Origin of the sequence: Kribbella sp. NPDC050470 (assembly GCF_044458365.1) — a bacterium.
Classification (GTDB): domain Bacteria; phylum Actinomycetota; class Actinomycetes; order Propionibacteriales; family Kribbellaceae; genus Kribbella.
In genome coordinates, this window is sequence record NZ_JBITHV010000026.1 from 1 (window position 1) to 45,348 (window position 45,348).

Below are 45,348 nucleotides of genomic sequence, written 5' to 3' on the forward strand. Positions count from 1 at the left end.
TGTGCGTCGGGACGGTTATGGTGCTAGGCATACATTAGCTTAGCAGGGGGAGTCCCAGCCATGACGCAGTTCCAGCAGCACCCGGCCGAGCCGCAGCAGCCGCGCAAGAAGCCGATGTCGAAGGAGGCCCGGATCGGCTGGTCGATCCTGGCGGGTCTCGTGATCTTCACGTTCGGGATCGGGATCGGCGCAGGCGGCAACTCGAGCAACCCAGCGCCTGTCGCTGCGGGTGACCCTGCGCCGACGGTGACGGTGAGTGTCCCGGGTGAGCCGGGTGCGGAGGTCACGGTGACGGCCCCGCCGGTCACGGTCACGAAGCCCGCGCCGGCGCCCAAGACGGTCACGGCTCAGCCTCCGCAGGCCGCCGCGGCGATCACCGAGGACGGTACGTATGAGGTCGGTGTCGACATCAAGCCGGGGAAGTACAAGTCGGCTGGCGGTGACAGCTGCTACTGGGCTCGCTTGAAGAACCTCGACGGTGACCTGGACGCGATCATCGCGAACAACATCAGCGACGGCCCGCAGACTGTGGTGATCAAGAAGACCGACAAGGGCTTCGAGACGAACCGGTGCGGCACCTGGACGAAGGTCGGCTGATGAAGTACACCGTGAGCCTGGTCGGCTACGTCGGCAAGTCCGTCGAGGTCGAGGCTGATGATTGGGAGTCCGCTGTCGAAGAGGTGCTGAACGGCGACGAGAGCTACTTGGGTCTATGCCACCAGTGCGCCGGAGACTGGGACCCGGGCGACGTCGAAGCGCAGGCCGTGTACGACGAAGACGACCAGACCGTAGCCGAAGCGAAGTGGACGCCGAACAATCTGGTCGAGGTCGAGTCGTGAGCGGCCTGCGGGAGGCGCTGGAGAAGCTGGCCGGCGAGCTCGAGTACGACGTGGCGGGCGCGCCGTCTAAGATCCGGGCGCTGCTCGCTGCTCACCCTGAGTCTGTTGTGCGGGTGTCTGATGAGGTGCTCGCTGAAGCGATGGACGCCTACTACCGGGAAGGTGGGTACGGCAGGGAAGCGAACGAGGAAGCGATGCGAGCAGCCCTCGAAGCTGCGCTCGCCCTGCTGAACGGGTCGGGTGTCGATTCCTCGCTGCACACCTGTCCTGGTTGTGGCGTGAAGGTGGTCGGCCACGAACGGTGCGGTGACCCGTCCCGCCCGGAGTGTGCGTCGTGACCCGCTTGCTCCTGATCGCCTGAGTGGCCAGCATCGGGCCCGTTCCCCCTCACGGGTCCGGTGTGCTGGTCACTCAGGACGGGTGGCTGTACCTAGAGGAGAACGATGAACGCGAAGTTGAAGGCGGGAGCGGCGAAGGTGTGGGCGTCCCGGATCGGGAAGGTTGCCGTGTTGGGCGCGGTCGCGGTCACGCTGGCCGGTTCCGGCGCGGTCGCCGCCACCTCGCTGCCGATCAACAGTGTCGGCTCGGCGCAGATCCAGAACGAGGGCGTGTGGGGTGGCGACATCCACCGCAACACGATCGGTGAGGACCGGCTGGGCTGGGTTGTGCGGGACAAGATCAACAAGGTCGGCCAGCAGGGGCCGAAGGGTGACACGGGGGAGCAGGGCCCGAAAGGGGACCCTGGTGTCGCCGGCGAGCAGGGGATTCAGGGCGTGCCCGGCCCCCAGGGAGAGACTGGCCCCAAGGGTGACCCGGGTGATCCTGCGACGGACGTGAACGGCGCCTCGACGCTGAAGGCGATCTACAACAACGTGACGGTCGAGAACGTCGGCGGTTCGTGGGTGACCCGCAAGACCACCCTGGGCTCGTTCACCCTCCCGGCCGGCACGTGGGTGATCAACACGTCGGCCCAGTTCCAGCGGACCGCGGCGGATGAGACGGACCCGCAGTACCAGACCCGGCCGCAGTTGGCGGTGCGTGCGTTCGCGACGGAGGCGAACCCGTTCGGGTCGAACTTCGGGACGGTGATGAACACGATCGCGCCGTTCGTAGGTGCGGACATGTTCGGGTCGGACTCGCGCCGGGTGCAGCTGACCGAGCAGACGACCTTCACGGTGTCAGCGTTCGGTTACCAGGACAACCGGGGTTCGGATGACTCGGGGAAGATCAAGGTCGTGAACGCCACGGTGTTCGTTCAGCAGGGCTGAGCGAGGGGTACGCTGACATAGAAGTAGCGCCCGCCTCCCCAGGGTCAGTTGGGGTGGCGGGCGCGAAGGATCGAACTGGAGTCGACCCGAAATGAACGATAGCAAGAACGAGAAGACGCAACGCTCGGAATGGGTGTACGTCACGAACGCTCACCCTCAGCAGGTTGTTCGGGTGGATGCCCCGTTGGGGTTGATCATGCCGCCAACGATCGACCTCCACCAGCCCCTTGTCGGACCGGTGACGTTCTACCACGCTGACGGCTACGGACTCACGGTGCAGTCGTGACTGAGCAGCAGACGGTTGACCTGGTGGCATGGCTCACCGAGATCTGGGACAAGGACGAGCAACTAGCGAGGAAGGCGACACCCGGACCGTGGCGGCATGACCCGCGAAAGCATTGGCGCAAGCCCGGTACTGCCTGGTTCGAAGAGGCAGTGTTCGCTGGTCCTGCTGGCAAGGACGCGGAGTGCATCGCCGGGACGGGAGAGTCCGACGATCCTCAGAGCATCTACGACGCGGCGTTCATCGCTGCCCACGACCCTGCGTCGGTGCTGGCCCGGATCGCGGCCGACCGGAAGATCCTCGAACTGCACGGGCAGGTTGACGTCAGGGAAGGAGGCGCTAGCTCGTGCGCCACGTGCGCTGTCACGGCGAACTGGGAGCTAGATCCTGAGGATTGGCCGTGCCGCACGCTTCGTCTGCTCGCTTCCCCGTACAAGGGGCGAGAGGGATGGCAGGAGAACTGGGGACATGAGTGACAGCGGTTTCGCAGTGCCGCGTGAGATCTTGACCTACTCGCCCCCGGGCGGGGAGTTCCGGAAGGCCGACTATCCGTGGCTGCGGGTTGTTCGCGCCTGCATCAGAGCGGGGGATGGTGGGACGGCGTCAGACGGCAGCCCCGGTGGTCAGGGTGAGTCGCGCTCTACGCTGGTGCCGGCGGACGAGATCTCGGATGTGTGGCGGGTCGTCGTCGGTCGAGGCGGGCGCGGTGCCCCGGACGCAGAGGACGGTCAGGACGGTTTCGTGATGCTGGAACTGTACGACGTGCCAGTCTCCCGAGGATGAGTCGTGACCAGTTCGCGTGAGGTGACGGTTACCGGGTTCGTTACCCGCCATCAGGTACGCCAGTACCTGCGGGTGAAGGGTGTCGAATGGGACGAGACAGATCTGCCGGGTGACACGATCAGGTTCACGTTCACTGCCAGCGACGGTGAGTGGGCGGACATCGAGGCGTTCGTGAAGAAGGTGACGCAATGAGCGAGACCACCGATGCAACCCGCGAAGCTTGGCGGGTAGAGCGTGAGATCCGCGCGCGTGTCACAGCGGAGATCACGGCTGCCGTGAGGGCCATCGAGACCGGCAAAGGCTCCGAGCAGTACCAGCATGGCCGCGACACGATGCGGGATGATGTCCTGCTGGCGATCGACAGCCTGACCCCGGGGGTGGAGTGGTGAGCACCTGGGAGATCGTGATGCTTGTCGTCATGGTTGCGGTGATGACGATGCTCGCGCTCCAGAACCTGCGCGAGAAGCCGCGCCCTAGTCGCTTCCGCATGGCGCTGTGGGCGGAGTCCGTGCGGAGGCGAGGCCTCACGGAGGAGGAAGCGATGCGCGAAGCCTGGGTACTCGGCTACATCGATACTCCGCCGCCGCCCAAGGGGGTGGAGTGGTGAGGTTCTCGCCCACACAGGACGAACACAGCAACTGGCGGATTGCCGACCGGGGCCTGTTGATGCCGGGGAAGTGCGTCAGCCAGGACCACGCCGTGGCGCACGCGGACTTGATGAACGCTATCGACGAGGGTGAGCCGGCGAACGTGATCAACGACCTGCGCCGGGACCGCGACAACGCCAGGGAGGGGCAATGAGCGAACCGATCCGGGTCGTGAACGCCGGGACCGCGGAGAACCCAAACTTCTTCGGGTCGGCCTACGAGATGGGCCGCCTGCAAGGTGTCCGTGACGCGCTCGAGGCGTTGAAGACCGCGGAGATCCACGACGGCTACGAGTACGACGAGTGCGTGGCTGCTGTCGAGGCTCTGATCCCGAAGTAGGTTTCGCTTCCCTGGACCAATGGCCTTGCTCGGGGAAACGAAAGAAGACCCCGCCACCGTCTGGGTGGCGGGGTCGCTCATGTCTCGATGACGCTAACTTCGCGACATCGCTGAAACACTGTGTCAGTGGACGGACAGGGTGAACCTGATGCCCACCAGCCACAGCACCAGCAGCAATGCCGCGATACCGATCAGGACCCACACCCAGCGAGGCATGGTCACTCCGCCGGGGTGTTCGGGATCTGGAACGTCGCGATCGCGGTGGCGACAGCGAGCGCCAGAGCCACGTACGGCTGAGCCGCGTCCGGGATGACACCAGTGGTGGTGGACAGCGCGGTCAGAACAGCACCGACGAGCGCAGCCCAAGCCTTCGCGTACTTCATGGTTTGCTCCTTACCGAGTGCACGTGACACCTTCCGGCAGAGAGCCGGTCAGGTAGATGAGCGCGTTCTTGAAGGATTGGCAGCGGCGGATATCCTCACTGCCGTCACCGATCGGGTAGCCGATAGCGCGGTTGATCTTCCCCATGTGGTACGAGTCCGCCATCGCGTTGCAGTTGCGGGCGACGGTCCAGTACCAGCGGGCAATCTTCGCGCTCCATTGCAGCGAGAGCGCGAGATCCGGGTCCAGCACGAGCTCCGCACCGAGATAGGCGCCGGCCGCCGTGTAGTTCACGGACCCCGTCAACTGGATGAACCCGCGGCCCGCGTACTCTCTCGTGTCGCCTGCGGCTTTGATGTTGTACAGGAACCGGGACTCGTGAGCGATCGTCGTCAGGAACGCCGCTACCCGGGGGGGCGTGGTGATGTCGGCTGCCTGCATCTCCGCCAGCAGCGACGGCCACCCAGCCTCCACCGTGGCAGTGTCGCTCGAGACCCTGCCGGGGAACATCGCCCGCAGGTCAGCGACGGTCAGGCTTTTGGGGCAGCGTCGTCGTCGGTGTCGTCCTCGATCCGGTCCAGCTGCGCCGCGAACTCAGCGAGCTCGGCCTGGATCTCATTCAGGTCCCGCTCCGTGGTCTGCTGCCGGTTGAGTACGACGAACGACGCGTACGCCTGCAGGCGGCTCTCGATCCAGGTCTTGTCTTCGGCGCTCAGGGCCATGTCGTCCTCCGGGATGATGATTTTCGGGGTGAAGTCGCCGCGCGCGATCGCAGCGCGGGCAGGTGTGCCGGGGCAGTCAGTGCCGTCCGGGCGCACCGCGGAGTGCGGCCGGATCGCGGTGCCCTTCGGGTAGATCTTGCGGAAGTCGGCGATGACGGCACGGACGGTGGCCTTCATCTTCGCGGAGGGCTGCTCGCCGGCGATGAGGATCAGCAGGATCGCGCCGTACCGCTCGTTCAGGTCCTCGTTGCCGTTGGCCCCGGACTGCGTCCTGAGGCCCCGCAGGGTCCAGGCGCGGCCTTCCTGATCCACAGCCACTTGATACGCGATGTCAGACCATCCGCGGCTGTCCATGTGGTAGTTCTGCCATCCACGCAGCGCGGACGCCACACCGGTCTTCGAGGTGATCGGCGTCTTCGATGACGTGCCGGGCCAGTGGATCACCGCGCCCTGGACGCGGGAGACAGTGAGCGATCCGGGTCCACCGTTGGGTGGGCGGGCGTTCCACGCTGAGCGTGGCAGGTAGTCGACCATTGGGTTCCCCGTTCGTCTTAGTTGGATGGCGGCACGACGGTGATCCGGCATGGGCCGCGGCTGGTGCTCGTTGTGCCGTCGGTGTAGCTGATCAGCCAGGTGCCGTCTTCCTGGCAGTCGGTGTCGGCGATACCTCTGCCGGCAACTCCGGGTTCGCCCTGCGGGCCGGCGGGACCGGTTGTTCCCGGATCACCTTGAGGTCCAGCCGGTCCTTGAGGTCCCGTCTCACCTGTAGCGCCGGGATCGCCCTGCGGTCCAGTGGGCCCCGTCTCCCCGTCCTTGCCGTCTGCGCCGCTTTTGCCGTCGACTCCTTTGGGGCCGACGCATTTGGAGGGCTCCAGGAGGCATTGAGGGGACTGGCCCGTGATGCCGATGGGGCCCTGCCTCCCGGGGAGTCCTGGGGGCCCCTGGATGCCCTGTGGGCCTTGTATTCCCTGCGGCCCCTCGGGACCGGGTGGCCCTTTCTCGCCGGGTTTCCCCTCGGCGACCGGCTGCCCACCGAGAGACCTGACCTGGTTCGCGAGTGCAGCGTTGTCTTCCCGCGCCTGCTGGATCTCGTTCCACAGGAACGCGCCGCCACCAACGATCAAGGCGAGGACTGCGGAGAGTCCAAGAGCGATCAGTAGTGCGGTCAGTTCATGCCGTGGCTTGACATGCTGAGAGTCGGACATCATCAGCCCTTCAGGATGACCGCGAGGACAACGCCGACGAAGACGGGGGCGATGATCGACGTGAGCACCGCGATGAGTGCCTGCCGCCGGTTGGAGGCGGCGCGGTTGTCGGCCTCGGCCTTCTCGCGTTCCCGTTTCTCACGGTCTGCGGTCGTCCGCGCCTCGAGAGCGGCGATGTCCTTCTCGTTCTCGCGGAGCCGGAGTTCAATCGATTCCCGCTCTGCTTTCCACACCTCGACGGTGAGGACTTTGCCGGCGAGTTGGTCGACGGACCGGCGTAGGTCCGCGATGACACGGACGACCTCACCAATGGTCGGCTCATCGGCCACGGTCACCTTCCCCAGGAGGTGGTATACGGCGAACGCCGTACACCACTACGAGCGCGTTCAGCGCACCTTCGATCGCCTCGACCTGTTCACGCAGTTCGGCGACCTCGCTCTTCAGTTGTTCGAACTCCTCGAGGGTGGGCTGGGGCGAGTCCACCCATCACCTCCTACGGCTGTACGGGGTAGCTGCGTCCAGCTACAGGCGGGTGCCAAAGGTTCGACACCGAGGCTGTTGGCCCGTAGTTGGCGGCGAATTGGCTGGCGACGCTGTGCTTCCCGACAGCCCACGCACCGGGCGGGCACCATTGCGCGTAGCTGGGGACCACAACGGTGCGGAGATGGTCGACGACCGCGTTGTAGATCGAGTTGTTCGGGCCCATCCCCGTGTCCGCGGGGAACCAGGTACAGGGCTCCCCGAGCACATCCACCGGCCTCGGAGCGGTCGCGTTCCCCCAGTACAGGCGGGACACGAAGAACATCAGGTCACCCATCTTCGTGTGCCACGCCGGGTCTTCCCACATCTCGTAGGCGGCGATCCCCACAGCTCCGTGATCCGGGTGGTCGTCGGTGGGGGACATGGTGCGGATGTGAGTGTTCGGGGGCAGACTGTCCACCCACGGCTCCAGCACCGCTCTAGCGGCGTCCACGGCTTGCCTGGTGACCGCCCCAGTGGAGGACGCGCAGCCGTTGCAGCCGTAGTTCGTGCCCAACCCACCCTCGTAGAAGAACACGTCGCCGGTCACCCCTGGCGTGGCCGGGGCAATCCTGGACATGGCGTACACGGCTGCCTTGAACTCGGCCCAGCGCGCCGCGCCGATCTCCTCTTCGGTGGGCAGTTCGTAGCCTTCCTGCAGCGGCTCATGCGTGTACGGGTGGAACCTGCACGCCTGGCTTCCGTCGAGCCTGAGACTCGCCGCAGAGACAGGGCCTCGGGACATGAGGAGGGCGTGGATGTTGAACCCGGCGCGGGCATACCAGGTGAGGCCATAGCCCGCTGACAGGGTCTCGTCGTCGGCGTGCGGAGTGGCGAACGCGACGTTACCTGCTGCTGCCATACCTCATCCCCGTTCAGTAGTACGTGGTTACGATCACAACTCCGGCCGCGCCTGCGCCTCCGGTCTGTGTGCTGTTCGCGCCGAACGCTCCACCGCCGCCGCCGCCGTAGGCTGTTCCGGCGTTACCAGTGCCTGCCGAGCCGAGCGCTTTCGCGCCGCTACCGAACCCAGCACCTGAATTGCCGGCGAGGGCTTCGAGGACCGCCGTGGACGCGACGACCCGGCCGTTGCACCCGGGCTGGCCTGAGATGTTCAAGTCGCCGCCCGAGCCGCTACCACCGGCGCCTCCCGCAGAGACGGTGCTGGTGAGGCTGTTGATACTCGCCCCGCCACCCGCCCCACCGGTCGCGGAAACAGTCTTGAACGTGCTGGTGCCGCCGGCGGAACCAGCGGCACCGGACGAACCCGTTCCACCGGAACCCACCGTGACGGACTCCGACGAACTCAGATCGGACGCCTGGAACAGTTTCCGCGAGTAGCCGCCGCCGCCGCCGTAGCCGCCTTCAGCCTGGCTCCCCACACCCGCGGGGGTGTTGGTGCCGCCGCCCGCCCCGCCGCCGCCGACCACTTCGACGACCGCGGCCCGCAACCCCGTGGGCTTGTTCCACGTCCCCGAGGACGTGAACACCTGCACGTTCGGCAGGCCCGGTGCCATGATTTTGTCGCCGGCCGCGAACGCCATCAGGCACCGCCTTCCGGAGTGTTCCTGATCGCCATTAGCTGCCCCAGTTCACTAATAGACCGTTGTGATGATGACCGCGCCCGTTGAACCGGCGCCTCCCGCTCGGTCGACCGGTGATGCCTGGCCGGCGCCGAACGCTGCGCCGCCGCCACCGCCGAAACCGGTGGCGTTGTTGCCGTTGCCCGCGACCGTCCTCGCTGTACCACCGGACCCGTAGCCGTGGCCGGAACATCCACCCCGGCCTTGCAGGATCGCGAGCCCGGACAGCACGCGCCCTTGAGAGCCAGGCTGGCCCGGGATGTTCAGATCGCCACCTGACGCCGTTCCACCCGCGCCCGATGTTGCGAGGGTCGTACCGGAGGTGACGCCCGCTCCAGTTCCACCTCCGCCACCAGTGGCAGACACGGTCTTGAAGGTGCTCGTGCCGCCAGATCCGCCGTTGTTCTGCCCCGCAGCCGCGGCAGCACCAGCAGCACCTACCGTTACAGCCTCGGTCGAGCTCAGGTCGCTTGCCTGGAACAGCTTCCTCGAGTACCCACCACCGCCGCCGTACCCTGCCTCTGCCTGGGATGGTGACGAGGTCGTCTCGTCCACCCCACCGCCGCCTCCGCCGCCGCCGATGACCTCGACGATCGCGGCCCTGAGGCCGGAGGGTTTGGTCCAGGTGCCGGATGCGGTGAACACCTGCACATTCGGGAGGCCGGGGGCGTACACCTTGTCGCCGGTCGAGAAGGCCATGGGAGTCTCCTCAGAGTGCGTAGCGGGGCGTGTCCCACAGTTCGATCGCGGTACCTGCGGTATGCGCCTTCACGACCTGATTGATGGAGCGGGTCACGGTCAGGGTTTGCGGGGAACTCGACCCGGAGACGGCTGTGACGCGGAGGCGTTCACCGCCCACGCGGATGTCGAACGGCATCTGCGTCCCATCCGTCGTCCACAGGGTTGTCCCTGATTTGGTGGCTGACAGGGACGTGGCTGTGGAGGTGATGTTCGAGGTGAGTGTGGAGCCGTCCGCGTCGTACCTTGCGGTGTCATACACAGCGACCGTGTACGGTTCCGCGGGCATGCAGTTGAACGTGATCGTGTGGATGAACGGGGTGATCGTCTCCGAGTAGCCGACGATGATCAAAGAGACGTCGTCGTACACGAACGCTTCGTCCATGTTGGTGATGACGAACCGTTGCCCGATCTCGGCGTCCTTGATCGTGTCCGCCAACCCGCTCGAGATGTTCGGGGAGTTCAGGTTCACCGTCACCGAAGGCCACCTGGCCCTGTCGAGGGTGCCGATGTTCGCGACCCACGCGGCGATCCCCTGCAGGAACCCGTCGGTTTCCGGGTTCACCGTCACACTGGTTTCGTACCTGCCCACCCCGTCCGGTGGGTCCTCCGTGGACAACGGACCCTCGTCCACGGTGTACCGGTCAGAGCCACCGTCCCGTCGGGTGGCGGTGACGTCGTTGCGGGTGACCTGGTCGTCGTCCACCGGCTCCAACGGAGGGAAGACTTGGCCGGCCGCGTAGTCGAGTGTGAACGCGGCGGTCTGGTTATACAGCGACGCCCTAGATAGGTACGTCAACCCTGGTGCGTTGCGGGTCTCGAACAGGATCCCCATGTCCGTGGACTCGACATCACGGATCTGCTCCAACCGGGTCTCGGTGAACTGCGGCCCCATCGGCATCGACTCAGCCGCAGTCCCCACAGTGATGATCGAGATGTTCCCGTCGGTCGCGACCCGCGTGATCCGGTCGATCGCGGTCTCACCGGAGTACGCCATCGCGGCGTCGTGGAAGTCCTGCACGTCCGGGATGTTCGCCGCGGTGTTGTCAGCCCACAACGCCAAATGTGCGACGTTGACGTAGGTCTGGTTCACGAACCGCGAGTAGTGGAACCGGAAGATCGGGCACCTGGTGAGGTTCTGCGTCAACCCCATCGTGCTGGTTTCGATCAACTCACCGTCGATGTAGGTGTACCACTCGACCGTGGGGCCGGCGACCTGCCTGAGCTCGAACCGGCACGTGTGCAACTCCGTGTCCTGCAACGCAGCAACAGCCGCGGTAGCGGTGGACGTGGTGACGCCGCCGTTGCCGTCGTTCCACGACACCTGCGTAGTACCCGCGTCCCCAGAAGTGTTGAGGCGCAGCTGCCAGATCTCGTCCAGGTTCGGCCAGATCTGCACATCCAGCACACCCATCGCCAGCGACTGGAACACGAAATCCAAAGCCACAGTGGTGCCGATCGCGTTCCCCGTGCCCTGCATGTAGGGGATGTCGCCGGTCGCGTTGATCTCCAACCCGGTCCCGAGCCACGCCGCGCCCATGTCGACGCCGTACTTGAACACCGCGTTCGTGGAACCGATGAACGAACCCGATTTCCCGGGCGCGATGTTCTGCGAGTAGATCGTCTCCTCACCACCCGACAACGGGTAGTACGCGAACAGCGTCGACTGCGCGAGGACCCAGTCCCTCAGCGCGTTCGAGACGGTCGGTTGCCCTTGGCCTAGCCGGCGCAGCAACCCGTACGCCTCGATCTGGACGAAGTTGTCGGCGTGGTTCTCGTTCCACCGAGGTGGCCACGCCGAGATCTCCCCGTAGAACCGGGTAAACGCCGAATTGTCGATCTTGCACCGCACCGGGGTGTTGCGTCCGATCACCCCGAACAGCGTCGACAGTGGGTTCCGCGGGGAGTACTTGCCGTCCCGGTTGTTCAGGGTGAAGCTGAGTCTCTGCGGGCCGGCCTGGGGCTGTTCGTCGCTGCGGCCCCTCGAGATCGAGACGCCTGACGACTGTCGCACATCCGAGGTGATGTTCGTCCACACCCCCGGGGAGGTTTCGATCTCGATCGTGACCTGATTCGTCATCGCTTCGTCCCGAACGCTTGCTGCACGTCACCGCCACCGACGACCCGGACATACTTCCGGAACTCGTTGACCAGGTAGTCCATGTGCGCGGATCCGTCGCTGCGGAACTCCAGGACCACTCGCTGTGTCCCGCCCGGGCGTACTGAACGCATCCGCCGGTTCACCGGTTCTGGGATGACCGCCTCGCCCTTGTGGAGTAGCGCGAGCTGGTCGTTCGGGACCCAGGGGGTACCGAGCTTGTATCCTCCGAGCCCGTCGCCGCCGGCGAGATAGTCCAGCACCTGCCGGCGGGCACTCCCGGACAGGTTCGGGTTGCCGATCTCGAGAGCGTGGATGTGCCACGGCCACGGCCCCTGCGAAGGGGACCGGATCCATGACGCGAACCCCAGCGAACGGAGCGCGGCGTTGATCCGCTTCAGGTTCCCGCCCACGACGTCGAACACGCCACCGCCGGTGTGGGTGGTGCCCGAGTAGGAGCTGGCGCGCTCGTAGGAGCCCTGGGTGATATTGAGCGCGCTACCCAGGATGCCCTGGGCCTTCTGGACCTTCTGGAACGTCGACAGGTCCAGCTGCTCACCGGAGTAGAACACGCGCCGGTTGCCGAGTTTCTGGCCGCCGGAGATGAACGACCCCGCGAGGTCGCCGCCGGCGCCCAGGAGCGCGTCGAGTGCCTTGTTCGGCAGGCTCGAGATCGACACCAGGCCCTTGCCGACGACTGCGCGCAGTGCGGACGGCATGTCGCCGAACACCTTCTTCGCGATCGCCGTGCCGCGCCCGGAACCGAGGCCCTTCATCAGGCCCCCGATCAGGTGCAGACCGATGCCCTCGAACACCTTCGACGGGGACTTGATCCCGAAGAACGTCTTGACCGCCGACACGATCGGATCGACAACCTGCGACTTGATCCAGGACCCGATGCCTTTCATGCGGGTCGCTATGCCGCCGATCAGGCCACCGATCAGGTCGCGGCCAGCGCGGGCCAGCCACGCGCCGGCGCGGGCGAACGGCTTCACCGCGGGAACGATGACGGTGTTGTAGATCCACGTGCCGATGCCTTTGAGGGCGCGCAGGTACGCGACTATCCCGTTGATCAGGCCGTTGATGAAGTTACGTCCGTGGGTGACGAGCCACGACCCGGCACGAGAGAACGCCCGCACGACCGGGTTGATGACGTTGCGCATCATCCAGCCGCCGGCGCCGCGGGCGATGCTGATGACACCGTTCAGGAACCCGGTGATGAAGTTCTTGCCAGGCCCGAGGAGCCATTTGATGGCGCCGTACCAGGGTGCGAGAAGCTTCGCCACCGGTGCGCGCATCATCCACGAGTCGATGCCCTTGGCAACAGACCAGATCCCGTTGATCAGGCCGTTGATGAAGTCCTTGCCCTTCTGGACGAGCCAGTTCCTCGCATCGCCGAACGCCCGGGACACGTTGCCCGGCAGTTCCTTGAAGAACTTGATCGTGTTCTTCCCGAAGTCGACGATCGCGACATAGGCCGTTCTCAGGGCGCCGCCGACTGCCTGGATGATCGCGCGGAACTTCTCACTGTGCTTGTAGGCATAGATCAACCCGGCAACGAGTGCCGCGATCGCGATCACGACAAGGCCAATCGGGTTCGCGGCCATCACCACGTTCAAGATTCCCTGGATGACAGCCCATGCCTTCAAGGCTGCGACGATGGCGAGGATCGTCCCTGCGAAGGGGACGAAGAAGTCCTGGTTCTTCTTGATGAACTGGCCGGTCTTCGCCAGGGCCGGGATCACCTTCGTCGTGAGGAAGTTGCCGAAGTCCTTGAGCCGGGGCAGGACGTGGGTCTGGAACACGTCAAACGCGACGCGGGCGTTGGCACCGATCTGTTCCATGACGCCGACGAACCCGTCGCTGGTGACGTCTCCTTCGCGGAACGCGGCGGTCAGCGCACGGATCCCGGTCGCAGCCTTGTCGATAGCCGCCGGCACGACCCGCCCGAGCATGCCCGCGGCCTTGTCGATGACCGGGAGCAGCGCCGTCCCGAGACGTTCCTTGACGTTGCCGAGGATCACGCCGAGCTTTTGCATCGGGTCAGCGGCGGCAGCGGCGGCACCGCCGACCTGGGACTCGACCTCCTTGAGGATGATCTTCTGAGCCTCGAGCGTCTTGCCCGTCTCGACCAGGGTCGCGATCTGCTTCTTCTGGCCTTCGGTGAACGTGACCCCCGCACGGCCAAGCGCGGTGATTCCCTTCAAAGGGTCGTTCAGGGCCTTGCCGAGCATCTTCGACGCGCCGTTGATGTCGCCGAACCCGGCCGCGGACAGGTCCACCGCCGCCTGGGTGGCGCGGTCGAAGATGTTCGCGCCCTTGCCGACCTCGTTGCGTACGTTCTTGAACGTCAGCAGCAGGTTCGACCCGGACTGGATCGCCTCGTCGTCGACTCCGGTCTTGTTGCTGATCGCCTCCGCAAGCGCCCCGACCTGATTCGCGCTGATCTTCGCCGCGCCACCGGTCGACTTGATGATCGACTCGGTCAGAGACGCGACCTTTCGGGACTCGCGCGCCTCGTTGATGAACCCTTTGAACACGGTCACGGTCGCGACTGCGCCCATTGCGGCAACGACCCTCCCGAACCCGGCTGTCATGCCGGCGGTCAGGCCGTTGCTGCGGGCAGCGAGGAACCCGAACTTTTTCTCTGTCTTCTCGGCGGACTTGCCGACCTTGTCGAACGCGGCGGACGCCTTGTCGCGGCCAAGGATGTCGAAAGACAGAGCGGTCATCGGTCACCCCTGGGATTCGTCGTTGATGTCGATGAGCGCCGTCTCGTAGGTGTAGAGGGTCGCCCAGTCGAGGTCTGCGAGATGCTCGAAGGGGATGCGGGTGGCGAGGCTCAGTCGGACGATCCAGTAGATGACTGAGTCACCTGGGTAGGGTCCGTGTCGGCCTCGTCCTTCATGGTCTTCTGGACCTGGTCGACGTCGGCGACCAGGCTGAGCCACGCCTCGAAGTCAGCGGGCTCCTTGCCGGCGTAGTGCAGCGACGCCCACGCGAGGAAGAACGACGACTCGATCATCTGCGCCTGCGCCTGATCGGTGGTCTTGAACCGGCGCTCGGTCTCGACCTGCGCCTTCGGGCTCGCGATCACCTCGACGACGCGGCCGTCGGCGTACTCGACCTTCAGTTTCGTTGCAGCCATGATCTGGCCTTCCTGACCTGTCCTGACCTTGGATGTGGCAGCGGGACCGCCCAGGTCAGGTGGGACGGTCCCGCTGGTTCAGAGTTGCTTCGCGAGGCGGATGCCGATGTCGTCGAGGACGTTCACGATCTCCTCGCGCACCTGATCGGATCCCTGGATCAGTGGGTCGTCCCACCAGTTCGGGTCGACGTCCTGGTCGTACCAGTAGCGGCGGTTCCCGTAGAGGGGGTGCCGCAGCCGGCCGCGGTTCAGGGATGCCAGGTCCCTGTCTTTGCCTTGCTTCGTTTTTGCGCGGCCGACCAGGTAGATCGCTGGGTCTTTCCCGGCGCGGCGCCTGGTCCTGACCCGCAGGTACTTCGCGAGCTCCAGTGCGTACCGCCTGGGGAAGTACTGCGTGGTCGAGTCCTTCACTGACTCCGTGAGGGGCTTAACGGCCCGGTTGATGCCGGCGTACAACTCCTTGCGGAGTTCCTTGTCGCCGTACTTGCGGAGAGCTTTCCCGAGGATGCCGAACTTGTCCGCGCCTTCGACCCGGATGTCGGCAACCACGTCAGCCCACCTTGACGATGGCCGAGGCAGCGTTCCAGGATGCCGAGATCTCCGCCGCGCCGCCGACGCCGGCGTTCACGGAGAAGTCCGGGAGGATCGTCCCCCACCAGTACTGGCTGTTGGTGAGGCGCGACGGGTACAGGTAGAACTTGCGGGCGATGCCGTCGACCGCGGCGGTGTAGGTCTGCACGGTGGCGTCGTCGTAGAACCCGGAGAACTCACCCGAGGAGTCCGGGAGGCCGGCGACGTACACCTTGTTCGCGTCGCCGAACGCGGTCACGTCGGCCTTGTCGGTCTGGGCGCTGATGCTCCAGCTGTTCAGGAACGCGACCGGTTCGGCGGTGCCGCCGCTGGTCAGGTTCATGTAGACAGCGCCGTTCCGCCCGTGGATACGAGCCATGTTTCACTCCTCCAGTAGTTGCAGCAGAAGGGCTGCGTTGTTGGTGAATGTCCGGTCGGCGATCGCTTCCCGGGCCTTCGCCGCGGCGTCGAGCCGCGCGTCTTCGTGGGCGAGCCACCACTTCAGCTGGTCGCTCGCGTCTTCTGGTGTCGCGAAGGTCGGCAACATCGGGAACAGTTCGTCGCCTTCGCCGCGGGGGTCGCGGAGGAAGAACAGCCCGGTCGCTGCCATCTCGACCTCACGGGGCCCCATCGCCCACCCCGCGGAGGTGCCGCCGTCTTCGATCTCGCGCCGGTACAGGTTCAGGCCGGCCTTCGACGACTGGTAGAGGCGGATACCTTCGGTGTTGTCGCAGCACTGGTCAATCGGGTGCGCCACGAACTTCCGCAGCGGCGAGTCTTCGGCGAGTTGCTGCCAGTTCCCCGCTAGTGCCACGTCGACACCGTCGAAGTTCATCGCTTCGAAGAAGTCGATGCGGGACTGGAACCCGGTGCCGACGAACGCGAAGTCCGACGCCGCCTCCGGGGCGAACACCCCGGGTTTGTGGATATGGGGCCGGTAGGCGTGCGGCATATACACCGACGGCGCGACCGCCTTGAACAGGTCCAGGTTGACCGGATCGTTCAGCAGGTTCAGGTCCGCGTGCGCCGCAAGCGCAAGTTCCCGTTCGGTCTCGTACGGCTGCTCGGTGTGAATCAGCACCACCTTGTGCCCACGTCCCCGCAGCAGATCGAGCATCTCCGCCTTGACGAGGAACCCCGTCACCACCACGACCACGTCAGGCCAGTACTGGTAGCAGGCCGACAGGAGACCGTTCACGGCAAGCTCGATCGCCTGTTCAGGCTCGAGGGCTTTGCGGAACAGGGAGTCGGAGACGTGCAGGTAGGTGCGGTCGTAGAACGTGAGCCGGTCATGCAGGTTGTAGGTCGCGACCTGTGTCCCAGCGGCCTCGAGGCCTTCCTGCCAGCCCGTGTACACGTCATGCACCGAGAACCCCGGACCAGGGTGTACGAGGAGGACCCTCATTTCCCGTAGTCCATCTTGAGAGACACCGTGTGCTTCGCGGCGCCATCTTCGGCGAGGAACTTGCGACCGTGTGCATCCGTCATGTGCATCGCAGCCACATCCGTCGGCGTAATCCCCAAGCTGACCAAGAACCCCTCGACCTTCGCGTACTCGATCGAGTCGGGCAGGCGATCGATCTCGTCCTGCCTCATGCCAGCCACTCCGGGTGCGCGAGGGTCCACTCCACGGTCTTGCGGAGCGAGTCCTCCAACGGAACCGGGGCCTTCCACCCAAGGGCTTCCATGCGGGCGCCGTCCATCGCGTACCGCAGGTCGTGCCCCGGCCGGGATGAGTGGAAGTCGACGATCTCGTAGGCGAGTTGCCGGCCGGCGTACTCGGCGACCATGCGCGCCATCTCGAGGTTGTCGACCTCACGCTCACCAACGACATGGAACTTCAGCGGACGGTCGACCCCAGGACCCCAGCGCAGCGCCTCAACCGCGCCGTCAGCAAACTCGACCCGATCGACGGGTCCGCGGTGCGCGTTGCGCAGCAGGTACAGGAGCGCGTCGGCCTGGTTGCGGGCGTGCAGGTAGAACCTGGACCCGATCCGGCCATCCGGGGAGCCGTGGATCGTCATCTTCTCGCCCGACAGGACCCGCTTGATCGTCATCGGAATGAACTTCTCGGCGTCCTGCATCTCGCCGATGATGTTCATCGTGTTCGTGATGATCAGAGGCAACCCGTAGGTGCGCCAGTACGAGATCGCGATCGCCTCTTGCGCGGCCTTCGACGCCGCGTACGGGTTCGACGGGACCAGCGGCTCCCACTCGGCGTGGTTGTGGCTGTCCGGGGCGGGGCCGTACACCTCGTCGGTGGAGATCTGAATCAGCGCCTGCAGGTTCGGCATCTTCCGGGCGGCCTCGAGCACGTTCAGCACCAGGCTGACATTGTTCGACACGAACCCAACCGGGTCGCTGATCGACCGGTCCACGTGCGACTCCGACGCAACGTTCAGAAGGAAGTCGCAGCGGTCACCGCCGAGCCGGTTGAACGTCATGTGGTCCACCGGGGCCGACAGGTCACAGCGGACGATGTCGATGCGGTCCCGCCATTCCGGGTGGTCCGCGGCGGCGGAGTCGATGCGTGCGGTGATGCGGGCCGGGAGGCCCTTGTGCCGGAACGACACAGGGCAGGCAACGGTCCAGTCGGTTTCGGACAGAACGTGCCTGAGCACGTGGCTTCCGACGAAGCCAGAGGCTCCGGTGAGAATCAGGTGGGACATCCTGACCTAGTCCCCAATCTCAAGGTTGAAGTCGACAGTGAGGTAATCGGTGCCGGCGTAGTTGGTGACCTTCTCTCCTTCCGCGTTCGCGACATGGCAGTACGAGACGATCCCGCCGAGCGTGGGGTCGTCTTCGATCGCGGCCACAATGGATTTGGGGCCGGTCTGGGACACGTAGTCGTCGAGGCTTTCCGCGCCGGCGTCGGTGTTCGCGAACGACACGAACACGGTGATGCCCCAGGTGGTGTCGTCGAGGCCGTCGAGGGTCACGTCGTAGTTGGTGCCGCGGCGTCGCACCACGGCGGCGTCGGTGACGATCTCTCCCGGGGGCCGCTCATACACCTGCAGGTCGGCGATGGTGCGCAACGCGGTCGCGACACCTGCGCGGAGTTCACTGTTGGTGGCCATCACGCCGCCAGGAACGCGTGACGGCGGTACGGGCCCGCGAACCGGGCGAAGCGGCGTTTCGCGTCCGCGCCGAGCATCGACACGTCGAAGTCTTCGAACCCGGCCACAACCATCCCCGGTGAGTCCTTCAGTTTGAAGGTTTCCGCGGCGATGATCTCCGCGGCCTTCTTGATGGCCCACGGCACGGTCGGCCACCCCCACACACCCGTGACCTCCACGACGTCCAGGCGTCCACTGGTGGGGGCTGGGTAGGTGCCGTTGAGGGCCCGGATCTTCACGTACGGCTTCTCCTCGGGGCCCGCCATCGTGTTCGGGGTGTCGTCGTCACACAGCAGCTGGTAGTTCGACAGACCCCACGGGGTTCCGTCGACCTCGAGGGAGGTGACGGACACGAGGTCGTAGAACGGCGGCAGCTTCAGGCAGGTTGACCCGGTGGGGTTCAGGGTGCGGGTTTGTTCGGCGGTGCGGTAGAAGACCCGCTGGCAGTACTGCTCCAGCGACCGGGAAGCCGCGAAGCAGGCCGAGTGGTACTCGAGGTCGTCGGTTGCGCGGGGGTCCTTGAAGCTGGACTTCAGCATCTCGACGGTGCAGTACAGCTTCCCCAGGTCGGTCTCGAGAACCTCCCACGTTCCCGCCACAACATCGGACGCCGACGCGGTACCGGCCCACTCGTACACCCACGTTCCCGCGATGGTGCACGGGATGTCCTTGGTGTAGACGCCGGTGCTGGTTTTGGTGATCTGGCCGGCGTCGTGGGTGTAGGCGGTGGATGTACCGGTGGGGTCGGTGATGGTGAGGGTGATGGTGGCCGGGTCGGTGGGGGTGCCGGCGACGGTGAAGGTGTTGGTGAGTGTCGCGAGTTCGGATGCGCCTTCGAAGAACACCGCCGCCATCGGTACCTCCTCAGTTGACGTTTGGTTCCGAGGCCGCGGGCGCGGTCACTGCCGCGGCAGAGGTTCTGCGCTCGGTGGCCGTGGGGGAGCTGGTGCGTGGGTCGGTGACCGTGGCTAGTGATTGGGCGTTCACTGTCGCGCCCTGGCCGCTTGCTGCCGCGAGGAAGCCCAGCAATGCCTGCGCGGCACCCAGGGTTCTGCGGGTTCCGGAAACTGTCGCGGTGAAGCCGAGGCTCCCGGTTGCGACACCCAACTTCCGGGGGCGTCCGTTCGCGGTGGCGGTGAATCCGAAGACAGCAACCGCCGCGCCGGGGGTTGTGGGCCGGCCTGTCGAAACCGCCGTGAACCCGAACGACCCGACTGCCGCACCGGTGACGGGTGGGGTTCCCGCGAACCCCTGGGCGGACCCGGTGAACCCGAAAACTGCGACCGCGACACCGATGACCTCGGGGATACCTGCGGCGGTGGCGGTGAACCCGAAGGCTCCTACTGCGACCCCGATGGACCGGTCGATGCCGGCGGACGCGCCTGCGAACCCGAACGCCGCAGCGGCAACGCCGATTGCCCGGTCGACACCTGATGCGCTGCCGGTGAAACCGAAACTCGCGGTTACCTGCCCGCGGTGGCGGGGCGTACCTGCCGCAGTGGCCGTAAAGCCGAAAGCGGCGGCGGCCTGACCAGTTACCGGGGGCGCCCCGACCGTCCCGGACGCTGCAGCGGTAAACCCGAACAATCCAGTCGCTACCCCAAGGGCGCGATCTACACCGGCCGCTGTACCGACGTAGCCGAAGCTGGCGACCGCGGAGCCGAGCGCACGGTCGATACCGTTCGCCGTTGCGGTGAACCCGAATGTCCCGGCAGCTGCGCCGTTGACCGTTGTTCCGCCACCAGCGGCAGGAGCGACCTCGAACGCTATCGCCGCGTAGTTGCCGACCGACTGCCCCAGGTCCGAGCAGGTGACCGTGGTGGACTCGGTGCCGTCAGCGACCCGGGTGAACACCCCGACCTGGCAGAACGAGCTGTTCTGGTTCGTGACCGTGGTGAACGTCTTCCCCGCGCCGGCGGTGGGGGAAGCGAACCCGCCGCCGGCGTCCGCGCCGGCGACGAACACGACCACGAGCAGGTTGCCTGAGGTGGGGGTCGCGTTGAGGGTGATCGTGCCGGTTTCGGCGCTCCCGCCGCCCTTGGTGGTACCTGCGGTAACGGTCCTGCCGGCAACGATCGGGGTCGTGGTGTCGTGGCCGGTGATGTCGAGACAGACGACGCCGTAGAACGCGACCGTCGTACCTGAGAACGAGTCGACGGTGACCGCGAACGCTGAAGGCGAACCACCAACGTCGGCCCGGTACGCAGCGGCGCCCAGCCGGAACCCGTCGTCACCGTTCCACGGGATCGACGTGGTGCCGACCGTCGTGATCTGCGTGTAGGTGAGGCTGCCGCCGGTGGGGGTTTGGTAACTAGGTGCGGTGGCTACAGCGTCGTTCTCCTGGCCCCAGAGTGTCAGGAACAGCGAGTTCGCGGTGGGGGTGGTGGAGTTCGTCGCCCTGGTCTGGGCGCTGGTCGTACCCGAGTTGCCGGTGTGGCGGGCGGTGACCGTGAACGCCATCCCGCCACCCCCAGTAGAGGACCGGAGTAGCAGCAACATGGCTACTCGATCGAGAAAACGCCGAGCACTGACCAGCTGTACGAGCCGCCCGTGACGTTCTGGACGACCAGCCCTTCACCCTCCCGGAGGATGTAGTCCGAGACGATGTCGCCGTCGTTCGGGAGGATGTTCCAGAACGGCGCCTGACCGACCGCCGGAAGCGTCTCCTCCACCGACAATGGGATCTCGAAGTACGTGAACGTCTGAGTTCCGCCGGCCGTGTAGGAGCGTGCCGCGGTGATCTGTGCCGGGACCGCGGCGTCGGCGGAGTCGTGCTGCCGGATCGTGATCGCCGTGTTCCCGGTCGTCCCCACCGCGGAAGTTTTGGCGACCCGCCACGTCTGAGCACCCAGCGCATTCGTTGCCATCGAAGGCTGGATGAACACCTTCCGCATCTTCACGACCTTGCCTGACCCGGACGCGTTGAACACATGCAGGTAGGGCAGGTTCGCCGAGGCGGTCACGGCACCGGACCACGCCGAATACGTGGGGACAGTGCCGACGAGGTTCCCGGTCGGGTTGGCAAGCATCACCACCTGGTGCTGCTTACCGCCCGCCGTATGTACCGCGATGTCCTCCCCTGCACCCGGCGTGATGGGGATTGAATCGTTTGCTTGCGCCATGGGGATCTCGCCTTACGTGAATCCCCAGGATGGACAGATGAACTACAGGCGGCCTCAGGCCGCAGTGTTGAACGACGCGTCGAAATCGCCGATCGGGATCGTGAACTCATCCCCGACCGTGACGGCGTTCGCGGTCATCGTCCCGGAGCACAAGAAGGTTCCGGAGGTGGATGCGTCGAACAGCGCCCAGTGGGTGTAGTCCTCGGAGGTGTCCACCTCGCCCGTGGTCCACGTGATCGCCGCCGTGTTCGTGATCGCGCCACCCGAGGCGGTTCCCATCGCCGCGGTGAGATCCTTGCGGGTCGCGTTGCCGGCGACGTTCGCAGTACCTGACGCGCCGGGGTCACCAGTGTGGAGCTGGATCCAGATGTTCGCGGGAGCAGTGCCTGTGGATGTGGCGTTGAAGAGCCACTCCAGGAACTTGTTCGCTGCGTTCGCAGCCGAAAGCCCGACAGCCACGTCACACCACCTTCGTTGCGAGGATGCTCAGGACCGCCGCAGGGCCGTTGCCATTGTCGAGGAGGGACCCGTTGGCGTAGACCGAGTCTCCGGAGGCGAGGACAAAGGAGACCTCTTCGCCCGACAGCAGCATGAAGCCGCGGTCATCTACACCGGAGCCGTCAGCAACATCATCCTGCGTGAATCCGATGCGCTGCATCGCCGCCACACCGGACAGCCGAATCAGCACATTCATGTCGTTCATGAACGGTCCGGCCACAACCCCCGGGCTGTTCCGAGCGGTCGCACCGAACGATTGTCCTGAGAGAGCCATGGTTCCCTTCCTACTTCGTAGCTATCGCACGGGTGTCGGCCGGCGAAACGCGGGAGTCCACGACAACGTCCTTGAACCCGGCCGACACCAGCACATGCTTCAGGTGCTCGGAGTCGACGTTGCCGTAGTACTCGCCGGGCTGGAGAGGTCCGCCGTCAATCGCGGAGTGCTCACTCCTGCCGGGGCCGGCCATGGTGAGGATCAGCCGCCCGCCGGTCTTCATGGCCTTGAACGCCGTCAGGCAGATCTCCGGCCACACCGGAGTGTGCTCGAACGTCTCCGTCGAGACCACCACGTCATACTCCTGGTCCGGGACCCACGTGGCGGCGTCCGCGACCACGTCGACCCCGTCGCCTTCGCGGATGTCGACCGCGACGTACCGGGCGGCGTTCGGGAACAGGTCCTTCACGGAGCCGTTGACGTTCCGGCCGCCAATGTCCAGGACCTCGACCGCGTCGATGGTGGCGTGGGTGGCGACCCACGCGAAAGCTTCAGCGTGCATAGGTTCGCCGCCTTTCCTCGAACAGGACCCGGTCCTGTGGTGCGTGGGACTGACCCAGCTCGTACACGTCGTCGTTGTCTGCCTTGCCCCACGCCGGGTGCAGATGCTCCACCACGGACCCGAGGGACATCGCCCACACGTCGCGTTGCTGCGCCGCGGTGACGATCTCGTTGTCGACGAACCAGTGCCGGTAGCCTTCATGACACACGTTCTTCGGGCCGTCCCACGACGCGCCGACGTCGTCGATGTAGGAGCGGCGGATCAGCATGTGGGTGGCGTGTTCGCCGGCCATCACGTGCGGGTTGCCGAGGTCATTGGTGCCGATCACGTGGTAACGCTCACCAGCGATCGACTGTGCGTGGTCCAGCCAGCCAGGCCGAAACACCACGTCATCGCCGACCACGAACGTCCACGGTTCGGTGGTGCAGCGATACCCGGTGTTCATGCGCTGAGCGAACGTAGTCCCGTCGCCCAGCAGGATTTCGGCGCCCGCCGCGCTCCAGGCCTCGATCGCTTCTGCTTCGTTTCCTGCGGCTACCGCGTACACAGTCGCCATCCCGGTCGAGGCGCGCAGCGAGGTCATGAACCGTTCCGCGTGCGCGTACCGCATCGCCGGGACGATGACCGCCGTCCGCTCGGTCGCGGGCGAAGGTACAGCCATCTCCCAGAAGTCGGCTTCCTGGAGCCACACGTTCTTCAGGTGCGTCGTGCGGACCGCGGTGTTGACGTGGACCGGGATCCCGGCCGCGCCGGCGCGGACACAGAACGAGACATCCTCGCCGAGCAGTTTCCCGTCATCGCCCACGATCTGCGTGTACCAGGTGGGACCGAACTCGTCACGGATCCGCTCGAACACAGATCGGTGGATCAAGATGCACGCCGACCCCGTGCCGGCGCACGGAACAAGCGCGTTCACCGGGTACGTGGAGCGCCCCATGAACCGCTGACCTTCGGGGGTGTCGACCCAGTCGAGGATCGTGAACCTCGGCGCGGTGCGGTAGCCGTGCATCCCGTCCTGCGCGATCTCGCGCTGCGCGAAACACAACCCACCCACGATCGGGCGGTCCGTCTCGTCTGCGGACTCGAGGAGCCGTTCGACGGTGTCGTGCTCGAACCCCATGTCGGTGTCGATCCAGAACAGCCACTCACCGGGGGAGCTCGCGAGGAACCCTTCCACTGCCTGGTTACGTGCGTCCGCGAGCGACCCTGACCGTGCGCATCGGACTGCGTTGTAACCGCCCCGCATGATCCTGCCCTGTTCGCCAGCGTCGAACAGGATCAAGTTCACCAGGGACTGGTGGAAGCTGTAGGAGACTTCGGTGTCGTGTACGTAGGCCAGGGTGACGCTGTCACGCACGCCGCGTCCGGGTCCGCTTCTCGCCCGGCTCAGCGGTCGCGGTCTCGACCGGCGCCGCCGGCTTCCGGACCCCGCGAACGACTGACGGTTCGTCGCTGAACAGATCGGGGCGGGCCTTGACGATCGGGTCGTCGGCGTCCCACGCCTCGTCCTGGATGAGGTGCCCGTCAGCGATCCATGTGGTGCAGTTGGCGAATACGAGTGCCATCGCTTACTCCTTCTGGGTAAGGCGGAGGCCCCGGTCACCCAGAGGAACCGGGGCCTCCTTCCCTCGTCGATCAGCCGAGGGTGTCTGTTACTGGTTCTGCAGCAGCCGGAAGCCGAGGTCGTTCACGCTGTTGCCGCCGATGCGGCTGTACGCGAACCAGCCGCGCTGGCCGGACGGCAGGTTGTTCGCCGTGGCGAACAGGTGCGGGACGAGCTCGACGCTCATGCCGCCGTTGCGGGCGATGACGTAGTTGGACCAGTCGCCCACGACCAGCCGGTTCTCCGCGCCCGTGGTGCCGGTGAAGTCCGGGAAGTACGGCGACTCGTACACGGCCTTCCCGAACAGGGTGTCGGCCCACTCGGCCGGCAGGTTCTGGGTGAACGCGTGGAACACGTTCGCCGTACCGAACTGCCGGATCCGGTTGTTGACGTCCACCGACATCATCCACGCGGCCTGCCGGCGGTACTTCTGCGGCAGCGCCTTCCACACCTTGTAGATGTCTTCCTGGCCGAACGCGCCGTCGGTGGTCGTGACGACCTCGACGTTCGTGTTCGCGTCCAGGGCGGTGAGGATGCCGCGGGGCTCGCCGGAGCCGGATCCGCGGGAGAACTTGTCGACCAGCAGCTCGTCGTAGCCTTCGGCGAGGAGCCGCTGCATCTCCGACGCGAACCCGGGGTAGTCCATCCCGACCTCGATCGAGAACGGGATGAAGCCGCGCGCCATGTTCACCGTGACGCTCGGCTGCGCCAGGGTCGGCGAGTCGTCGCTGACCTCGGCGGCCTCCGCGTCGAACGACCACGACACGCCCGCGGACGACACGCCCTTCCAGGCGGTGGTGTTCACTGTCACCTGGCGGCAGATCTGCAGGAACGGGTTCCCGGACTCCTGCGCGGTGAGGATGATCGATGGGTCGATGTAGACCGGGACACCGAAACCACCGGCGGTGGTGGTGCCCTCCGACATGGCCCGGTACTCCTCGAACGCCGAGAGAGCGTGCTGCTCGTCCTGCGTCAGCTGCGGGTGCTGCCGGGTGACGAGCTTCATCCACGCTTCGCGGTAGTGCTCGTTCTCGGTGACGACGATGCGGCGGGCGATGTCCGGGTTGGTGCGGATCTGCCGCTCCACGTGGTCCTTCGCCGCGGCCGACAGGTGGCCGGCGGTGTCACGGGAGTCCAGGGACTTCAGGGCCCGGTCGCGGGCCTCCTGGTTCGTGAGGCGCCGAACATCCGAGGCCGGGTCGTCGAGACCGTAGCGGATGTTGTTGAGGGCCTGCTTCACGGCCTGCGGCTTCTGCCGGAAGATCTCGCTGATCCGGTTGTGCTTGTCGAGCTTGTCGACGATCGCCTTCCGGATCTCGATCCCGGTCTCGAGCGCGGCGTCCTCGTCGGAGGTCAGGTCGCGGAGCTCGCCCTCGTCGGTCTGGTGCAGCGACCGCAGGTGCGCGTCGAGCACCTCGAGGGTGTTGCGGAGTTCGTCGGGCGTGAGGCCCTTCAGGTCGTCGAGGCTGCCCGGGACCAGCCCGCGCTCCTCCTGGATGTCAGTCATTCGATGACTCCGTAGGTCTTGAGCACCACGTTCTGGTGGGCTCGTTTGCGAGACAGGACAGGTGACGCCTTTTCCTCGGCGTCGGAGTCACCGCCACCCACAGCCCCTGCGGGTCGCCCGGTGAGATCTGGGAGCCGCCGGAGTTCGGCGACAACTTCCTTGACGAGGGCTGCGCGTTCCTCCGGGTCGAGCTTCGACAGCATCGACCGGACCCCGACACTGGTCGCGTCGTAGGCGGGGAACACAACGGGCCCGAGTTCGTGCAGTTCGACCTCTTGGATCGTGCGCTGGATGCCTTCGGTGCCGACCCACAGAAGGTCGTCGATCTCCTCGGGCTTCAGCTTCTTCCCGTCGGCGTCGCGCCACTCCTCGCGGGTCACGTTGAACCGGAACGACATGCCGTCGATCGCGCCGCCTTCGATGGCTTGGCGGATCGGTTCCACGACAGGGTTCTCGAACAGGCGGGCCCGAACGAACAGGCCCCGCTCATCCTCGGTCAGTTCGTTGATGGATCCGATCGGCACCGACCCTGTGCGGGCGTCGCGGCCGTGGTCGAACTGCAGCACCGGCGTCTTCGCCCGGAGGGTCTTCTTGAACGCTCCGCGGGCGATCGACTCGTACCAGGACCCGAACCAGTCCTGGATACGGGCCGGGGTGTCGAACACGGCGCCGTACCCTTCGAGGGTGCGGCCGTCGCCGGTCTGTTCGGCGCGGAACTCGACCGCGCGGAACTCGGGTCCGTTCATGCGCCTTCTCCTTGCGTGATTGCTGGTGTTGACCCGGCCGGCTGCAGCTGGACCGAGAACAACCCGGAATGCCGCAGCAGGGACCAGTCATGGGCCCGCATCGCGGTGATGATCGATTCGGGTTCGAACCCGGCGTCCGTCAGGTTGCGGATCGTCTGCGCGTCCGTGGAGGCGATCTCCGCGGCGTCCTTGCCGTCCTCCCGCAGCAGCGGGATGTCGGAGGTGTCGAACCAGAGCTCCGAGTCGCTGGGGACCTTCACGATCGACGCCAGAGACCCGCAGATGTTCTGCAGGTTCGGGTACACCCAGGTGTCAGCGAACGTTCTCCGTGCCGCAGAGAAGTTCCCGGCGTTCAAACTCGACCCTTGCAAGCCCTCGCTGATGCCGAGGATCGCGGCGGGGACCCGGGACAGGACGCTGATGCGGGTCTCGCCTGATCCCTGCACGGTGCTGAAGTCGATGTCTTTCAGGTTCGCGCCGATCGGGGTAGCGTCTGCGCCGGCCGTCAGGTACAGCGTCCTGAACGCGTTCGCCGCGCCTGCGTGCTTTTGTTCGATCGCGTCGACCAGTTCGTTGAACTGTGCCGGAGTCTGGGCCGGGATGCCCTTGATCACCAGGTTCGGGGTCGCTGCGTTGGTGAAGTACTTCACCTTGTGCTCAGTAGCGGCCTTGTCCGCCTGCATGTCCCGGATCGCCGGCGTCAACCAACTCATGCCCAGGCCCGGGTTCTCCGGGTCGGGGATGGGCGCCCAGTGCGCCACGTCCTCCGCGTCCAGCGTCTGCAACTTGCCCGGGCCACCCATGAGGCCGCCGGATCGGTACACGTAGCCGACGATCTCGCCGTCGATCGCGTTCGCCGGGTCGTCAGGCTCCGACTCCGAGCCCCACAGCACTCCCGTCCAGTCCGGTCTCAGCAGCTTGATCGCGCTCCCCGGACGGTTCCGGTTGAACGCGTACGCGTTCCCCGCAAGACCGGCGTGCCACTCCATCTGCGACAGCAGATCCTGCGTCGTCGCGTTCCGCCACGGACTCTCCAAAGGACCCAGCGCAGTGGTGCCGAAGACCTTCCGGGGCGAACTCGACACCCGCCGGTTCCGGAACACGAACCGGGCCTGCGACAACACGAACGCCCGCAGCATCTGCGCGGCGAACGCCGGCGGTGCCTGCCGCAGCTGCGACATGTACGCCGGGAGTGTGTGCTGGATCGCCTGCAGCCGCTGACCGTCGTAGGTCGTGTTGAGACCTGCCAGGTACTGGTGCCCGTTGTAGGAGAACGCAGCGAGGTCGCTGATCCAGTCGTCGACGCTGTACCGCTGCTCGACCGTCCGCGCCGCGCTGATCCGGTCAAGAAGCCCCACGGCCGCCTCCACCGCGGGCATCGGTCCAGCCGATCTTCACCGCGGTCCCGGCCCATGCCACCGCGAACCACACCAAACCGAACAGTTTCGCCGTCAACCACCCGATGCCGTACAAGACGCCGGCGATCACGGCCAGGACAGTCCGGGAGAACCGGACCTCACGAGCCTCCTTGGTGATGCGGCCCACGGGTACCTGGTCGAGCACGTGAGCCATGTCGCCTCCTATCGCCAAGCACCGAAGAATGGTTGGGGTTCCTCAGGCATCAATCCGTGCTCGATGGCGTGGGAGCGTGCCTCGTGAGCGAGAACAGCCGCCACAGCGGCGTCGATCCACATGCCCGCGCCACGTTTCGCCATCTTCAAGTAGTGCGTCTGCAGCAGCTCGTCCTCGCCAGGGCGGGGCTTCTTCCTCGAGCCCTTCACGATCACCGCGTTCTTCGCGTGACCCGCGAGGGTCCCCGACCCGTCATGGGTGATCTCGCCGCGCGTGAACGCTGTCGTGAACCGTTCGATCGCCTTGTCCATGCGCTGCTCGACGTTCGTCGGGAATTCGACGATCTTGTCGGGCCAGTCGCCGGCCCACGCGTCCAGGTAGTCCTGCCACCTGTACGGGTCAGCGAACAGCACCGTCACCTGGTAGGCGTCCATGGAGTCCCGGACCACCCGGTCCACCTCGATTGAGGGGACCTTCCAGTTCGCCGCCTCCACCGGGTCCTTCGGCCGCTCCCAGATCCGCAACTCGAACAGTTTCCCGTCCGACATGCGCGAAGCAATCAGCGCGGTCGCGTCACGGTACTTCGAACCGTCGAACCCGAGCGCGATCAAGTCGCCCGGCTTCAACCCGTCATCGGTGGCCTTCAGGTCCCACTGGATCGGGTCCACGAACACCGACTCGCCGACAACGATCTCGTTCAGGAAGAACCTGCGCCGATCCGCCTCCATGTGCCGGATGGAGCGGCACTCGGAGAAGATACGGCCCTTGATGTTGACCCAACCGCCTCTTTCGCGCGCCGAGTCGCCGTACTGCCTGAGCAGTTCCTGGTAGAGCTCGTCGTCGTTGTCGAGGTCCTCGACCCGCCGCGGTTCGATCGTGTCGACGTGCACGTCCGGGTCTTTCGACTCCGCCGTGACCTGCGCCTCAGACCCCTCTGTCGGGTCCCACGCGTTCGTGAGTTCCAGCCAGCGGCCGTCCATGCCGGCGACGTTCCGCTTCACCGCGCCCGCGACCCGCCTGTACCCGCCCTGCAGCGTGAACAGGTGCGACTCCGTCAAGGTCACGAACGACATCGGCGCACCCAGACGCGCCCGCGCCGACGTAGTCGCCGGCTCGAGTTTCCCGCCCGACGTGAGATCGATCTTCGTCTCGCCGATCTCCCGCACCCGCGGATCATCCACCAGCGGCCCACGGCGGCCCATCTCCTTCAACGGGCGCCACGTGTTGTCGGTCTGCTCCTCCGACGTCCCCAGATTCACGATCAACGGCGTCGGATACGGAGCGCCCACCGGTTCACCGGCAGCGTCCCAGCCGGTGAACCGGGTCGGACCCAAAGCCTCCGCCCAGCAGATCGCCGCACCGAACGGGTCCTTGCCCCACTTCTGCGACCGCCGCAACTGCCCACCCGTATGCCGCAACCCAATCGGGCCCGGCCACGGCTCAGCCCGCGGATCCAGCCGGTAGAAATGCAGCAGAAACCGCCACATCTCATCCGTCAACCGGTACGGCTCACCCTGACGGTAGCCGTCCGGGATCACCAGGTGGCCTTCGATCCACTCGCCGACGTCATACCCGAGAGTTGGGAACTCGCCCTCTTCCTCGGGGCCGCGCCACGGCATCAGACCGCCTTGATCCGGCCTCGGACCCCATCCGAAGGATCCTCCCGTTGCGCCGCGATCTCGTCCTCGACGATCTCCCAGAGCAACAGACGCATCGCCTTCGGCGTGAGACCCAACCGATCCGCCAGTGCAGTCACCTGCGCCTGCTGTGCGGCTGTCGCGTTTGGCTTCTCTGCGGCAGTCCGCAGGCGGCAGTAACGAGCGACCTCGCGAACACACCCGGCACCGAGTCGCTCCCAAGCGACTGCCTGCGGGGTCGTCCACAGTTCCGCCCAAGCCTCACGCTCGGCGGTCGTCTGCTTGCCGCTCAGTGGCCAGTTTGGCAGGTCGCCCTGCCTGCCTTCTGCTGGCAGCTTCGTCGGTCCTCTACCGCGCGTGCCACGAGCTGGCTCGAACTTCGGTGCCCGAGGCATCTCAGCCCACCAGAGCCAGCTGCTCGTTGCCGCCCCGGGCACCCCGGCCGACGTTGCACGTCAGGTGCGCCAATCGGATGTTCGCGGGCTCGTGAGATCCACCCTCTGCCAGCGGAATGATGTGATCAAGACTCGCGCTGCGCGGATGTGGGTAGGCAAGCACAGGATTCACCGCGCGGTTGCAAATCCCGCAACGCCAGCCATCTCGATCAGCGATCCTGTCGCGATTGACCGGATCGCCGGTAACCGCTCCCGCCAAGCGCGCGCGCCGCCTACGCATCCGATCCCGTGCGCTTTCGGTCTTGTCGCCGCAGGCCTTCGAGCAGTATCGCGCCTTGCTGTTGCGATGACTGATGTCTGCGCCGCAACTGGCGCAGGCGCGGACCGTGGCTCGAACCTCACCTGGATGCCGAAGCAACCACACGCGACAGGTATCCGAACAGTACTTCCGTAGGCGTCCACCGCGTCCGTTCTTCGGAGGCAGAGGCGTGAGGCAAGCAGAGCAGTGCACGCAACACACCTCCTGAAACGTGGGAAACGCCGAGATCGCGAGACAGGTTGGTACGGGGTGGCGGTGGGGTCGTGTCGTTACGTCGAGGGGGTGCCCCCCACCCTCCCGGCCTTCCTGCCGTTGCAGGAGCGGCAGAGGACTTGGAGTGGGCCGTTGGGGTCTCCACCTGCGTGGATGGGTGTGACGTGGTCAGCTGTCAGATCGGAGCTTGTGTGCGCTTCTACTCCGTAGCCGGGGCACCAGTCGCCGTGGGTCTGCCTGTGCGCTGCGACTGCTTGGGCTCTGCGTTGTCGCTCTGTCCAGTCACGTGTCGTGTTGGTTGGGCGTTGAGGCCGGCTGCGTTCTCTGGATGCCCTGTGTCGTGTGCACCTGGTTCGGTCGCTCAGTTCCCCGCAGTCGATGCAGGGCCGCTTAGCCATGGATCCACAGCCTGAGGCGTTGCCACCAGGTGGGTGGCCGGTACCACGAACGGCAGGTCTCCCACGTCTCGACGAGTGGGTTCGGGTAGTTCAGGTTCGCCGACTGATACCTGAACCGGGTGGTATCTGGTTCAGGTTTAGTGGTGCGGTGCCGGCCGCTGGGCACCGCTACCCGCCCGAGTGTTCAGGGTGGAGCCCGGTCTCGACCAGGGTGATCTGTTCCGCCGTCGCGTCAGGCCAGGCTTCCGACAGGTCCATCCCTGCCTGCCAGTCGAGCCACGCCTGGTAGGGCATGGTGACGCGGGAGGTTTCGCCGCACTCGGGGCAGGGTGGGGTGGTGACGGACTTCGGCATCCAGGTTCCTCCGAGCACGGTATGGAGTTGTAGCCAGCGGGTTGGTCGCCTGTGGCGGCCCCGACTCATTGCTCGCCACCCCCAGTGGCTAGCGGGTGAAGGCCCGGCCCCGGACTTGGGGAACAGGGCCGGGCCGTACAACACCAGCCGGGGGCTGGGTGAATGGTGGGAACCCCCGACACGCCAGCCAACAGGGAGGGAGCCAGGGTCGGGGGTTCGCTCAGCGAGACCGAGCGTGCAAGGGCATCTCTGACCCTTGGGGCAGCCACTCACGCCACTGCCGTCCGGGGACCCCCAAGACTAGGGCTCACACTCGGTTGTTCAGGGCTGTAGAGACACCTCACCTACAGCGTTTGAATCGTGACACAGGTAGCCGCGCTACTCAAGCAACACGCCGATCACCCGGCCTTCGGCCTTGCCTCCTCAGTGAGCAGGTTCCAGACGTCGCTGACTCGGTAGGTGGGAAGCCAGCGACCACGGACCAGGGTGGACCCGACTGAGGGGAGCCTGTCGCGTTCCGCCCACTTCCGTACCCGACTCGCAGTGAGCGGCGTCTTGCCGATGTCGGTGAACGCGATCTCGATCTCCGCTGCGGTGAGGCAGCGGTCATGGAGTTCTCCCATCAACCCTGTCCGTCTGTCGGCTGCGTCGTCGTACTCGGTTTCGCAGTGGCGGCACTTCGCCTTCAACGCACCGGGCCGGCGGTACAGCATCTCGGGGCAGTTGTCGCACAAGCCGATGCATTCGCGGTCTTGGGGTCGGTCGATCATCCTTCGCAACTGCTCGGCCAGGTCCCACAGTTCGTCGAGGATGTCGGGTGCCCAGTGTTGGGTGCGGATCCAGTCGACGTGCCCGAGTAAGTAGCGGCACACCGCGGGGACGTCGTCTCGGGGTGGGCGGGAGCGGCGTGCCTGGTTGCACGACAGGTGAAGGCACGCGTCGTGGATGGGTCCGCTGATGACGGGGCGGTCCTCGGCGACAGCGCGCCCCCAGGTGCCGATGGTGTTCTTCGTGAGTTCCTGGATGCGGGTGCCGTCGCCATCCCAGTCGAGGAACCGCGCATCCACCGGCAGCGGCTTCTCCGCACCGCGTCCACCGTGGGCGGTGCTGTAGCGGGTTTGGCGGCCCTTCACGTTGTCCAGGTCCACCCAGTAGCTTGAGATGTCCCCGAGAGCCACCTGGAGTTTGTGGGAGCAGTTCGAGCAGACCAGGGCGTCCTTCACTGTGGAGCCGCAGGGGCAGATCTGGGTCATTCGTCCCCCTGGTCTTCGTTCCAGTGGTCCACGGTTCGCCATACCGCCCACCACAGGAACATGGCTGCGCCGCCGAGCCTGAGGAAGATCCGGAACCACGACGGGTTGTCGCGGTCCCATCCAGACGCACCGATGATGGCGAGGATGTACAGGCCCAAGGTGGCGAGCCTGCGGACGGCCCATGCCGCAGCCGCAGTGAGCCGTTCTGCGGTCATTTCGCCTCCTCGGTGTCACCCGTAGCCGTGGGAGCACCTGTTAGGGGCTCAGAGGAGGCACCAGAGGCGCGGGAGGCCATGATGCGCAGGTACAGGCTCTTGTCGATCTGCACATCCACGTAGCTGATGCGTGGATCGTCCACCTGCCACTCTTCGGCCATGCTCACTTCGTCGTAGAGCTCGTTCAGCGCTTCTCTGCGTCCGAGTTCGCGGCCAACCTCAGCGGCGTGCTGGAACAAGGGACGCAAGTGGGGGAACGCGGCAGCGAGGATCGAGTGTGCGTCAGAGGTGAGGTCCGGAGAGTGTGGCGCTATCGAGACGTAGGCCAGAGCGCGCGCCGCCGCCTCTACGGCCTCACCAGGGATGTCCATGTCGGTGCTCCCAGACTCAGCCACGAGCCGCCTCCTCAGCTTCGAAGTGCGCGGTTTGCCGACGAGAGATCACGCAGATCTCGCAATCGCATACCTTGTAGGCAACGACCACCGAGCCGGTGACGTCTGGTCCGATGACCAGCGTGCGGCGGCCGTACTCGTCGCTGCTGCGCCACCAGAGCCTCCAACTGGCCCACCCGCGCCATGGCATCTGCGGGCGGTGGAACCAGATCCGCCGCTGCCGCTTGGCGCGCTCGCGCAGTTCTTGGTCAGTCATCGCTACCTCCCTTGGAACCGATCTCACGAGCGGCGCGTGCGGCGAACCTGAGGGTCACCCACTCGATCTTGTCGCTAGCCGCCTCAACTGCGGCGTCGAGGTAGGCCGCGATCTCTTCGGCTATCTCGTGTCTGATCACCGGGTACGCGGCCTCCAGCACATACCGGGCGTGGGATGCGGTGAGTTGCTGGCCGCCGTACGACCGGTCACAAGCCGCCTCGATCGCCTCCGCGGGCACAGGTGACGTGTGGCGCAGCCTGGTCTCATGCCGGGCACCAAGCCCCGCATCACGCGCGCGTTCGTGCTCTTCGCGGTACTCAGTCACGAGACGCCTCGTTCGGCGGGTTCACGACACGGCAAGCGCCAGCAGGCATCACGTCATGGCCGCATGAGGGGCAGAATGCGGGGTCGTCCTCGATGATGATCACCTCGCCGCCGCAGCCTCCGCAGCGGGCGTGCGTGGGGCACCAAGGATCCGGGCAGATGCAGGTTTCGCTCACGGTTGGGTTGTCTCCTGTTCGGTGTATGGGCCGGCAAACTCGCCAGGCTTCCGTTTGCGTGGCGTGAGCGACCTGCGAGAGCCACTGAAGGCGACGTCGATCGGAAGCGGCGAATACACCGGGTACTGGCCGTCCACCCAGACGTAGTTGTTGAAGCGATGGACCTTGGCCTTGGAGACATGCACAGTCCTGGGGACGTGCAGGGTGTGCCAGCGGCGCTTCTGGCAGTACCAGTGTGAGTAGCTGTTCGGGTGGCCGGAGGGCGCGCGGCAGGTCGTCAGGTTCAGCCACAGTTTGCGAATCGCGCTCATTCGTTCTCCTCGGTGTATGGGCCTGCGTAGTCAGCGGCGGTCATGCGAACTCCCTTTGCTGTCGTTGCCAGTCCTCGTCGCTTGCCCGCGGGTCGATCGGCGTCCACGGCCACAACCCGCCGCGTTTGATGCGCAGTGGCCAGTTGCGTTCGTCGCGGTCGCCGCGCCACGCGACCATGTCCACGTCGCCGACCTCGTTCCAGCGGAGGCCGTAGCCGAACTCGGGCCACCCCATCAGTGCAGCGGAACCGCGGGGGCGCATCTTGCGGCCGTCGTTGCCTTCGGCGTGGCCGGCGTGCGCCTCCATCACCAACGTGATCCCCCGAGCCCTCAGCGAGTCCAACGCAGCAATCACGGGTGCCACGTGGTCGTCGGTCTGCAGGGCGCGCGGAGCCATCTTGTACAGCGGGCCGATCACCAGCAGATCCGGCTGGGTCGCATCCAGGACACGGTTCACCCACGACAGGTCCTTGTCCTTGCAGATGTCGATCCCGCCCGGGCGGCAGTCGATTGACACTCGCGCCGAAGGGTCCTTGCCCTGTGTCTTGGCCTGCAGATACATGCCGCGGAGTTGGCGCTTCACGTGCCGTTCCGTGTTTTCCAGGTCGATGATGTGCGACCGGATCGGCTCCATCGGCCCCCGCGTGAACGGGTGGATCCCAGCGGCGCCCATGAGCGCGAGTTGCCGCAGGAACACGCTCTTCCCGAGACCTTCCTCGCCAGTGATCACCAACCTGTCCATCCGCTCGAGCAGGTTCGGGATGACCCAGTCGTACGGATCGTCCGGTTTCGACATGAGTTCGCCCAGGCTGACGGTCTCGATGTCCGGTGCGCCCAGGTCGCGGATCCTCGTCAAAGCGTTGACGGTCTCCGACACAAGCAACTGCGGGTCGGTCTCCAGGTCTTCGGCTCTCTGTCGCATCCGGATCGCCTGAGCGATCACCTCCCGCCGGCGGGAGAACCCGTGCACCGTGGAGGCGTGGTGTTCCACCGAATCCGGGATGGCGGGGTTGGTGACGATCGCCAGATGCACGCTCATCAGCCGCTTGTTGCCGTTCAGGGCCGTTTGGACGGTCAATGCGTCCGTGGGCTTACCCTCGGCCTTCAGGTCCCGCAGAACGGCCCACAGCCGCTGATGGTCCAGGTTCGCGAAATCCGCCGCCGTGAGGATCCCTGCCGCCCGCTCCAGAGCGAGGGGTGACTGGTAGCAGCAGGACAGGACCGACTGCTCAGCGAGATCGTCGTTCACCCTGCCTCCCCGAAGTCGAGGACGCCTTGAGAGAGGCGCTGAGCCGCCACCTCACAGTAACGTTCCTCGGCCTCTACGCCGATTGCCTTACGTCCGAGCAGTTTCGCTGCCACAAGCGTCGTGCCGCTTCCAGCGAATGGGTCGAGAACTCCGCGCCCTAGGTCGTATCCGGGCATTCGGCTCATGAACCAAGTCGTGATGTCGAGGGGCTTGGGGGATGGATGCTTCGCCATTGGTTCGCGGCCAATGAGAAACGCCTTACTTGTACTGCCTGAGTCTCGGAATGGATCGGATGCGTGGACCCAGGCGTCGAGTTCTGCAGGTGGGTCCAACTCGGCACGTATCTTGGCCCATGCATCAGCCGTGGGCACCTGGCAGCGGTGTGGGAGTCGGCTCATCCACCAGCCGCCCATGTCCGACGTGCCCACAATGCGGTCCAAGCGGCTGCGGGTCACCCCGTTTGCTTCGCACCAGTCCGCGAACGCTGCGCACCACTGGGGCGCCTCGTCTGCCATATAGACCATGCAGGGGATCCAGTCAGCCAACCCCAAAGCACCTCGCGTCTGCCCGTTGCGAAGATGAGCCGCAAGCGTCCACCGATACGCAAGACGACCAATGACATGAGGGCACTTCCCGAGGTTCCAGATGCCAGGCATGAGCCCCAAGGTGGGGGCAACACGAGCAGCATCCTCCATCCAGAAGATCGGGAACTGCTTGTCCCATTCGGCCTTGCCAACGCCATAAGGTGGATCGGTCAGGACTAGATCTAGGCAGTTGTCGTCAAGATGTGGGAGCAATTCGCGGCAGTCGCCGTGGTAGAGCGTGACCGACTCGTCTTCGTAGTAGGGATTCACTGGAACCTCGCCCTCACATCGTCAGGGGCGTACCCGTTCCGCGACACAGGGGAAGCCGCGGCAGGGGAATCGTCCTGAGCCTTCAACAGCCAGTTGCGCCACGTCGCGCGCCAATCCGTCTTCACGCCCTTAGCGCCGGCGGCAGCCGACCAGTAGTTGATGAAGCGTTCGGTCTGTCGCATCACCCACTGCGGCTGCATGTTGCGTTCTCTCGCCCAATCCTTCATTGCCTCGTCGACCGTGAACGGCTCCGGGATCCTCGTCCCCTTGCCGTTGTTGCGCGGCACGCGCGGTACCGAAGGGGAGAGGGAAGAGGGAGAGGGAAGAGGGAGAGGGAGTGAGGGGGGTGTTACCCGAGGGGTTTCCTGAAGGGTTTCGGTAACCACTTCGGAAGGGTTTCCGGAACCCCAACCGGAAGGGTTTGTGGAAGGGTTCACCGAAGGGTTCGAAAGCAGAACCGAAGCCTTCTTCCAACCCTTCAACTCCGGTTCCGAATCGTGCAACCGGACCAGTTCGTGAACCAGCACAGCTCGCAGATGCTTCGAAGCGATCGACGCGTACTCACGCACCATCGCCGCAGCGATGTTCGGGGACTCCATGAAGCCGTCGTGCTTCACGAACGTCCGGATCATCACCTCCTCGGTCGCCTCGTCCACCACGATGAACAGCTCTTGGTGGAGCTCAAGGCCGGCTGAGACGACGCGCTCGGCGGTCCAGTCGGCGTTGTTGGCGGCGATCCTTGAAGGCCTCCAATCGGTCACGCCGCAGTACGACAGGACCGGCGCGGTCTTCAGCATGAAGTACAGCAGTTGCGCGTCTCCGGTCAGTTCGCGGAAGTGGTCCTCACCCCAGATCGCTGTCTTCACATGGGCGAATGTTCGCGCCATCTGCCACCTCCTTCACGTTGGGGAACTGCAGGACTGTCGCTTCCCTTGGGACAGCGGTGACACCACGACGCAGCAGCATCTGCCGCTTAGCGCGCTGAAGACGCCTCGCCTGCTCGAAGAGGCGCCGGCCAGGGTTCGCCATGGGGTCCGTCACAGAGGCCTCCCCGAACACGCCCACAGCCCGTCCTCCCGGGCGTGAGCCGGGTGCTCTTCAGGTACCGGGCAGCGCCTCAGGTGGACCGGGTCGCCGAGACCGCCACCGAACGTGTGATCGCCGCGGTGGTTCAGGTAGTACCGGCACCGCTGGCCGACACTGAACACCGGACATGGCTCGCCTGTGGTGGGGAACAGGGGGAGCTCGAGTTGGCCAATGGTCATGCGGCACCTTCCCCGGTGTAGGGCAAACGCTCCCCGCTATCGGTCAGAAGGACCCAGCCGTGGATAGTGAGGATGCGTTCCTGCTCTGGGTCGATGTCGGGGTTGTTCCGCGGCAGCAACCAGCCGATCGACTCAGCCCAGGCTGGGTTCTGTGTGACGAGACCGTGGCAGCCGCGTACGCCGTCTCCGCAGGCGGTGATGAGGATCGAGGCGCGCTCGAGCAGGGCGCTGCCGCCGCGGCCACGGTTCAGGCGGTGGTGGACGCTCTTGTCGCCGTCCCAGAGCGGTTTGCCGCACATCTGGCAGTGGTCGTCGTCCCGCCGGCGCACGATCCGTCTAGCGGCATCCTTGACCGACTTGGTGGCTTTCGGCATCAGATACTCACCCCCGCGAGCGTCCGCTCGGTAGCCACGATGGTGCGCCCAACGTCGATGCGGGCATGCAGCGACTTGATGTACTCGCGCTGTACACGCACCAAAGCGGCGGTTTTGTCGCGTTCCACGAGTTGCCGCTGCGTCTCCAGGACAGCTTCGTGTTCGCGGGTCTGTACGGCGCCGGTTGCTTTCAGGAACGCCTGTGCTTTCGCTACCCGGTACGCGGACTCGGCCTCGGCGGCGTTCTGTTCGAGGCGGGAAAGGTCGCGGATGGCTGGGTCGAGGTCACGGGAGATCGACTGCAACTGGTCAAGAACACTCGTCACGAGCCCACCTCGACCCTGCGGATCTCGTCCACGACATCGGCAAACATGCGCACGCCTTCGTAGGGCTCAGCGTCGAACAGCACGCCCTGACCGGGGATCTTCGGTGGTGGCTTCGGCGGGTCCTTCGGTCCCTCTCGCTCGTCGCGGAACTCGATGCAGTGGTACTGGTCCCCGAGGCGCAACCGGTCCTGAAGCATCCACTCGATCGGCGTCTTACCGCAGAGCGCGATGAGCAGCAGATCGCAGCCTGTACTGGCCTTGCCTTCACGGAATGCTTTGTCGTGGACGCAGCGGTCGCACCAGTTGGCGGTCCAGCACTCTCCCTCGGTGCCGTTGCTGAACGGAGAGCCCTCGCGCGCGTCGCGGTCCATCTCCTCGAAGGTGCGCATCACGCCTCCAGCTCGTCGGGTGCCAGCACGTGGCGGTACAGGGGTTCCAGGCGGTCCAGCTCGGCCTTAATGTTCGCGGCGTGTACGGACTCGGCGGGATCCAGCAGACCGGGAACAACGAACGCTGAACTGGGAACCAGACGAGGAAGGTCCGCCGGCGGCTTGGGGTCCGCAGAGCAGGGATGCCTCGCGCCGAAGACGATGTCGTCGGCTTCGTTCTCGCAGCCGCAACGAAGAGCCATCACGCCCCCGATTCCTGGTCGAAGTACTTGCCGACATACCGCTCCCAGAACGCAGGCCGCAGCGCCTCTGGGATGAACGGCTCACACTCAGCCGTGGTTGGCGTCTGGGAGATTCTGCGGATCCTGCACTGTCGCTTGGCGTGCTTGATCGCGCAGTCCAAGCAGCCATCGACGTGACTCATCACATTCTGCAGGCGGGTGCAGCAGCAGCAATCGGTGTTCGGTGTCGGTTCGATGTGGTCGGTGGTGGGGTGGCCGCAACCCTCACCGAGGTGGGTGCTCCTGCACAGCACGACCGGTGGATCCTTGGGAGTGAACTCCGGGTTAGCCATGGCGGTTCACCTCTGCCTGGTGTTCGCCGTCCACGACACGACGCTGAACACGACGCAACACCCGGACCGCCTCCCGTTGGGTCCAGTCACGCGAACCCCCCGGCTCCGCGATCGACCGCATGATCGCGAACAACATCCAGAACCCCTCCGGGTAGCGGGAAGGGTCATCCCACGCCTCGCTTCGTACGGCGGCCGCGATACGGTCAGCCTCGCCCTCTTCGAGAGGGGTGATGGCCGGCTGGAACGGATCCACCAACTCGGCAGTCATGAGGTCGCCTGTCCGGTCCGAAGCTTGTGTGCGTACTGCTTCAGATAGGTGACCGGGTTATGCGTCCAGTCGGCTTCGTAGGCCAAGGAGTCGAGCTGGTCAGCAAGCCAGTTCCGCAGGATCTCGCGGAACTCGCGGCGATACGCGTCGGCTTCTTCGACGGTGGGGGACTTGCCATGCTCGGTATTGAAGGCAACCCACGCCAGGATTACGTCGTCCATAGTGGCGTCTGCGTCGCTCATGCGCTCTGCTCCTGCTTCAGGTGGTCTGCGTACTCCAAGAGGCGGGCAGCGGGTGCCTCCAGGAAGTGCTCGCCGTTCGTCCAGTCGGTGAAGTCGACCTGCACCGCCTCGGGGTCCAACTCGCCGGGATGGTTTGCCTGCCAGGCATCAGCGACAGCGACACGGGCCTCAACCAGCGGATCCGGCGGCACAGCGACAGCACGCTCGTACGAGTCCTGGTCCGGGTCCTTGTCGTCCGTGGGGATGCACAACGACTGCAGCAGCACGATCCGGTACGCCACCGACATGGCCTTGGCGGTGCCCTTATCGCCACTGTCCAGGCTTTCCCCAGGCACCAAGGCCTCGATGTAGTCGCCGGCTGGACCGTAGAAGCGGTACGTGCAGGTCGTGGTGACCTCACGCGTTGGCTTCCCCGTGGACGTCAGCACATCCCGGTACTCGGCCACGCACTTGTGCGGCATGGGGATGATCTTGTGTTTCCGGAAGATCGGGCCCACCGCGTTCACTACCTGGTCGATACCGCGGAAGTTGTACCGCTGCGAGTCGTTGAAGCCTTCCTTGCGGACTGCCTGAACCTCTTCCATGGCAGCACTGAAGGCGGCGTAGATGGTCGGCTGCTCGGTCATGCGGCGGACTCCCTTCTCTTGCGTGCCTTCTCGCGGTACGCCTCGCGAGCTCGGATGCGATTGCAGACGCGGCAGTCGCCGTAGGGTCGTGTGTTCTCGGGCGTCTTCTCGTGGCCTTGCGGGCAGTGGGTCTTCGCCGGCTGCTCGGGATGGTGTTTCCGGTAATGCCTTCGGGCGCTTTCGAGTGCGCAGGGGCGACAGAATATGGAGCCGTCCTTGCGGACATACGAGTTCTCTGGCGTGACTTCGTGACCCCTCTTGCAGTGCGTGCGCAGCACGCCACTTAGACCACGCCTAGTGTTCTCGCGACTGGTCACTGTCACCATGTGCTCTGGGTTGACGCAACGCCGGACCCTGCAGAGGTGGTCGATGACAAGCCCGTCAGGAATAGGGCCCACATGCACGGAGTAAGAGAGCCGATGAGCCTTCCAGTACGCGCCTCGGAATCGAAGGATCCCGTAGCCGGATGTGTCTACAGCGTCGAGCCACAGCCAGCACCCGGATTCAGGGTCGACCCTGATGGATCGGGCAATGCGCTCAGCGGTCACGCCACCCTCCTCGGATTCTTGGTGTGGGGGTCGTGGACTGCCTTTGCGACCATGACGCGCCTCCTCTGGCAGAACACCCACTGGATCACCGGAGGTTCAGCAGCAAGGAGCCGGTCCATCTCCCGCGTGTACGGGGTCTCCTGCTTCGTCTGCCGCGGAATCGGTGTACGTGAGTCATCGGGCATGTCTTCGATTTCGTCCTGTCGGTAAGGGACCCCGTTGCGCCGGAACAGCGCCGCGTGGTTCACGCAGAACCCCCACTGGCGCCTCGGCTGATCACAGTCCGGGCGGGCGCAGGCTTGCTTAGCCATCGGTGTGCGCTTCATGCCGCCGGCTCCTGCTCAGCCAGCCACTGCGGCTCGTACTTCTTCCGCTCCAACGGCGACATGCCCGCAGACACCCCGAAGCGGGTCTTGTAGCACTCACCGAGCTCCATACGCATCACCCGGTCGCGGCACTCCTGAAGCACCGGACAGCGGGTCTTGCACACGTTCCGCAGGTAGTCCCAGTCCTCATGCGCAGCGCCAGGCTCGAGGTAGAACGCGAGCGTCCCGATCTCGCGGCAGGCCGCATCACGCATCCACTCAGGCCAATGTGAATCGAGACTCATTCGGTCCCTCCCTCTTCTGTCTCGCCGACCTCCGTTTCGGCGAGCACCGGGCACCCCCGGTCCTTACAGGCGTCGATCCCGGGGCAGTCCGGGTCACTGCACGGGCAGTCGCAGACCCCCTGCCGCCACTGGCGGGTACACAGATCGCGGTGTCCAAGCCACTCGCTCATCGCTGTATCCCCTTGGTGCTAGGCCCCGCCGTTCCCCAGATGGGGCGGGGCGGGCGATCTTGTCTGCCATATTTAGTTGCCTCGGGCATCACCAGTCCCACACGCGGCTCATCGCACTCACCTCCTCTCGGGGCGGTTCTCGCGGATCCATTTCGTGCGGGCAGCTACATCCGCTGCCGTCGACTCCGGATCCGGATCCACAGGGAACTGGCGAGGCGCGACACGATCCACCAGGCCCCAGAACACCTCGGCCAGCAGGTAGCCGACCGCCCGGATCACTGGCCGGCTCCCGTCAGTTCACGGACCGCGGCCAGGCAGGCATCCACGGCGTCCTGCTCAGGGGCTGTGATGCGCTGGGCCCGGACCTGCCACAGGCGATCCATCAGCAGCGACAGGAACACCGGGTCGACGTCGTACTTCTCAGCGAGGTTCACGTCAGGCTCCGTCGAAGATGTGCAGGTTGGTGGTGTCGGCCTTGCAGCGCTCCAGCGCCTTCTCGGTCGCTTCCGCGTCTGCCTTCTCGCGCCGCTTCCATCGCACGAAAACGACCGGAAAGACGAACGCCGACAGCAGGAAGAACAGGGCACCGACGGTCCACAGGAACCCCAGGATTTGGCCGGCCATCACTCGCACCCCAGTCCGTCGCCGTCGTCGTCCAGCGCCTTGTTCCAGCCGACGTCGCCCGGAGTGAGCGGCAACATCACGCCCGCCGCTTCGGCCTCCTGGCAGGACTCGAATGTGACGCGGACGGAGTCAGTGCAGCCGGCCAGCAGTACGAGGATGCCGACGAAAGCAGCAGCCGCCAGCCGCTCCAGAACGGTCCTCATCGCCACACCTCGTCAGCCTTGTCGGCCTCAGCACGCAGCGCGTCCGAGATCTCCTTGTCAGGGATGTGGTTCGCGGCGGCCCGAAGCACGGACGTGAAGTTGTTCGTGATGTCCTCGGCAACTTCACGGGCCCTGCGGTACCAGCGCTCGTTCATGCGCCACATCAAGACAGCACCGACGAGCAGGCCGAATGCGTTGCCGAGGCAGAACCCCTGAAGACCGGTCATGGCCGCCTCACCCTCGCTGGGTACCTGGAGCACAACTCGAGGAAGCGGTCCGAGAACGACGCCTCCACCCACTGCCGGTACGCCGTCGACTGCGGCGCCGGGTCACCCTCTGCGGCAGGAACAAGCAGCGCCACCAGGCGGTCCGCGTGAGCCGCGGGAGACTCCACAGGCTCACCCTTCCGGGCAGCCTTCAGCCTGGCTCTGGTGGCTTTCAGGGTTGCGGAGGTCATAGCAGCGCCTTCCAGATCGCCCACACAACCACCGGGGTGACGGCGAGCAGGATGAAGAAGGCCAACCAGCCAACAGCGATCAGCACCTCGGCTGCCTTGTCAGCGGCGGTCTTCTCGGTCTCAACAGGTGCGAACTTCACAGCCGGACCCCCTCACTGATCACGTCGATCACCGTCTGGTCGTCGTAGTAGCGGAACGGCCGGTGCATGTTCTCGCCGCCATCAACCGCGATCCACGGCGCGAGCGACCCAACGGCGTAGCGGACCATCAGGCCGCGGCGGGTCACGATGACCGCGCCAAGTCCCTTCGGCTCCGGTGGGTTCACGTGCTCGGTCATCGGTCCTCCCGATCAAAGGTTTCGAGTGGGTATCGCTCGTTGGCGAGCAGGTCTTCGTAGGTGCCGGGTTCTCGGCACTCCAACCACAAGTCACCCGACGGGTGAACCCAGGTCGTGACGATCTCGCCCTTCACCTGCTCGTAGGTCGCGGCGTGCATCGAGCCGTCCAGCAGAGCCACCCAGAACGCGATCGAAGTTGGGCGCAGGCGCACCAGGAGACGATCAGGCCAGTCCGGGTGAGGAGCCACTGACAACGGCAGACGCTCCGGGGTCATCTCCCTGACCAGCCAGAACACGACCTGCTGATACGCCCGCACCAGCCGCCGCTGGTCCGCGTACTCGACGACGGTCAGCCCTCCGTGTCCGTGTATCGCTTCCACGTCGCGGATGTCCGGCCACACAGCTGTCGAGGGGTGCTCACCTGGCCAGCGAAGCGCCACGGAGCCGTCGGAGAACTCGACGCCTTCGGCAACCGAGCCTGTACCGGACACCCCGGACTTGTCCTCGTAGCGGTGAAGCGTGAACAGGGCCGCGGTCATGACTCCTCCAGATGCGGAAGAGCCGCCTCCAGGGCGACACGCGCATCGGCCAGCGCGGCCGACCTCGCATCGGTCGTGTCGTGCACGAAGTGGTCAACACACATGGCGCAGCACGGGTCGCCGTGGCTACGCGACAGGTAGAGAGCCCGCGCGGCCCTCCTCACCGCCTTGTCGGTGATGGTGATCACACGGACACACCCCCCGGGCCTACGAGCGGCCGGCGGACCACGACGCGGATGTGGTCGGACTCGATGACGTCGGCCTCGTCGGCGCCGTACGACGTCGGCACCAGCGACTCACGCAACTTGTGGTCGGGTACCGCGTGTGCCCACGACTTCAGGACCCCGGCGACACCCTCGGCCTGGATCTCGATGCGGCCGTTGCGGATCTCCAGCGAAGTCGCCTGCACCTTCGGGAACTGGATGAACAGAGCGGCGGCCTCGGCGAGGCGCTCGGCGAACAGTTCGTGGCTCGCGTAGTAGACGTTCGCGGTTTCTCCGCGTCCCCCCTGCGGGCTCATCGCTTGCCCCGCTGCTTCTTCGCGCGCTGCTTGGCGACCTCGTCCTGCTTGTTCTTCTTCGCGGACTCACGCTGCACGTCGGCCAGGAACCGCCCGGCCTTCGCGGCGTGGATCTTGCCTGCGTTTGGCTTCTTGCTGAAGATCCCCACTGCTAACATCTCCCCTTGTAGTAGGTGGCTCCCTTGTGCGTCTGTCCTTGGTCGGCGGCGTACTTGGGAGCCGCTTGTTCTTTGGTGCTGTGAAGTTCTTGGAGCCGGGTCACCGGCCGGGACTTCCCGGTCCGGGGGGTGAACCTTCGGTCGGTCTGGAACAGGGGTGGTCCAGACACTGACCGGTCGGCGACCCGGGCTAGGAGGCGCGCCTCTTGCTGCGCGCCTGCCGGACTGCTTCAGGCCAGCCGAGGGCAGCGAGTGCCCCCGCCTTCCGTTCCAGCAGTCCGGTCGCTAGGAGTTCCTCAGCTCGCCGGCGGCCGAGGTCTGCGATGCGGGCGCGTTCCGTGGCGTTCACTTCGGCGGCTTCCCTTGCTTGCGGCCACCGCCGGTGTTGCCCCCCTTGGATCCGCCCTTCGGCTGCTTGGGGTTCTGAGGCTTCGGGCTCGGACTCGAGTTCTTCCGGCCAAGGTTGAAGACACCCATCAGGACGCCTCCCTCTCGTCTGCGTAGGAGAGAGCGCCGACAGGGACGCTCAGCGCGTCGGCGAGCTTCTTGATCGTTGAATCCCGCGGCTTCGACTTGCCGAGCTCGATCTGGTTCAGCGCGTACTCACTGATCCCGGCGCGTTCGGCGAGCGACTTCTGCGAGTCCCCGCCGGTTGTGCGGAGCGCCTTGAGAGCTTCGGTGTTGAGCTGCATGTGAGCCACATTAGGGC

At 65.6% G+C, this 45,348-nt stretch carries 71 protein-coding genes; 10 read left to right on the forward strand and 61 right to left on the reverse strand.

The window, feature by feature from the left end; translation table 11 throughout:
* The first annotated feature begins 60 nt into the window (after positions 1-60).
* The 10 genes from ACIBGM_RS44755 (at position 61) to ACIBGM_RS44800 (ending at position 4,159) form a co-directional block, all read left to right on the forward strand.
* Positions 61-597, forward strand: a complete 537-nt coding sequence (locus tag ACIBGM_RS44755; protein WP_396389047.1) for a hypothetical protein — start codon at positions 61-63, stop codon at positions 595-597.
* On the forward strand, positions 597-839 hold the full coding sequence (locus ACIBGM_RS44760) for a hypothetical protein (protein ID WP_396389048.1): 243 nt from the start codon (positions 597-599) through the stop codon (positions 837-839). Before ACIBGM_RS44755 ends, ACIBGM_RS44760 begins: the two co-directional genes overlap by 1 nt.
* Positions 836-1,177 (forward strand): hypothetical protein, encoded by a 342-nt coding sequence (locus tag ACIBGM_RS44765; protein ID WP_396389049.1) that lies wholly within the window; start codon positions 836-838, stop codon positions 1,175-1,177. The genes ACIBGM_RS44760 and ACIBGM_RS44765 overlap by 4 nt, the downstream gene beginning before the upstream one ends.
* A 105-nt stretch (positions 1,178-1,282) precedes the next feature.
* Entirely contained in the window at positions 1,283-2,107 is an 825-nt protein-coding gene (locus ACIBGM_RS44770; RefSeq protein WP_396389050.1) for a collagen-like protein, read from the forward strand.
* 282 nt (positions 2,108-2,389) lie between these two features.
* Complete coding sequence (locus ACIBGM_RS44775) at positions 2,390-2,866, forward strand: DUF6221 family protein (protein ID WP_396389051.1); 477 nt, start codon at positions 2,390-2,392, stop codon at positions 2,864-2,866.
* A gap of 310 nt (positions 2,867-3,176) precedes the next feature.
* Entirely contained in the window at positions 3,177-3,365 is a 189-nt protein-coding gene (locus ACIBGM_RS44780; RefSeq protein WP_396389052.1) for a hypothetical protein, read from the forward strand.
* Complete coding sequence (locus ACIBGM_RS44785; RefSeq protein WP_396389053.1) at positions 3,362-3,562, forward strand: hypothetical protein; 201 nt, start codon at positions 3,362-3,364, stop codon at positions 3,560-3,562. Before ACIBGM_RS44780 ends, ACIBGM_RS44785 begins: the two co-directional genes overlap by 4 nt.
* Positions 3,559-3,780, forward strand: a complete 222-nt coding sequence (locus ACIBGM_RS44790; protein WP_396389054.1) for a hypothetical protein — start codon at positions 3,559-3,561, stop codon at positions 3,778-3,780. The genes ACIBGM_RS44785 and ACIBGM_RS44790 overlap by 4 nt, the downstream gene beginning before the upstream one ends.
* Complete coding sequence (locus ACIBGM_RS44795; RefSeq protein WP_396389055.1) at positions 3,777-3,974, forward strand: hypothetical protein; 198 nt, start codon at positions 3,777-3,779, stop codon at positions 3,972-3,974. The genes ACIBGM_RS44790 and ACIBGM_RS44795 overlap by 4 nt, the downstream gene beginning before the upstream one ends.
* Complete coding sequence (locus ACIBGM_RS44800; RefSeq protein WP_396389056.1) at positions 3,971-4,159, forward strand: hypothetical protein; 189 nt, start codon at positions 3,971-3,973, stop codon at positions 4,157-4,159. Before ACIBGM_RS44795 ends, ACIBGM_RS44800 begins: the two co-directional genes overlap by 4 nt.
* Positions 4,160-4,377: 218 nt before the next feature.
* Here ACIBGM_RS44800 and ACIBGM_RS44805 read toward each other — a convergent pair whose 3' ends face one another.
* The 61 genes from ACIBGM_RS44805 to ACIBGM_RS45105 form a co-directional block, all read right to left on the reverse strand.
* Positions 4,378-4,542: a hypothetical protein gene (locus ACIBGM_RS44805; RefSeq protein WP_396389057.1), complete on the reverse strand. Its 165-nt coding sequence runs from the start codon at positions 4,540-4,542 to the stop codon at positions 4,378-4,380.
* Positions 4,543-4,552: 10 nt separating this feature from the next.
* Positions 4,553-5,014, reverse strand: a complete 462-nt coding sequence (locus ACIBGM_RS44810) for a glycoside hydrolase family 19 protein (RefSeq protein WP_396389058.1) — start codon at positions 5,012-5,014, stop codon at positions 4,553-4,555.
* Positions 5,015-5,070: 56 nt separating this feature from the next.
* Positions 5,071-5,796 carry a peptidoglycan recognition family protein gene (locus tag ACIBGM_RS44815; RefSeq protein WP_396389059.1) on the reverse strand — a complete coding sequence of 242 codons (726 nt, stop codon included), beginning with the start codon at positions 5,794-5,796 and terminating at the stop codon, positions 5,071-5,073.
* A 673-nt stretch (positions 5,797-6,469) separates the two neighbouring features.
* Positions 6,470-6,796 carry a hypothetical protein gene (locus ACIBGM_RS44820; protein ID WP_396389060.1) on the reverse strand — a complete coding sequence of 109 codons (327 nt, stop codon included), beginning with the start codon at positions 6,794-6,796 and terminating at the stop codon, positions 6,470-6,472.
* Positions 6,786-6,950 carry a hypothetical protein gene (locus ACIBGM_RS44825; protein ID WP_396389061.1) on the reverse strand — a complete coding sequence of 55 codons (165 nt, stop codon included), beginning with the start codon at positions 6,948-6,950 and terminating at the stop codon, positions 6,786-6,788. The genes ACIBGM_RS44820 and ACIBGM_RS44825 overlap by 11 nt, the downstream gene beginning before the upstream one ends.
* Before the next feature lie 10 nt (positions 6,951-6,960).
* Positions 6,961-7,848 (reverse strand): PIG-L family deacetylase, encoded by an 888-nt coding sequence (locus ACIBGM_RS44830; RefSeq protein WP_396389062.1) that lies wholly within the window; start codon positions 7,846-7,848, stop codon positions 6,961-6,963.
* 13 nt (positions 7,849-7,861) lie between these two features.
* Positions 7,862-8,530 carry a hypothetical protein gene (locus ACIBGM_RS44835; RefSeq protein WP_396389063.1) on the reverse strand — a complete coding sequence of 223 codons (669 nt, stop codon included), beginning with the start codon at positions 8,528-8,530 and terminating at the stop codon, positions 7,862-7,864.
* 51 nt (positions 8,531-8,581) lie between these two features.
* A complete protein-coding gene (locus tag ACIBGM_RS44840; protein WP_396389064.1) occupies positions 8,582-9,268 on the reverse strand; it encodes a hypothetical protein in 687 nt (228 codons plus the stop codon).
* A 10-nt stretch (positions 9,269-9,278) separates the two neighbouring features.
* Complete coding sequence (locus ACIBGM_RS44845; RefSeq protein ID WP_396389065.1) at positions 9,279-11,387, reverse strand: hypothetical protein; 2,109 nt, start codon at positions 11,385-11,387, stop codon at positions 9,279-9,281.
* Entirely contained in the window at positions 11,384-14,137 is a 2,754-nt protein-coding gene (locus tag ACIBGM_RS44850; RefSeq protein ID WP_396389066.1) for a hypothetical protein, read from the reverse strand. The genes ACIBGM_RS44845 and ACIBGM_RS44850 overlap by 4 nt, the downstream gene beginning before the upstream one ends.
* 110 nt (positions 14,138-14,247) lie before the next feature.
* The gene (locus ACIBGM_RS44855) at positions 14,248-14,553 is read right to left on the reverse strand and encodes a hypothetical protein (RefSeq protein ID WP_396389067.1); all 306 of its coding nucleotides are present in this window, start codon (positions 14,551-14,553) and stop codon (positions 14,248-14,250) included.
* Between the two features lie 78 nt (positions 14,554-14,631).
* A complete protein-coding gene (locus ACIBGM_RS44860; RefSeq protein ID WP_396389068.1) occupies positions 14,632-15,102 on the reverse strand; it encodes a hypothetical protein in 471 nt (156 codons plus the stop codon).
* A gap of 1 nt (position 15,103) precedes the next feature.
* Positions 15,104-15,502, reverse strand: a complete 399-nt coding sequence (locus ACIBGM_RS44865; RefSeq protein ID WP_396389069.1) for a hypothetical protein — start codon at positions 15,500-15,502, stop codon at positions 15,104-15,106.
* Between the two features lie 3 nt (positions 15,503-15,505).
* Positions 15,506-16,528, reverse strand: coding sequence for a glycosyltransferase (locus ACIBGM_RS44870; protein WP_396389070.1), 1,023 nt, complete (start codon positions 16,526-16,528; stop codon positions 15,506-15,508).
* On the reverse strand, positions 16,525-16,719 hold the full coding sequence (locus ACIBGM_RS44875) for a hypothetical protein (protein WP_396389071.1): 195 nt from the start codon (positions 16,717-16,719) through the stop codon (positions 16,525-16,527). Before ACIBGM_RS44875 ends, ACIBGM_RS44870 begins: the two co-directional genes overlap by 4 nt.
* On the reverse strand, positions 16,716-17,792 hold the full coding sequence (locus ACIBGM_RS44880; protein ID WP_396389072.1) for a dTDP-glucose 4,6-dehydratase: 1,077 nt from the start codon (positions 17,790-17,792) through the stop codon (positions 16,716-16,718). Before ACIBGM_RS44880 ends, ACIBGM_RS44875 begins: the two co-directional genes overlap by 4 nt.
* Before the next feature lie 6 nt (positions 17,793-17,798).
* Complete coding sequence (locus tag ACIBGM_RS44885) at positions 17,799-18,203, reverse strand: hypothetical protein (protein WP_396389073.1); 405 nt, start codon at positions 18,201-18,203, stop codon at positions 17,799-17,801.
* Positions 18,200-19,093 carry a hypothetical protein gene (locus tag ACIBGM_RS44890; RefSeq protein WP_396389074.1) on the reverse strand — a complete coding sequence of 298 codons (894 nt, stop codon included), beginning with the start codon at positions 19,091-19,093 and terminating at the stop codon, positions 18,200-18,202. The genes ACIBGM_RS44885 and ACIBGM_RS44890 overlap by 4 nt, the downstream gene beginning before the upstream one ends.
* A gap of 10 nt (positions 19,094-19,103) precedes the next feature.
* Positions 19,104-20,699: a hypothetical protein gene (locus ACIBGM_RS44895; protein ID WP_396389075.1), complete on the reverse strand. Its 1,596-nt coding sequence runs from the start codon at positions 20,697-20,699 to the stop codon at positions 19,104-19,106.
* Positions 20,700-20,740: 41 nt separating this feature from the next.
* Complete coding sequence (locus ACIBGM_RS44900; protein ID WP_396389076.1) at positions 20,741-21,274, reverse strand: hypothetical protein; 534 nt, start codon at positions 21,272-21,274, stop codon at positions 20,741-20,743.
* A 141-nt stretch (positions 21,275-21,415) separates the two neighbouring features.
* Entirely contained in the window at positions 21,416-21,820 is a 405-nt protein-coding gene (locus tag ACIBGM_RS44905) for a hypothetical protein (protein WP_396389077.1), read from the reverse strand.
* 1 nt (position 21,821) lies between these two features.
* Entirely contained in the window at positions 21,822-22,064 is a 243-nt protein-coding gene (locus tag ACIBGM_RS44910; protein WP_396389078.1) for a hypothetical protein, read from the reverse strand.
* A 79-nt stretch (positions 22,065-22,143) separates the two neighbouring features.
* Complete coding sequence (locus ACIBGM_RS44915) at positions 22,144-22,635, reverse strand: methyltransferase domain-containing protein (protein WP_396389079.1); 492 nt, start codon at positions 22,633-22,635, stop codon at positions 22,144-22,146.
* The gene (locus tag ACIBGM_RS44920; protein WP_396389080.1) at positions 22,625-23,992 is read right to left on the reverse strand and encodes a hypothetical protein; all 1,368 of its coding nucleotides are present in this window, start codon (positions 23,990-23,992) and stop codon (positions 22,625-22,627) included. The genes ACIBGM_RS44915 and ACIBGM_RS44920 overlap by 11 nt, the downstream gene beginning before the upstream one ends.
* Positions 23,985-24,200 carry a hypothetical protein gene (locus ACIBGM_RS44925; RefSeq protein WP_396389081.1) on the reverse strand — a complete coding sequence of 72 codons (216 nt, stop codon included), beginning with the start codon at positions 24,198-24,200 and terminating at the stop codon, positions 23,985-23,987. The genes ACIBGM_RS44920 and ACIBGM_RS44925 overlap by 8 nt, the downstream gene beginning before the upstream one ends.
* An 87-nt stretch (positions 24,201-24,287) precedes the next feature.
* Positions 24,288-25,745 carry a phage major capsid protein gene (locus tag ACIBGM_RS44930; protein WP_396389082.1) on the reverse strand — a complete coding sequence of 486 codons (1,458 nt, stop codon included), beginning with the start codon at positions 25,743-25,745 and terminating at the stop codon, positions 24,288-24,290.
* On the reverse strand, positions 25,742-26,491 hold the full coding sequence (locus ACIBGM_RS44935) for an HK97 family phage prohead protease (RefSeq protein WP_396389083.1): 750 nt from the start codon (positions 26,489-26,491) through the stop codon (positions 25,742-25,744). Before ACIBGM_RS44935 ends, ACIBGM_RS44930 begins: the two co-directional genes overlap by 4 nt.
* Positions 26,488-27,849 carry a phage portal protein gene (locus tag ACIBGM_RS44940; RefSeq protein WP_396389084.1) on the reverse strand — a complete coding sequence of 454 codons (1,362 nt, stop codon included), beginning with the start codon at positions 27,847-27,849 and terminating at the stop codon, positions 26,488-26,490. The genes ACIBGM_RS44935 and ACIBGM_RS44940 overlap by 4 nt, the downstream gene beginning before the upstream one ends.
* The gene (locus ACIBGM_RS44945; RefSeq protein ID WP_396389085.1) at positions 27,836-28,063 is read right to left on the reverse strand and encodes a hypothetical protein; all 228 of its coding nucleotides are present in this window, start codon (positions 28,061-28,063) and stop codon (positions 27,836-27,838) included. The genes ACIBGM_RS44940 and ACIBGM_RS44945 overlap by 14 nt, the downstream gene beginning before the upstream one ends.
* 8 nt (positions 28,064-28,071) lie before the next feature.
* Entirely contained in the window at positions 28,072-29,682 is a 1,611-nt protein-coding gene (locus ACIBGM_RS44950) for a hypothetical protein (protein WP_396389086.1), read from the reverse strand.
* Positions 29,682-29,819, reverse strand: coding sequence for a hypothetical protein (locus ACIBGM_RS44955; protein ID WP_396389087.1), 138 nt, complete (start codon positions 29,817-29,819; stop codon positions 29,682-29,684). The genes ACIBGM_RS44950 and ACIBGM_RS44955 overlap by 1 nt, the downstream gene beginning before the upstream one ends.
* Before the next feature lie 277 nt (positions 29,820-30,096).
* A complete protein-coding gene (locus ACIBGM_RS44960; protein WP_396389118.1) occupies positions 30,097-30,375 on the reverse strand; it encodes an HNH endonuclease in 279 nt (92 codons plus the stop codon).
* Between the two features lie 818 nt (positions 30,376-31,193).
* Positions 31,194-31,379, reverse strand: coding sequence for a hypothetical protein (locus ACIBGM_RS44965; protein ID WP_396389088.1), 186 nt, complete (start codon positions 31,377-31,379; stop codon positions 31,194-31,196).
* Positions 31,380-31,777: 398 nt separating this feature from the next.
* On the reverse strand, positions 31,778-32,632 hold the full coding sequence (locus tag ACIBGM_RS44970) for a hypothetical protein (RefSeq protein WP_396389089.1): 855 nt from the start codon (positions 32,630-32,632) through the stop codon (positions 31,778-31,780).
* A complete protein-coding gene (locus ACIBGM_RS44975) occupies positions 32,629-32,847 on the reverse strand; it encodes a hypothetical protein (RefSeq protein ID WP_396389090.1) in 219 nt (72 codons plus the stop codon). Before ACIBGM_RS44975 ends, ACIBGM_RS44970 begins: the two co-directional genes overlap by 4 nt.
* Complete coding sequence (locus ACIBGM_RS44980) at positions 32,844-33,242, reverse strand: hypothetical protein (protein ID WP_396389091.1); 399 nt, start codon at positions 33,240-33,242, stop codon at positions 32,844-32,846. Before ACIBGM_RS44980 ends, ACIBGM_RS44975 begins: the two co-directional genes overlap by 4 nt.
* Complete coding sequence (locus ACIBGM_RS44985; RefSeq protein WP_396389092.1) at positions 33,235-33,495, reverse strand: hypothetical protein; 261 nt, start codon at positions 33,493-33,495, stop codon at positions 33,235-33,237. The genes ACIBGM_RS44980 and ACIBGM_RS44985 overlap by 8 nt, the downstream gene beginning before the upstream one ends.
* The gene (locus ACIBGM_RS44990; RefSeq protein WP_396389093.1) at positions 33,488-33,820 is read right to left on the reverse strand and encodes a hypothetical protein; all 333 of its coding nucleotides are present in this window, start codon (positions 33,818-33,820) and stop codon (positions 33,488-33,490) included. The genes ACIBGM_RS44985 and ACIBGM_RS44990 overlap by 8 nt, the downstream gene beginning before the upstream one ends.
* Before the next feature lie 171 nt (positions 33,821-33,991).
* Positions 33,992-34,306, reverse strand: coding sequence for a hypothetical protein (locus ACIBGM_RS44995; protein ID WP_396389094.1), 315 nt, complete (start codon positions 34,304-34,306; stop codon positions 33,992-33,994).
* Between the two features lie 40 nt (positions 34,307-34,346).
* Positions 34,347-35,555 carry an AAA family ATPase gene (locus ACIBGM_RS45000; protein ID WP_396389095.1) on the reverse strand — a complete coding sequence of 403 codons (1,209 nt, stop codon included), beginning with the start codon at positions 35,553-35,555 and terminating at the stop codon, positions 34,347-34,349.
* Entirely contained in the window at positions 35,552-36,409 is an 858-nt protein-coding gene (locus tag ACIBGM_RS45005) for a DNA methyltransferase (protein ID WP_396389096.1), read from the reverse strand. The genes ACIBGM_RS45000 and ACIBGM_RS45005 overlap by 4 nt, the downstream gene beginning before the upstream one ends.
* On the reverse strand, positions 36,406-37,296 hold the full coding sequence (locus ACIBGM_RS45010; protein WP_396389097.1) for a hypothetical protein: 891 nt from the start codon (positions 37,294-37,296) through the stop codon (positions 36,406-36,408). Before ACIBGM_RS45010 ends, ACIBGM_RS45005 begins: the two co-directional genes overlap by 4 nt.
* Before the next feature lie 374 nt (positions 37,297-37,670).
* Positions 37,671-38,048, reverse strand: coding sequence for a hypothetical protein (locus tag ACIBGM_RS45015; RefSeq protein WP_396389098.1), 378 nt, complete (start codon positions 38,046-38,048; stop codon positions 37,671-37,673).
* On the reverse strand, positions 38,048-38,374 hold the full coding sequence (locus ACIBGM_RS45020; protein WP_396389099.1) for a hypothetical protein: 327 nt from the start codon (positions 38,372-38,374) through the stop codon (positions 38,048-38,050). Before ACIBGM_RS45020 ends, ACIBGM_RS45015 begins: the two co-directional genes overlap by 1 nt.
* Positions 38,371-38,763 (reverse strand): hypothetical protein, encoded by a 393-nt coding sequence (locus tag ACIBGM_RS45025; protein ID WP_396389100.1) that lies wholly within the window; start codon positions 38,761-38,763, stop codon positions 38,371-38,373. The genes ACIBGM_RS45020 and ACIBGM_RS45025 overlap by 4 nt, the downstream gene beginning before the upstream one ends.
* 566 nt (positions 38,764-39,329) lie before the next feature.
* On the reverse strand, positions 39,330-39,605 hold the full coding sequence (locus ACIBGM_RS45030; protein WP_396389101.1) for a hypothetical protein: 276 nt from the start codon (positions 39,603-39,605) through the stop codon (positions 39,330-39,332).
* Entirely contained in the window at positions 39,602-39,847 is a 246-nt protein-coding gene (locus ACIBGM_RS45035) for a hypothetical protein (protein WP_396389102.1), read from the reverse strand. The genes ACIBGM_RS45030 and ACIBGM_RS45035 overlap by 4 nt, the downstream gene beginning before the upstream one ends.
* Complete coding sequence (locus ACIBGM_RS45040) at positions 39,844-40,473, reverse strand: ERF family protein (protein WP_396389103.1); 630 nt, start codon at positions 40,471-40,473, stop codon at positions 39,844-39,846. The genes ACIBGM_RS45035 and ACIBGM_RS45040 overlap by 4 nt, the downstream gene beginning before the upstream one ends.
* Positions 40,470-41,102 carry an HNH endonuclease signature motif containing protein gene (locus ACIBGM_RS45045; RefSeq protein WP_396389104.1) on the reverse strand — a complete coding sequence of 211 codons (633 nt, stop codon included), beginning with the start codon at positions 41,100-41,102 and terminating at the stop codon, positions 40,470-40,472. The genes ACIBGM_RS45040 and ACIBGM_RS45045 overlap by 4 nt, the downstream gene beginning before the upstream one ends.
* Positions 41,103-41,343: 241 nt before the next feature.
* A complete protein-coding gene (locus ACIBGM_RS45050) occupies positions 41,344-41,601 on the reverse strand; it encodes a WhiB family transcriptional regulator (protein WP_396389105.1) in 258 nt (85 codons plus the stop codon).
* Positions 41,602-42,076: 475 nt separating this feature from the next.
* Complete coding sequence (locus ACIBGM_RS45055; protein WP_396389106.1) at positions 42,077-42,235, reverse strand: hypothetical protein; 159 nt, start codon at positions 42,233-42,235, stop codon at positions 42,077-42,079.
* 1 nt (position 42,236) lies between these two features.
* Positions 42,237-42,425 (reverse strand): hypothetical protein, encoded by a 189-nt coding sequence (locus ACIBGM_RS45060; protein WP_396389107.1) that lies wholly within the window; start codon positions 42,423-42,425, stop codon positions 42,237-42,239.
* Positions 42,425-42,628 (reverse strand): excalibur calcium-binding domain-containing protein, encoded by a 204-nt coding sequence (locus tag ACIBGM_RS45065; RefSeq protein ID WP_396389108.1) that lies wholly within the window; start codon positions 42,626-42,628, stop codon positions 42,425-42,427. Before ACIBGM_RS45065 ends, ACIBGM_RS45060 begins: the two co-directional genes overlap by 1 nt.
* Positions 42,625-42,855 carry a hypothetical protein gene (locus ACIBGM_RS45070; RefSeq protein WP_396389109.1) on the reverse strand — a complete coding sequence of 77 codons (231 nt, stop codon included), beginning with the start codon at positions 42,853-42,855 and terminating at the stop codon, positions 42,625-42,627. The genes ACIBGM_RS45065 and ACIBGM_RS45070 overlap by 4 nt, the downstream gene beginning before the upstream one ends.
* 226 nt (positions 42,856-43,081) lie before the next feature.
* A complete protein-coding gene (locus ACIBGM_RS45075; protein ID WP_396389110.1) occupies positions 43,082-43,225 on the reverse strand; it encodes a hypothetical protein in 144 nt (47 codons plus the stop codon).
* Positions 43,222-43,422: a hypothetical protein gene (locus ACIBGM_RS45080; protein WP_396389111.1), complete on the reverse strand. Its 201-nt coding sequence runs from the start codon at positions 43,420-43,422 to the stop codon at positions 43,222-43,224. The genes ACIBGM_RS45075 and ACIBGM_RS45080 overlap by 4 nt, the downstream gene beginning before the upstream one ends.
* Positions 43,419-43,961 carry a hypothetical protein gene (locus ACIBGM_RS45085; protein WP_396389112.1) on the reverse strand — a complete coding sequence of 181 codons (543 nt, stop codon included), beginning with the start codon at positions 43,959-43,961 and terminating at the stop codon, positions 43,419-43,421. Before ACIBGM_RS45085 ends, ACIBGM_RS45080 begins: the two co-directional genes overlap by 4 nt.
* On the reverse strand, positions 43,958-44,149 hold the full coding sequence (locus ACIBGM_RS45090; RefSeq protein WP_396389113.1) for a hypothetical protein: 192 nt from the start codon (positions 44,147-44,149) through the stop codon (positions 43,958-43,960). Before ACIBGM_RS45090 ends, ACIBGM_RS45085 begins: the two co-directional genes overlap by 4 nt.
* Entirely contained in the window at positions 44,146-44,481 is a 336-nt protein-coding gene (locus ACIBGM_RS45095) for a hypothetical protein (protein WP_396389114.1), read from the reverse strand. The genes ACIBGM_RS45090 and ACIBGM_RS45095 overlap by 4 nt, the downstream gene beginning before the upstream one ends.
* Positions 44,478-44,630, reverse strand: a complete 153-nt coding sequence (locus ACIBGM_RS45100; RefSeq protein ID WP_396389115.1) for a hypothetical protein — start codon at positions 44,628-44,630, stop codon at positions 44,478-44,480. Before ACIBGM_RS45100 ends, ACIBGM_RS45095 begins: the two co-directional genes overlap by 4 nt.
* A gap of 485 nt (positions 44,631-45,115) precedes the next feature.
* Positions 45,116-45,348, reverse strand: a 233-nt coding sequence (locus tag ACIBGM_RS45105) for a helix-turn-helix domain-containing protein (protein ID WP_396389116.1), incomplete at its 5' end; no start/stop codon positions are given.

What these genes read in the sequence shown, in the direction of transcription:
- ACIBGM_RS44755 (WP_396389047.1), top strand. Translation starts at nt 61, where the DNA reads ATGACGCAGTTCCAGCAGCACCCGGCCGAGCCGCAGCAGCCGCGCAAG.
- ACIBGM_RS44760 (WP_396389048.1), top strand. Translation starts at nt 597, where the DNA reads ATGAAGTACACCGTGAGCCTGGTCGGCTACGTCGGCAAGTCCGTCGAG.
- ACIBGM_RS44770 (WP_396389050.1), top strand. Translation starts at nt 1,283, where the DNA reads ATGAACGCGAAGTTGAAGGCGGGAGCGGCGAAGGTGTGGGCGTCCCGG.
- ACIBGM_RS44785 (WP_396389053.1), top strand. Translation starts at nt 3,362, where the DNA reads ATGAGCGAGACCACCGATGCAACCCGCGAAGCTTGGCGGGTAGAGCGT.
- ACIBGM_RS44800 (WP_396389056.1), top strand. Translation starts at nt 3,971, where the DNA reads ATGAGCGAACCGATCCGGGTCGTGAACGCCGGGACCGCGGAGAACCCA.
- ACIBGM_RS44805 (WP_396389057.1), bottom strand. Translation starts at nt 4,542, where the DNA reads ATGAAGTACGCGAAGGCTTGGGCTGCGCTCGTCGGTGCTGTTCTGACC.
- ACIBGM_RS44815 (WP_396389059.1), bottom strand. Translation starts at nt 5,796, where the DNA reads ATGGTCGACTACCTGCCACGCTCAGCGTGGAACGCCCGCCCACCCAAC.
- ACIBGM_RS44830 (WP_396389062.1), bottom strand. Translation starts at nt 7,848, where the DNA reads ATGGCAGCAGCAGGTAACGTCGCGTTCGCCACTCCGCACGCCGACGAC.
- ACIBGM_RS44835 (WP_396389063.1), bottom strand. Translation starts at nt 8,530, where the DNA reads ATGGCGTTCGCGGCCGGCGACAAAATCATGGCACCGGGCCTGCCGAAC.
- ACIBGM_RS44840 (WP_396389064.1), bottom strand. Translation starts at nt 9,268, where the DNA reads ATGGCCTTCTCGACCGGCGACAAGGTGTACGCCCCCGGCCTCCCGAAT.
- ACIBGM_RS44845 (WP_396389065.1), bottom strand. Translation starts at nt 11,387, where the DNA reads ATGACGAATCAGGTCACGATCGAGATCGAAACCTCCCCGGGGGTGTGG.
- ACIBGM_RS44850 (WP_396389066.1), bottom strand. Translation starts at nt 14,137, where the DNA reads ATGACCGCTCTGTCTTTCGACATCCTTGGCCGCGACAAGGCGTCCGCC.
- ACIBGM_RS44855 (WP_396389067.1), bottom strand. Translation starts at nt 14,553, where the DNA reads ATGGCTGCAACGAAACTGAAGGTCGAGTACGCCGACGGCCGCGTCGTC.
- ACIBGM_RS44865 (WP_396389069.1), bottom strand. Translation starts at nt 15,502, where the DNA reads ATGGCTCGTATCCACGGGCGGAACGGCGCTGTCTACATGAACCTGACC.
- ACIBGM_RS44870 (WP_396389070.1), bottom strand. Translation starts at nt 16,528, where the DNA reads ATGAGGGTCCTCCTCGTACACCCTGGTCCGGGGTTCTCGGTGCATGAC.
- ACIBGM_RS44875 (WP_396389071.1), bottom strand. Translation starts at nt 16,719, where the DNA reads ATGAGGCAGGACGAGATCGATCGCCTGCCCGACTCGATCGAGTACGCG.
- ACIBGM_RS44880 (WP_396389072.1), bottom strand. Translation starts at nt 17,792, where the DNA reads ATGTCCCACCTGATTCTCACCGGAGCCTCTGGCTTCGTCGGAAGCCAC.
- ACIBGM_RS44890 (WP_396389074.1), bottom strand. Translation starts at nt 19,093, where the DNA reads ATGGCGGCGGTGTTCTTCGAAGGCGCATCCGAACTCGCGACACTCACC.
- ACIBGM_RS44895 (WP_396389075.1), bottom strand. Translation starts at nt 20,699, where the DNA reads ATGGCGTTCACGGTCACCGCCCGCCACACCGGCAACTCGGGTACGACC.
- ACIBGM_RS44910 (WP_396389078.1), bottom strand. Translation starts at nt 22,064, where the DNA reads ATGAACGACATGAATGTGCTGATTCGGCTGTCCGGTGTGGCGGCGATG.
- ACIBGM_RS44915 (WP_396389079.1), bottom strand. Translation starts at nt 22,635, where the DNA reads ATGCACGCTGAAGCTTTCGCGTGGGTCGCCACCCACGCCACCATCGAC.
- ACIBGM_RS44925 (WP_396389081.1), bottom strand. Translation starts at nt 24,200, where the DNA reads ATGGCACTCGTATTCGCCAACTGCACCACATGGATCGCTGACGGGCAC.
- ACIBGM_RS44930 (WP_396389082.1), bottom strand. Translation starts at nt 25,745, where the DNA reads ATGACTGACATCCAGGAGGAGCGCGGGCTGGTCCCGGGCAGCCTCGAC.
- ACIBGM_RS44935 (WP_396389083.1), bottom strand. Translation starts at nt 26,491, where the DNA reads ATGAACGGACCCGAGTTCCGCGCGGTCGAGTTCCGCGCCGAACAGACC.
- ACIBGM_RS44945 (WP_396389085.1), bottom strand. Translation starts at nt 28,063, where the DNA reads ATGGCTCACGTGCTCGACCAGGTACCCGTGGGCCGCATCACCAAGGAG.
- ACIBGM_RS44950 (WP_396389086.1), bottom strand. Translation starts at nt 29,682, where the DNA reads ATGCCGTGGCGCGGCCCCGAGGAAGAGGGCGAGTTCCCAACTCTCGGG.
- ACIBGM_RS44960 (WP_396389118.1), bottom strand. Translation starts at nt 30,375, where the DNA reads ATGCGTAGGCGGCGCGCGCGCTTGGCGGGAGCGGTTACCGGCGATCCG.
- ACIBGM_RS44965 (WP_396389088.1), bottom strand. Translation starts at nt 31,379, where the DNA reads ATGCCGAAGTCCGTCACCACCCCACCCTGCCCCGAGTGCGGCGAAACC.
- ACIBGM_RS44970 (WP_396389089.1), bottom strand. Translation starts at nt 32,632, where the DNA reads ATGACCCAGATCTGCCCCTGCGGCTCCACAGTGAAGGACGCCCTGGTC.
- ACIBGM_RS44975 (WP_396389090.1), bottom strand. Translation starts at nt 32,847, where the DNA reads ATGACCGCAGAACGGCTCACTGCGGCTGCGGCATGGGCCGTCCGCAGG.
- ACIBGM_RS44985 (WP_396389092.1), bottom strand. Translation starts at nt 33,495, where the DNA reads ATGACTGACCAAGAACTGCGCGAGCGCGCCAAGCGGCAGCGGCGGATC.
- ACIBGM_RS44995 (WP_396389094.1), bottom strand. Translation starts at nt 34,306, where the DNA reads ATGAGCGCGATTCGCAAACTGTGGCTGAACCTGACGACCTGCCGCGCG.
- ACIBGM_RS45010 (WP_396389097.1), bottom strand. Translation starts at nt 37,296, where the DNA reads ATGGCGCGAACATTCGCCCATGTGAAGACAGCGATCTGGGGTGAGGAC.
- ACIBGM_RS45015 (WP_396389098.1), bottom strand. Translation starts at nt 38,048, where the DNA reads ATGCCGAAAGCCACCAAGTCGGTCAAGGATGCCGCTAGACGGATCGTG.
- ACIBGM_RS45025 (WP_396389100.1), bottom strand. Translation starts at nt 38,763, where the DNA reads ATGCGCACCTTCGAGGAGATGGACCGCGACGCGCGCGAGGGCTCTCCG.
- ACIBGM_RS45030 (WP_396389101.1), bottom strand. Translation starts at nt 39,605, where the DNA reads ATGACTGCCGAGTTGGTGGATCCGTTCCAGCCGGCCATCACCCCTCTC.
- ACIBGM_RS45035 (WP_396389102.1), bottom strand. Translation starts at nt 39,847, where the DNA reads ATGAGCGACGCAGACGCCACTATGGACGACGTAATCCTGGCGTGGGTT.
- ACIBGM_RS45040 (WP_396389103.1), bottom strand. Translation starts at nt 40,473, where the DNA reads ATGACCGAGCAGCCGACCATCTACGCCGCCTTCAGTGCTGCCATGGAA.
- ACIBGM_RS45050 (WP_396389105.1), bottom strand. Translation starts at nt 41,601, where the DNA reads ATGCGTGATGCGGCCTGCCGCGAGATCGGGACGCTCGCGTTCTACCTC.
- ACIBGM_RS45060 (WP_396389107.1), bottom strand. Translation starts at nt 42,425, where the DNA reads ATGGCCGGCCAAATCCTGGGGTTCCTGTGGACCGTCGGTGCCCTGTTC.
- ACIBGM_RS45065 (WP_396389108.1), bottom strand. Translation starts at nt 42,628, where the DNA reads ATGAGGACCGTTCTGGAGCGGCTGGCGGCTGCTGCTTTCGTCGGCATC.
- ACIBGM_RS45070 (WP_396389109.1), bottom strand. Translation starts at nt 42,855, where the DNA reads ATGACCGGTCTTCAGGGGTTCTGCCTCGGCAACGCATTCGGCCTGCTC.
- ACIBGM_RS45080 (WP_396389111.1), bottom strand. Translation starts at nt 43,422, where the DNA reads ATGACCGAGCACGTGAACCCACCGGAGCCGAAGGGACTTGGCGCGGTC.
- ACIBGM_RS45085 (WP_396389112.1), bottom strand. Translation starts at nt 43,961, where the DNA reads ATGACCGCGGCCCTGTTCACGCTTCACCGCTACGAGGACAAGTCCGGG.
- ACIBGM_RS45095 (WP_396389114.1), bottom strand. Translation starts at nt 44,481, where the DNA reads ATGAGCCCGCAGGGGGGACGCGGAGAAACCGCGAACGTCTACTACGCG.